Annotated in this window: 62 protein-coding genes and 1 tRNA gene (2 of these 63 cut by a window edge); 33 read left to right on the forward strand and 30 right to left on the reverse strand. The window is 54.8% G+C overall.

All coding sequences use genetic code 11. The annotated features are described in order from the left end of the window. From MWH02_RS21450 to MWH02_RS21465, 4 genes are all read right to left on the reverse strand, one after another. Positions 1 to 100, reverse strand: partial view of an MFS transporter gene (locus MWH02_RS21450; RefSeq protein ID WP_271461459.1) — the 5' portion only. It extends 1,229 nt beyond the left edge of the window; the window shows 100 of its 1,329 coding nt (coding positions 1-100); it begins with the start codon at positions 98 to 100; its stop codon lies off the left edge, out of view. 10 nt (positions 101 to 110) lie between these two features. Then, complete coding sequence (gene uhpB, locus MWH02_RS21455; RefSeq protein ID WP_271461428.1) at positions 111 to 1,607, reverse strand: signal transduction histidine-protein kinase/phosphatase UhpB; 1,497 nt, start codon at positions 1,605 to 1,607, stop codon at positions 111 to 113. Continuing rightward, positions 1,607 to 2,197 (reverse strand): response regulator transcription factor UhpA, encoded by a 591-nt coding sequence (gene uhpA, locus MWH02_RS21460; RefSeq protein ID WP_271461429.1) that lies wholly within the window; start codon positions 2,195 to 2,197, stop codon positions 1,607 to 1,609. The genes uhpB and uhpA overlap by 1 nt, the downstream gene beginning before the upstream one ends. A gap of 179 nt (positions 2,198 to 2,376) precedes the next feature. Then, positions 2,377 to 3,969, reverse strand: coding sequence for a FliC/FljB family flagellin (locus MWH02_RS21465; RefSeq protein WP_271461430.1), 1,593 nt, complete (start codon positions 3,967 to 3,969; stop codon positions 2,377 to 2,379). A 337-nt stretch (positions 3,970 to 4,306) separates the two neighbouring features. On the opposite strand from MWH02_RS21465, the gene fliD reads away from it, so the two are divergent. Genes fliD through fliT form a run of 3 tightly spaced genes read left to right on the forward strand, consistent with a single transcriptional unit; the run spans position 4,307 to position 6,504 of the window. Further along, complete coding sequence (gene fliD / locus MWH02_RS21470; protein ID WP_271461431.1) at positions 4,307 to 5,731, forward strand: flagellar filament capping protein FliD; 1,425 nt, start codon at positions 4,307 to 4,309, stop codon at positions 5,729 to 5,731. Between the two features lie 12 nt (positions 5,732 to 5,743). Then, positions 5,744 to 6,151, forward strand: a complete 408-nt coding sequence (gene fliS, locus MWH02_RS21475; RefSeq protein ID WP_137386033.1) for a flagellar export chaperone FliS — start codon at positions 5,744 to 5,746, stop codon at positions 6,149 to 6,151. Next, the gene (gene fliT, locus MWH02_RS21480; protein WP_110866410.1) at positions 6,151 to 6,504 is read left to right on the forward strand and encodes a flagella biosynthesis regulatory protein FliT; all 354 of its coding nucleotides are present in this window, start codon (positions 6,151 to 6,153) and stop codon (positions 6,502 to 6,504) included. Before fliS ends, fliT begins: the two co-directional genes overlap by 1 nt. A gap of 181 nt (positions 6,505 to 6,685) precedes the next feature. On the opposite strand, the gene yedD is transcribed toward fliT, so the two are convergent. Beyond that, complete coding sequence (yedD, locus tag MWH02_RS21485) at positions 6,686 to 7,153, reverse strand: lipoprotein YedD (RefSeq protein WP_137386035.1); 468 nt, start codon at positions 7,151 to 7,153, stop codon at positions 6,686 to 6,688. 195 nt (positions 7,154 to 7,348) lie between these two features. On the opposite strand from yedD, the gene MWH02_RS21490 reads away from it, so the two are divergent. From MWH02_RS21490 to MWH02_RS21500, 3 genes are all read left to right on the forward strand, one after another. Continuing rightward, a complete protein-coding gene (locus tag MWH02_RS21490) occupies positions 7,349 to 8,893 on the forward strand; it encodes a methyl-accepting chemotaxis protein (protein ID WP_137386036.1) in 1,545 nt (514 codons plus the stop codon). An 8-nt stretch (positions 8,894 to 8,901) separates the two neighbouring features. Beyond that, positions 8,902 to 10,194, forward strand: a complete 1,293-nt coding sequence (locus tag MWH02_RS21495; protein ID WP_271461432.1) for an ABC transporter substrate-binding protein — start codon at positions 8,902 to 8,904, stop codon at positions 10,192 to 10,194. A gap of 154 nt (positions 10,195 to 10,348) precedes the next feature. Further along, positions 10,349 to 10,672, forward strand: coding sequence for a DUF6388 family protein (locus MWH02_RS21500; RefSeq protein ID WP_101764036.1), 324 nt, complete (start codon positions 10,349 to 10,351; stop codon positions 10,670 to 10,672). A gap of 197 nt (positions 10,673 to 10,869) precedes the next feature. Here the strand turns inward: MWH02_RS21500 and iraP are convergent, their stop codons facing one another. Beyond that, positions 10,870 to 11,163, reverse strand: coding sequence for an anti-adapter protein IraP (iraP, locus tag MWH02_RS21505; protein ID WP_061717593.1), 294 nt, complete (start codon positions 11,161 to 11,163; stop codon positions 10,870 to 10,872). A 63-nt stretch (positions 11,164 to 11,226) separates the two neighbouring features. Here iraP and MWH02_RS21510 point away from each other — a divergent pair, with 63 nt between their 5' ends. Beyond that, a complete protein-coding gene (locus MWH02_RS21510; RefSeq protein WP_101764035.1) occupies positions 11,227 to 11,466 on the forward strand; it encodes a DinI-like family protein in 240 nt (79 codons plus the stop codon). Positions 11,467 to 11,486: 20 nt separating this feature from the next. Here the strand turns inward: MWH02_RS21510 and MWH02_RS21515 are convergent, their stop codons facing one another. From MWH02_RS21515 to MWH02_RS21530, 4 genes are all read right to left on the reverse strand, one after another. Next, entirely contained in the window at positions 11,487 to 11,753 is a 267-nt protein-coding gene (locus MWH02_RS21515; protein WP_110866413.1) for a hypothetical protein, read from the reverse strand. Between the two features lie 156 nt (positions 11,754 to 11,909). Next, positions 11,910 to 12,377: a hypothetical protein gene (locus MWH02_RS21520; RefSeq protein ID WP_271461433.1), complete on the reverse strand. Its 468-nt coding sequence runs from the start codon at positions 12,375 to 12,377 to the stop codon at positions 11,910 to 11,912. An 82-nt stretch (positions 12,378 to 12,459) separates the two neighbouring features. After that, complete coding sequence (locus MWH02_RS21525) at positions 12,460 to 12,789, reverse strand: hypothetical protein (protein ID WP_192233531.1); 330 nt, start codon at positions 12,787 to 12,789, stop codon at positions 12,460 to 12,462. Beyond that, positions 12,770 to 13,159, reverse strand: a complete 390-nt coding sequence (locus tag MWH02_RS21530; protein WP_110866415.1) for a hypothetical protein — start codon at positions 13,157 to 13,159, stop codon at positions 12,770 to 12,772. The genes MWH02_RS21525 and MWH02_RS21530 overlap by 20 nt, the downstream gene beginning before the upstream one ends. A 144-nt stretch (positions 13,160 to 13,303) precedes the next feature. On the opposite strand from MWH02_RS21530, the gene MWH02_RS21535 reads away from it, so the two are divergent. Both MWH02_RS21535 and MWH02_RS21540 read left to right on the forward strand, forming a co-directional pair. Continuing rightward, the gene (locus MWH02_RS21535) at positions 13,304 to 13,951 is read left to right on the forward strand and encodes a S24 family peptidase (RefSeq protein ID WP_271461434.1); all 648 of its coding nucleotides are present in this window, start codon (positions 13,304 to 13,306) and stop codon (positions 13,949 to 13,951) included. A 120-nt stretch (positions 13,952 to 14,071) separates the two neighbouring features. After that, complete coding sequence (locus tag MWH02_RS21540) at positions 14,072 to 15,283, forward strand: diguanylate phosphodiesterase (RefSeq protein ID WP_192411597.1); 1,212 nt, start codon at positions 14,072 to 14,074, stop codon at positions 15,281 to 15,283. A gap of 31 nt (positions 15,284 to 15,314) precedes the next feature. On the opposite strand, the gene MWH02_RS21545 is transcribed toward MWH02_RS21540, so the two are convergent. Continuing rightward, a complete protein-coding gene (locus tag MWH02_RS21545; protein ID WP_271461435.1) occupies positions 15,315 to 16,022 on the reverse strand; it encodes a YnfC family lipoprotein in 708 nt (235 codons plus the stop codon). 128 nt (positions 16,023 to 16,150) lie between these two features. Further along, positions 16,151 to 16,462 carry a flagellar hook-basal body complex protein FliE gene (gene fliE / locus MWH02_RS21550; RefSeq protein ID WP_008105389.1) on the reverse strand — a complete coding sequence of 104 codons (312 nt, stop codon included), beginning with the start codon at positions 16,460 to 16,462 and terminating at the stop codon, positions 16,151 to 16,153. A gap of 258 nt (positions 16,463 to 16,720) precedes the next feature. Here fliE and fliF point away from each other — a divergent pair, with 258 nt between their 5' ends. The 15 genes from fliF to MWH02_RS21625 all read left to right on the forward strand — a co-directional run bounded on the left by fliF (position 16,721) and on the right by MWH02_RS21625 (position 30,588). Further along, positions 16,721 to 18,451, forward strand: coding sequence for a flagellar basal-body MS-ring/collar protein FliF (gene fliF, locus MWH02_RS21555; protein WP_192233527.1), 1,731 nt, complete (start codon positions 16,721 to 16,723; stop codon positions 18,449 to 18,451). Next, entirely contained in the window at positions 18,448 to 19,440 is a 993-nt protein-coding gene (gene fliG, locus MWH02_RS21560) for a flagellar motor switch protein FliG (protein WP_101763955.1), read from the forward strand. Before fliF ends, fliG begins: the two co-directional genes overlap by 4 nt. After that, on the forward strand, positions 19,433 to 20,134 hold the full coding sequence (gene fliH, locus MWH02_RS21565) for a flagellar assembly protein FliH (protein WP_137386041.1): 702 nt from the start codon (positions 19,433 to 19,435) through the stop codon (positions 20,132 to 20,134). Before fliG ends, fliH begins: the two co-directional genes overlap by 8 nt. Continuing rightward, the gene (fliI, locus tag MWH02_RS21570; RefSeq protein ID WP_008105395.1) at positions 20,134 to 21,498 is read left to right on the forward strand and encodes a flagellar protein export ATPase FliI; all 1,365 of its coding nucleotides are present in this window, start codon (positions 20,134 to 20,136) and stop codon (positions 21,496 to 21,498) included. Before fliH ends, fliI begins: the two co-directional genes overlap by 1 nt. Before the next feature lie 19 nt (positions 21,499 to 21,517). Continuing rightward, on the forward strand, positions 21,518 to 21,961 hold the full coding sequence (gene fliJ / locus MWH02_RS21575) for a flagellar export protein FliJ (RefSeq protein ID WP_064739112.1): 444 nt from the start codon (positions 21,518 to 21,520) through the stop codon (positions 21,959 to 21,961). Next, positions 21,958 to 23,220 carry a flagellar hook-length control protein FliK gene (locus MWH02_RS21580; protein WP_271461436.1) on the forward strand — a complete coding sequence of 421 codons (1,263 nt, stop codon included), beginning with the start codon at positions 21,958 to 21,960 and terminating at the stop codon, positions 23,218 to 23,220. Before fliJ ends, MWH02_RS21580 begins: the two co-directional genes overlap by 4 nt. Before the next feature lie 129 nt (positions 23,221 to 23,349). Then, the gene (gene fliL, locus MWH02_RS21585; protein WP_101763951.1) at positions 23,350 to 23,835 is read left to right on the forward strand and encodes a flagellar basal body-associated protein FliL; all 486 of its coding nucleotides are present in this window, start codon (positions 23,350 to 23,352) and stop codon (positions 23,833 to 23,835) included. A gap of 4 nt (positions 23,836 to 23,839) precedes the next feature. Beyond that, positions 23,840 to 24,847: a flagellar motor switch protein FliM gene (gene fliM / locus MWH02_RS21590; protein WP_064739115.1), complete on the forward strand. Its 1,008-nt coding sequence runs from the start codon at positions 23,840 to 23,842 to the stop codon at positions 24,845 to 24,847. Further along, on the forward strand, positions 24,840 to 25,250 hold the full coding sequence (fliN, locus tag MWH02_RS21595; protein WP_008105402.1) for a flagellar motor switch protein FliN: 411 nt from the start codon (positions 24,840 to 24,842) through the stop codon (positions 25,248 to 25,250). The genes fliM and fliN overlap by 8 nt, the downstream gene beginning before the upstream one ends. A 2-nt stretch (positions 25,251 to 25,252) precedes the next feature. Continuing rightward, positions 25,253 to 25,648: a flagellar biosynthetic protein FliO gene (gene fliO, locus MWH02_RS21600; protein ID WP_101763950.1), complete on the forward strand. Its 396-nt coding sequence runs from the start codon at positions 25,253 to 25,255 to the stop codon at positions 25,646 to 25,648. Beyond that, positions 25,648 to 26,379, forward strand: a complete 732-nt coding sequence (gene fliP, locus MWH02_RS21605) for a flagellar type III secretion system pore protein FliP (RefSeq protein WP_061723562.1) — start codon at positions 25,648 to 25,650, stop codon at positions 26,377 to 26,379. The genes fliO and fliP overlap by 1 nt, the downstream gene beginning before the upstream one ends. Positions 26,380 to 26,419: 40 nt before the next feature. Continuing rightward, positions 26,420 to 26,689, forward strand: a complete 270-nt coding sequence (gene fliQ, locus MWH02_RS21610; RefSeq protein WP_008105408.1) for a flagellar biosynthesis protein FliQ — start codon at positions 26,420 to 26,422, stop codon at positions 26,687 to 26,689. Beyond that, positions 26,689 to 27,477: a flagellar biosynthetic protein FliR gene (gene fliR, locus MWH02_RS21615; RefSeq protein WP_271461437.1), complete on the forward strand. Its 789-nt coding sequence runs from the start codon at positions 26,689 to 26,691 to the stop codon at positions 27,475 to 27,477. Before fliQ ends, fliR begins: the two co-directional genes overlap by 1 nt. Before the next feature lie 629 nt (positions 27,478 to 28,106). Continuing rightward, entirely contained in the window at positions 28,107 to 28,742 is a 636-nt protein-coding gene (gene rcsA / locus MWH02_RS21620) for a transcriptional regulator RcsA (RefSeq protein WP_008105413.1), read from the forward strand. Positions 28,743 to 28,884: 142 nt separating this feature from the next. Beyond that, complete coding sequence (locus tag MWH02_RS21625) at positions 28,885 to 30,588, forward strand: methyl-accepting chemotaxis protein (RefSeq protein ID WP_137386044.1); 1,704 nt, start codon at positions 28,885 to 28,887, stop codon at positions 30,586 to 30,588. 124 nt (positions 30,589 to 30,712) lie between these two features. Here the strand turns inward: MWH02_RS21625 and dsrB are convergent, their stop codons facing one another. Both dsrB and MWH02_RS21635 read right to left on the reverse strand, forming a co-directional pair. Next, on the reverse strand, positions 30,713 to 30,907 hold the full coding sequence (gene dsrB, locus MWH02_RS21630; protein ID WP_101763947.1) for a protein DsrB: 195 nt from the start codon (positions 30,905 to 30,907) through the stop codon (positions 30,713 to 30,715). A gap of 68 nt (positions 30,908 to 30,975) precedes the next feature. Further along, positions 30,976 to 31,134 (reverse strand): YqaE/Pmp3 family membrane protein, encoded by a 159-nt coding sequence (locus tag MWH02_RS21635; protein WP_007891469.1) that lies wholly within the window; start codon positions 31,132 to 31,134, stop codon positions 30,976 to 30,978. A gap of 313 nt (positions 31,135 to 31,447) precedes the next feature. On the opposite strand from MWH02_RS21635, the gene yodD reads away from it, so the two are divergent. The 3 genes from yodD to MWH02_RS21650 all read left to right on the forward strand — a co-directional run bounded on the left by yodD (position 31,448) and on the right by MWH02_RS21650 (position 34,084). Then, positions 31,448 to 31,681, forward strand: a complete 234-nt coding sequence (yodD, locus tag MWH02_RS21640; protein ID WP_271461438.1) for a YodD family peroxide/acid resistance protein — start codon at positions 31,448 to 31,450, stop codon at positions 31,679 to 31,681. A gap of 358 nt (positions 31,682 to 32,039) precedes the next feature. Then, positions 32,040 to 32,837, forward strand: a complete 798-nt coding sequence (locus MWH02_RS21645; protein ID WP_271461460.1) for a mannosyl-3-phosphoglycerate phosphatase-related protein — start codon at positions 32,040 to 32,042, stop codon at positions 32,835 to 32,837. 26 nt (positions 32,838 to 32,863) lie between these two features. Further along, the gene (locus MWH02_RS21650; RefSeq protein WP_271461439.1) at positions 32,864 to 34,084 is read left to right on the forward strand and encodes a glycosyltransferase family protein; all 1,221 of its coding nucleotides are present in this window, start codon (positions 32,864 to 32,866) and stop codon (positions 34,082 to 34,084) included. Between the two features lie 48 nt (positions 34,085 to 34,132). Here MWH02_RS21650 and MWH02_RS21655 read toward each other — a convergent pair whose 3' ends face one another. From MWH02_RS21655 to MWH02_RS21675, 5 genes are all read right to left on the reverse strand, one after another. Next, on the reverse strand, positions 34,133 to 34,312 hold the full coding sequence (locus MWH02_RS21655; protein WP_101763944.1) for a YodC family protein: 180 nt from the start codon (positions 34,310 to 34,312) through the stop codon (positions 34,133 to 34,135). A gap of 182 nt (positions 34,313 to 34,494) precedes the next feature. Beyond that, entirely contained in the window at positions 34,495 to 34,629 is a 135-nt protein-coding gene (locus MWH02_RS21660) for a hypothetical protein (RefSeq protein ID WP_255253243.1), read from the reverse strand. Positions 34,630 to 34,673: 44 nt separating this feature from the next. After that, a complete protein-coding gene (locus MWH02_RS21665; RefSeq protein WP_101763943.1) occupies positions 34,674 to 35,576 on the reverse strand; it encodes a DUF808 domain-containing protein in 903 nt (300 codons plus the stop codon). A gap of 14 nt (positions 35,577 to 35,590) precedes the next feature. Continuing rightward, complete coding sequence (locus tag MWH02_RS21670; RefSeq protein ID WP_008105433.1) at positions 35,591 to 35,863, reverse strand: hypothetical protein; 273 nt, start codon at positions 35,861 to 35,863, stop codon at positions 35,591 to 35,593. Between the two features lie 70 nt (positions 35,864 to 35,933). Further along, positions 35,934 to 36,410 carry a very short patch repair endonuclease gene (locus tag MWH02_RS21675; protein ID WP_101763942.1) on the reverse strand — a complete coding sequence of 159 codons (477 nt, stop codon included), beginning with the start codon at positions 36,408 to 36,410 and terminating at the stop codon, positions 35,934 to 35,936. A 128-nt stretch (positions 36,411 to 36,538) separates the two neighbouring features. Between MWH02_RS21675 and dcm the strand changes: the two genes are divergently transcribed. Both dcm and MWH02_RS21685 read left to right on the forward strand, forming a co-directional pair. Next, a complete protein-coding gene (gene dcm, locus MWH02_RS21680) occupies positions 36,539 to 37,930 on the forward strand; it encodes a DNA (cytosine-5-)-methyltransferase (protein WP_271461440.1) in 1,392 nt (463 codons plus the stop codon). 124 nt (positions 37,931 to 38,054) lie between these two features. After that, entirely contained in the window at positions 38,055 to 39,647 is a 1,593-nt protein-coding gene (locus MWH02_RS21685; RefSeq protein WP_271461441.1) for a methyl-accepting chemotaxis protein, read from the forward strand. Between the two features lie 40 nt (positions 39,648 to 39,687). Here the strand turns inward: MWH02_RS21685 and MWH02_RS21690 are convergent, their stop codons facing one another. Together MWH02_RS21690 and MWH02_RS21695 are read right to left on the reverse strand one after the other, a co-directional pair. Continuing rightward, a complete protein-coding gene (locus tag MWH02_RS21690) occupies positions 39,688 to 39,936 on the reverse strand; it encodes a hypothetical protein (protein ID WP_008105442.1) in 249 nt (82 codons plus the stop codon). Positions 39,937 to 40,012: 76 nt separating this feature from the next. Beyond that, the gene (locus MWH02_RS21695; protein ID WP_110868365.1) at positions 40,013 to 40,711 is read right to left on the reverse strand and encodes a phosphohydrolase; all 699 of its coding nucleotides are present in this window, start codon (positions 40,709 to 40,711) and stop codon (positions 40,013 to 40,015) included. A gap of 571 nt (positions 40,712 to 41,282) precedes the next feature. On the opposite strand from MWH02_RS21695, the gene MWH02_RS21700 reads away from it, so the two are divergent. The 3 genes from MWH02_RS21700 (at position 41,283) to MWH02_RS21710 (ending at position 43,190) form a co-directional block, all read left to right on the forward strand. Beyond that, positions 41,283 to 41,957 carry an ASCH domain-containing protein gene (locus MWH02_RS21700; RefSeq protein WP_101763938.1) on the forward strand — a complete coding sequence of 225 codons (675 nt, stop codon included), beginning with the start codon at positions 41,283 to 41,285 and terminating at the stop codon, positions 41,955 to 41,957. Between the two features lie 277 nt (positions 41,958 to 42,234). Beyond that, the gene (mtfA, locus tag MWH02_RS21705; protein ID WP_101762794.1) at positions 42,235 to 43,011 is read left to right on the forward strand and encodes a DgsA anti-repressor MtfA; all 777 of its coding nucleotides are present in this window, start codon (positions 42,235 to 42,237) and stop codon (positions 43,009 to 43,011) included. A 103-nt stretch (positions 43,012 to 43,114) separates the two neighbouring features. Then, positions 43,115 to 43,190 (forward strand) — tRNA-Asn (locus tag MWH02_RS21710). Between the two features lie 44 nt (positions 43,191 to 43,234). Here the strand turns inward: MWH02_RS21710 and ybiX are convergent. From ybiX to MWH02_RS21755, 9 genes are all read right to left on the reverse strand, one after another. Continuing rightward, positions 43,235 to 43,912, reverse strand: coding sequence for a PKHD-type hydroxylase YbiX (ybiX, locus tag MWH02_RS21715; protein ID WP_222182793.1), 678 nt, complete (start codon positions 43,910 to 43,912; stop codon positions 43,235 to 43,237). Positions 43,913 to 43,962: 50 nt separating this feature from the next. After that, positions 43,963 to 46,248 (reverse strand): catecholate siderophore receptor Fiu, encoded by a 2,286-nt coding sequence (locus tag MWH02_RS21720; RefSeq protein ID WP_271461442.1) that lies wholly within the window; start codon positions 46,246 to 46,248, stop codon positions 43,963 to 43,965. 352 nt (positions 46,249 to 46,600) lie between these two features. After that, positions 46,601 to 46,768: a hypothetical protein gene (locus MWH02_RS21725; RefSeq protein ID WP_167391193.1), complete on the reverse strand. Its 168-nt coding sequence runs from the start codon at positions 46,766 to 46,768 to the stop codon at positions 46,601 to 46,603. 132 nt (positions 46,769 to 46,900) lie between these two features. Next, entirely contained in the window at positions 46,901 to 48,313 is a 1,413-nt protein-coding gene (locus tag MWH02_RS21730; RefSeq protein WP_137386053.1) for an EmmdR/YeeO family multidrug/toxin efflux MATE transporter, read from the reverse strand. 120 nt (positions 48,314 to 48,433) lie between these two features. Next, the gene (locus MWH02_RS21735; protein ID WP_101762798.1) at positions 48,434 to 49,183 is read right to left on the reverse strand and encodes an ABC transporter ATP-binding protein; all 750 of its coding nucleotides are present in this window, start codon (positions 49,181 to 49,183) and stop codon (positions 48,434 to 48,436) included. Continuing rightward, positions 49,176 to 50,051, reverse strand: coding sequence for an ABC transporter ATP-binding protein (locus MWH02_RS21740; RefSeq protein ID WP_271461443.1), 876 nt, complete (start codon positions 50,049 to 50,051; stop codon positions 49,176 to 49,178). The genes MWH02_RS21735 and MWH02_RS21740 overlap by 8 nt, the downstream gene beginning before the upstream one ends. Beyond that, on the reverse strand, positions 50,044 to 51,324 hold the full coding sequence (gene livM, locus MWH02_RS21745) for a high-affinity branched-chain amino acid ABC transporter permease LivM (protein WP_271461444.1): 1,281 nt from the start codon (positions 51,322 to 51,324) through the stop codon (positions 50,044 to 50,046). The genes MWH02_RS21740 and livM overlap by 8 nt, the downstream gene beginning before the upstream one ends. A 10-nt stretch (positions 51,325 to 51,334) precedes the next feature. Next, entirely contained in the window at positions 51,335 to 52,249 is a 915-nt protein-coding gene (locus MWH02_RS21750) for an ABC transporter permease subunit (RefSeq protein WP_008105462.1), read from the reverse strand. 82 nt (positions 52,250 to 52,331) lie between these two features. Further along, positions 52,332 to 53,447, reverse strand: coding sequence for a branched-chain amino acid ABC transporter substrate-binding protein (locus tag MWH02_RS21755; protein WP_101762802.1), 1,116 nt, complete (start codon positions 53,445 to 53,447; stop codon positions 52,332 to 52,334). A 400-nt stretch (positions 53,448 to 53,847) separates the two neighbouring features. Between MWH02_RS21755 and MWH02_RS21760 the strand changes: the two genes are divergently transcribed. Next, positions 53,848 to 55,130: the 5' portion of an AMP nucleosidase gene (locus MWH02_RS21760; RefSeq protein ID WP_271461445.1), read on the forward strand. 166 nt of this gene lie beyond the right edge of the window; the window shows 1,283 of its 1,449 coding nt (coding positions 1-1,283); it begins with the start codon at positions 53,848 to 53,850; the stop codon falls past the right edge of the window.

The following is a 55,130-nucleotide window of genomic DNA, read 5'->3' on the forward strand; positions in this document are numbered from 1 at the left end:
TGATCATGATATGGCGCCGCCAGTAGCGATAGCGCGCATCAATGGTCGCTTTATCCCCGATCGGCTGCGCGCTGGCTGGCGCTTTGAGAAATCTGAACATCATCTTTTGCTTATCCATTGCGCAGCGGTAACGTGACGCTAACGCGCGTGCCGTGAGTGCAGGAGATCCCCAGCGAGCCGCCGAGTGCCGTCACGCGTTCGCGCATGCCGGCAAGGCCAAAACCGTGCTGCGGGGAACCCAGCGGTAAGCCGCAGCCGTCGTCTTCGATCACCAGCAGCAACCGCTCGTCTTGCAATGTGCCTTGCAGCGTCACCGCACGGGCGCTGGCGTGTTTCACCACGTTATTGAGTCCTTCCTGGCAAACGCGAAACAGCGTGACGCGCTGCGCTTCACTCAGTCGCGCTTCGTCGATGTGCCAGTCGAGATGGCTGATGATGCCGTGCCCTTCCAGCTCCATTTCCCGCATCAGCGAACGAATTGCCTGCTCGAGTGAAAGATCGTCCAGCTGACGCGGACGCAAGCGCCCAAGCAAACGGCGCACGGAATCGTAAATGCCCAGCGACAGCTGCTCAATCAACATGCCGCTCTGCTTCACGCCACTTTCCGGACTGATGCGCTGCATGATTCCGGCCTGGGTGCGAATCGCGGTAATAGTCTGGCCGATATCATCGTGCAGTTCGCGCGCCACTTCGCGTCTGACGCTCTCTTCGGTCTCCAGCAGGCGTTCCGTCAGGCGGCGATTGCGCACCAATTCGGTTTGCAGCGACTGATTGAGTTCACGTAAACGCTGAATACCCGCGCCCAGCAGCAGCCCGGTCAGGCTTTGCGCCAGCAGGGAGAGCAGCAGATCGACCGCGTGATCGTGCCAGGTCTGGCTGGCGATCAGCGCGATGGCGTTCATCAGTGTGGCAATCAGCGCGCCCTGCCAGCCGTAATGCCATGCCAGCGCAATAATCGGCAGCGCCAGACAAAACGGTGTGAAGCGCGACAGCTCTGCAGGCAGACCCAGCTGCAACCACAAACTGACCATAAACAGCAGCACATAACCAAACAGATGGCGTACGCGCCAGTTGACCGGCTGACCGACCAGCGACGGGCCAAGCGGCTGCCAGCGCGTGCTGGTGAGGTAATGCCAGATCACCAAACAGGTTGGTGCCACGGTCAGTGCGCCGGTGAGCGTGAGCAGCACCGCATTCAGCGCGACGGGTTCAGCGATCCACGGCAATGCCTGCAGCAGCGCCGCGCACACCATCGCAGCGCCCTGCCACAGCAAGGTGTGCCAGTCGCGTTGATGACGATAACGGGAGATCAGCGCCACCGGCAGCAGCGTCAATAAGCTACCCAGCATCAGCAGCGGCAGATGCGCCAGCGCCACTTCACGTGAGAGCCAATAAAGCAGCAACCCCTCAGCACCAAGCAGCACCGGCCAGTAGGCGCGCGGGCACTGCAACATCAGTCCAAGGCGCAGGCCAAAGGGAAACAGCAACACCGCCAGCTCAGGACGATCCGCCAGATGCAGGCTGATGCTCCACAGGCAAAACCACGCGGCAGAGAAGATACAAAAACTGGCGATGACGGCAATCAGCCGTGAAAAGAGTGGCTGCATTACCAGCCATCAAACATGCGGCGCGCCAGTTCAACGTCATTACTGACGTTGAGCTTTTCCAGCAAATTGGCGCGATGGACGTGAACGGTTTTCGGCGACAGGCCAAGTTCGGCCGCGATCTCTTTTACCGCTAAACCTTGCGCCAGTTTCTCCGCCACCTGGCGTTCGCGTTTGGTGAGCGGGTCCTGACGTCCGGAGGCGAGCTTCATAGCAATATCGGGCGTCAGATAGCAGCCGCCTTTGGCCACGGTATGCACCGCGGCGATCAGTTCATCCGGGCTGCAACGTTTAGAGAGGAATCCACGCGCGCCCGCATTCAGCGCCTGCTCCACCAGCGCCGGACTGTCGTGCACCGACAGCATGATGGTCGCCATGCCTTTCGGCAGTTGGCTCAATAACTCGAGCCCGGAAATATCCGGCATCGAGATATCGCAGATACACACCTGCACGCCACGCCCCGGCAGCATATTGAGCGCTTCCCGCCCGGAACCGCATTCGGCAACAACCTGGAAATCCGGTTCCAGCCCCAACAATTGGGCAAAACCCGAACGGACGATCACATGGTCGTCGATGAGCGCGATGGTGGTCATGAGGTTTCCTGGCGGCGAAAAAACGCGCTTACCTTAGCGATAAGCGAGGGAAGCTTCAAGAGGGTTGGGTGGGTTTGGGTCACGTAATTCGTTGCGCCTGCAAATATGCATATTATGAATATGCAGGTATAAAAAAACCCCGCCGAAGCGGGGTTTGATAAGCAAGAAGCTTAGAGCGATTAGCCCTGCAGCAGAGACAGAACCTGCTGTGGAACCTGGTTAGCTTTCGCCAACACTGAGTTACCCGCCTGCTGGATAATCTGTGCTTTAGACATGTTTGAAACTTCAGTGGCGTAGTCAGCATCCTGAATACGAGACTGTGCTTCAGACAGGTTAGTAGTGGTGTTGTTCAGGTTAGTTACCGCTGAATCCAGACGGTTCTGAATCGCACCCAGGCTTGAACGGAACTTATCGACCTGGGCAATTGCAGCATCCAACTTAGCGAGTGGGTCAGCAGTAGTCATAGCTTTAAGGTCTGATGAAGCAATTTCATCACCTTTAGTTGCTGAAGGCGACGCACCACCTGCACCCGTTACTGTAGCTTTATAAACTTTATCACCATCACGGATAACTTGTTGTGCGGTGTTTGTTGAATCCATCGCATATTCAACGTTTTTTCCGTCAGCAGTTGTAATCACTGATGTGTTACCAGTTGCAGTATCTACGTTTACAGCCAAGAAAGTACCGTCAGCGGTCTTCGCTGCGTATTGGCCAGAGACAGCATTGCCATCTTTGTCCAGAACTTGTTTTACTTCTAAGTTTTTGCCGTCGCTATACACAGACATTGGTGAATCATTGTAAGCAAGATTTTTGCCTGTAGTACCAGCTTTCAGGTCTACAGACTGTGCTTGACCAGAGCCATCTGCAACGAAGGCAGTTACACGACCACCAAAGTTTGCAACCTGAACATCTTTGCCATCAACCTTGACTTTTTCATACCCAGTTGCAGTCTGCTTCAGTACGTTGAATGCGTTACCTGCGGTGTTAGCGTCTTGAGCAACGAAGTAGGTCTCACCTTCGATCTGCAGTTTGTACACATCAGTGGTTGCATCACCAGTTGCATCGCTCTTATCGCCAGTAGCTGTAGCTCCGGTAAAATATGTTGCAACACCTGCAGTTGCATATGTTGCACCGAATGCCTCTTCACCAGCTGCAGTCTCGCCATTAGCAACAGCCACATTAGTTAGTGCTGGTGCAACTTCGCTTTTCAGAGCAACAGATGCAGAAGTGGATACTGTCCCAGGCGCTACGCTGAAAGTATTCAGTTTCAGCGTAGTAGAGTCAATTTGCTTCAAATCAATAGTGATAGTTTCGCCATCGTTCGCGCCTACCTGAATTTTCATTGAACCGTCTTTTGCCAGCACGTTCACGCCGTTAAACTGAGTCTGACCTGATACACGGTCAATTTCGTCCAGACGGGATTTGATTTCGTCCTGGATTGAAGACAGGTCAGAATCTGAGTTAGTACCGTTCTGAGACTGTACGGTCAGTTCACGGATACGCTGTAAGTTGTTGTTGATTTCTGACAGTGCGCCTTCAGTAGTTTGCGCAGCTGAGATACCGTCGTTGGCGTTACGCGCTGCCTGAGTAAGGCCTTTGATGTTAGAGGTAAAGCGGTTAGCAATTGCCTGGCCCGCTGCGTCATCTTTAGCGCTGTTAATACGAAGACCAGAAGACAGACGCTCGATAGAAGTAGACAGAGCAGACTGGTTCTTGTTGATGTTGTTCTGAGTGATCAGCGAGAGGCTGTTGGTATTAATGACTTGGGCCATGATAATTTTCCTGTTAATCAAGTCTTTCGGTTAAGGTGTGGGCTTCAACCCGCCGGCTTCAGCGCCGTCAATGTTGTTATCGTCTGCCCTTAAACAACCTTTAGATTTTTTTTAGGACCAGGTGAAAATTTTTCCCTTCAACCTGTCACGTTTATCTTTATCGCCCTGCCCGAAGCGTTCTTTAGGCCAACCTGATCATTTTTCTAGCGTCCGAAATACCCTTCTCTATATACGCTATTCGCTTTATTACCCGCCGGTAAATAATTCTAAACTTTGCCCATAAAGAGCCGATAACCCGCGGTATTGATTCTCCGTGTCGACATAGAAAGGAAACAACATGACCACCATTTCTACCCTCGGTATCGGTTCAGGCCTCGATTTAAGTACCATCCTGGATAACTTGAGTACGGCTGAGAAAGCGTCTTTAACGCCTATCTCTAATCAGCAGACGGCTTATACCGCGAAGCTGAGCGCTTACGGCACCTTGTCGAGCGCGTTAACCACCTTCCAAGCCGCCAACACGGCATTAAACAGCGCGGATTTGTTCACCGCAACCAGCGCAGCCAGCAGCACCACTGCGTTCAGCGCCACCACGTCTGGCAGCACCATCGCCGGGAAATACAGCATTAGTGTGACGCAGCTGGCGCAGGCACAGACCCTAACTTCGGGCGTACAAACCAGCAACACCACTGCGCTGGGCAGCTCCGATGCCAGCCGCACGCTGTCGATCAAACTGGCCGACGGCACCAGTAAAGACATTACGCTGACCAGTGCACAAACCTCATTAACCGGCATGCGTGACGCGATTAACGGTGCCAATGCCGGTGTCAGCGCCAGTATTATCAAAACCGGTGATGGCGCTTATCGTCTGTCGCTGACCGCGTCGAAAACCGGTGAGGCTAATGCGGTTTCTTCCGTGACCGTGACTGGCGATGACACACTGCAAGGCATTGTCGGTTTTGATTCAACCAAAACCGATGCGGATAATCCGCTGGATGTCAGCGTCGCCGCACAAGATGCCGAGTTAACGGTCAATAACGTCGCCATCACCAGCAGCACCAACACCATTAGCGATGCGCTGGAAGGGATTACGCTGAATCTGAATGATGTCACCAGCGGTAATCAGACGTTGACCATCACGCAAGATACCTCTAAAGCCTCCACCGCAATTTCCAACTTTGTGGATGCCTACAACAATCTGCTGGATCAGTTCACTAGCCTGACTAAATACACAGCTGTGGATGTCGGCTCAGATACACAAGATTCCAGCAACGGTGCGCTAGTTGGCGATAGCACGCTGCGCGGCATTCAAACCCAGATTAAAAGTTTGCTGACCAACACGGCTAGCTCTTCAACCTACAAAACGCTGGCGCAAATCGGTATCACCACCGACCCGACCACCGGTGAGTTGTCGCTGGATTCCGACAAGCTGAAAACCGAGCTGACCAAAGATCCGGCGGGCGTGAAAGAGATGATTGTGGGTGACGGTAAAACCACCGGTATCACCACCAAACTGGCGACTAACCTGACCAGTTGGCTGTCATCTACCGGCAGCATTCAGTCCGCGAAAGATGGCGTCAGCAAGACGCTGAATAACCTGACTGAGCAGTACAACAACATGAACACGCGTATCAACGCCCTTATTGCGCGTTATAAGACGCAGTTCACGCAACTCGACGTCACCATGAGCTCGCTGAACAGCACCAGCGATTACCTGACACAGCAGTTCGATAGCATGACTTCGAGCAGCAGTTCTAAATAGTAAGGAGTGACCATGTACAGCGCTACAGGCACACAAGCCTACGCAAAAATCGGGGTGGAGAGCTCAGTGATGAGCGCTAATCAACAACAGCTGGTTACGCTGCTGTTTGACGGTGCGATCAGCGCACTGGTCCGCGCCCGCCTGTTTATGCAGGACAACAATATCCAGGGAAAAGGTAACTCGATTTCCAAGGCCATTAACATCATCGAGGGCGGACTCAAGCAGGGCCTCGATGAGCAATCAGGCGATGACCTGACCGATAACCTGTTAGGACTCTACTCCTACATGGTTCGCCGTCTGGTTCAGGCTAATCTGCGTAATGATGTCGAAGCCCTCGAAGAAGTTGAAGGTCTTCTGCGCAATATCGCTGATGCCTGGAAAGAAGTCGTACAACCTCAACACCTTCAGGACGCCGTTTAATGAATATTGCACCGCCACTGATTACCGTTTACCAACAGTTACTCGACCTCAGCCACGGAATGCTGCGTTTGGCAGCAGACGGCGAATGGGATGATTTGATTACCAAGGAAGTGGACTATGTCAGTGCGGTGCAAAGACTGGCGCAAACAACCGCAGCCGCCGCACCGTCGCGCCAGCTGCAAGAGCAGCTGCGTCCGGTGTTACGCCATATTCTCGATAATGAGAGCGAAGTGAAACGTCTGCTGCAGTTGCGTATGGACGAATTGACGCAGCTGGTGGGCCAGTCATCGATGCAGAAATCGGTGATGAGCGCGTATGGCAAGCAAGGTAGTGTGTATTTGCCGCAGGGTTGATTCGGATTCTGCGCGCTGATGCCCTCACCCCGGCCCTCTCCCACAGGGAGAGGGAGATGCTGCAATATGTCAGATGGCCCGATCGGTTCCCTCTCCCACAGGGAGAGGGAGATGCTGCAATATACCTGATGGGCTCGATCGGTTCCCTCTCCCACTGGGAGAGGGTTAGGGTGAGGGAAAGCTACTTCTGCGTCGCCGTCGAAACCGGACGCATAATCTCTGGCTCGATATTCTGAATCACCGCCTCATTCGGACGCTTCGCCACTTCTTCCAGCGCCTGCTGGCACTCAACGGTTGGGCGATCCACTTTACGCAGTCTCAATCCATCGTAACGCAGCTCACCGTTCTCTAGCACCAGCGGCATCACGCGCACCTGACGCGTCACGTTAACCCAGTCATCGCCCAGACGCGTTAATTTGCCCGGTTTGGCAATCACGCGCTGCCACTGACGGCAATCCAGCGTGTCGCCCTCGGCACCAATAATCAGGCTGCCCATCGCTTGCTTGCTGATCAGCTTGCTTTGCGGCCCCACGGTTTGCCAGTTGCCCTGCAGCTCCAGCGGTGCCGGGGTTTTCACCGCCTGGTCATAATTGCTGATCTGCGCACAACCACTCAGCGCCAGCGCGGCCACTATCATCCACTTTTTCATTCTCGGTCCCTACACTCGCATCAATGGCGGCTACGTTATAATTTTTCCCGCAGGTTGCGCAAGGTATCTACTGCGCGCCGCATGATTTTCCTCAAGCTGCTCACTTCTGCGCCGATAACTCTTCTGGAGTTAAAAGTGCCTGTAAAAACAATAATGACCGATTACACACTCACCTTCGTTACGGAGAATCCCGTTATGCGATTGACCCTTCGCGCGCGTCTGACATCGATTGTTGGCCTGCTGTGCATTTTACTGATTGTTGCCGCCATCTGGGGAATCATCGGCCTGCGCGCCGCCGACCAACGGGCGCAAAACGCCTATCAGAATGAGCTGTTACCGCTGCAATATTCATCCCGCCTGTATCGCATGGTGCAGGAACAATCCGCGACCCTGTTCGATGCCCTGCGCTACTGGACCGACAGCAGCGAAGTGGAGAAACGTCTGGCGCGCATCGCGCAGTACGGCGAGCAGATTGCCAAAGACCGCCAAACCTGGCAGCAGCTGTCGTTTGATGCGCAAACCAAACCGCTTAGCCAGCAATTCATCACCCATCTCGATGGCTGGCAAACCGCGCTGAAAGATGCCGGTGAACTGCTAAAGGGCGGCAACCCGTCCGGCGCGCTGGTGGTGATTGAAACCCGCCTGCGCAGCGGCAGTCAGCTGCTGCAACAGGACATCGATCAGCTTGATGCGTTAATGCGCCAGCATGCGGAACTCACCTATCAGCAGAGCAACAGCGATTACCAGCTGGCGCGTAACAGCCTGATTATCATATTGCTGGTCGGGCTGAGCGTGGCGCTGGTGTTCGGCTGGCTGCTGATCCGCTCGATCAACCGCTCGATTGCTCAGGCGCGCGAGCTGGCCGAATCGATTGCGGCCGGTGAACTGAACCACGATATTGGCAGCGTTTCACGCGATGAGATGGGCGAACTGATGCAGTCGCTGCTGCGCATGGATGTGCGTCTGGCGGAGATCGTGCGCGACGTGGGCGAAAGCGCCACTGCGCTGAGTGATGCGGCGCGTCAGATGGCCGATGGCAATGACGATCTCTCTGAGCGCACCCATTCGCAGGCCAGCTCGCTGGAACAAACCGCCGCCAGCATGGAGCAGATGACCGCCACGGTGAAACACAACGCCGATAACGCTGCACAGGCCAACGAACTGGCCACCGACGTGCGTCATCAGGCCGAACGTGGCAGCAGCGTGCTGCGTGATGCGGTCAGCGCTATGGAGGAGATCGAATCTTCCAGCAAGCGCATCGCGGATATCAACCGGGTGATCGATGAGATCGCCTTCCAGACCAACCTGCTGGCGCTCAACGCAGCGGTTGAAGCAGCACGCGCCGGTGAACAGGGACGCGGCTTTGCCGTGGTGGCGTCCGAAGTGCGTCAGCTGGCGCAGCGGTCCGCCGGGGCCGCCCACGAGATCAAAGCGTTAATCGATGCCAGCGTGGGTAAAGTGGAAGCCGGCAGTGCGCTGGTGCAGCGTTCCGGCGCAATGCTCAATGACATCAATCAGGGCGTGGCGCGCGTGGTGGACATTGTCGGTGAAATTGCCGTGGCCAGCCGCCAGCAATCCAGCGGCATTGAGCAGGTCAACACCGCAGTGATTCAGATGGATGGCGCGACGCAGCAGAACGCCTCGCTGGTGCAGGAAGCCAGCGCCGCCAGCCAGACCGTTAGCGAACATGCCGGATTGCTGGTGGAGAAGATGGCCTTCTTCCGCCTGCAGCAGCGCTAAGGAGCGGGATGATGCGTAAACTTCTCGCTATGTTGGCGGCGTTGCCGCTGTTGAGCCACGCCGCGACCACGCTGAATATTGCCACCATCGCTAACGGCGATATGACCATCATGCAGCAGCTCGCCACGCGCTACGAACAGGAGCATCCTGACGTCAAACTGCAATGGCATGTGATGGACGATGGCGCGCTGCGTCAGGCGGTGCTGTCGGCGATGAATAGCGGCCAGGCGCAGTTCGATGTCATCACCGTCGGCACCTATGAAGCGCCGCTGTGGGGTGAAAAAGGCTGGCTGGCGCCGCTCAATAAGCTGCCCGCCGATTACGACAGCGATGATCTCATCGCGCCAGTGCGCAAAGCGCTGTCGTTTCAGCAAACGCTTTACGCCCTGCCGTTCTACGGTGAAAGCAGCATGACCTATTACCGCAAAGATCTGTTTGCGCAGAAAGGGTTAACCATGCCCGATAATCCCGACTGGACCGATATCAAAAACTTCGCCGCCAAACTGACTGACCCGCAGAAAGGCATTTACGGTTTGTGCCTGCGCGGCCAGCCTGGCTGGGGCGATAATGTGGCGTTCATGACCACCATGGCGAATGCCTATGGCGCGCAGTGGTTCGATGAAAACTGGCAGCCGACGCTCAACTCGCCGGAGTGGCGCGAGGCGCTGGGTGATTATTTGCAGGTGGTGAAGCAGGATGGACCCGCGGATACGGTGAAAAACAGTTTCGGCCAGATTCTGCGCCTGACTGCGCAAGGCAAATGCGCGATGTGGATCGACAGTACGGTGGCAGCCGGTTTGCTGGTGAATCCGCAGATCTCATTAGTCGCCGATAAGCTGGCCTTTGCGCCTGCGCCGGGCGGTATAACGCGTAACGGCTCCAATTGGTTGTGGTCGTGGGCGCTGGCGGTACCGGCGAATACGCCGAATCGCGAGGCGGCGATTGCCTTTATTAGCTGGGCGACGTCAAAACAGTATATCCAGCAAGTGGCCGATACCGTCGGCTGGGGCGCGGTGCCGCCGGGCAGTCGCAATTCGACGTATCAGCAGGCGAGCTATCAGCGCCTGGCGCCGTATGCCGCGCAGGTGCGTGCGGCGATTGATTCGGCCACCGTCGAGCAGCCGACGCTCAATCCGGTGCCTTATCAGGGCGTGCAGTACGTGAGTATTCCCGGATTTGATCAGATGGGTAATGCCGTCGGGCAGAATCTGGCGGATATGCCGAGCGGTAAACTGACGCTGGATGAAACGCTGGCGAAGAACCAACTAGATGTGACGCGGATTTATCAGCAGATGCATTGATAGGCGGTGATCACAAGTTGCACATACCTTAGCGGCGCGCTTTATCGCGCAATAAATTGCGCCGCTACGATGCCCATGTTCTGTAAGATCGGAAACTGACAAGGCCACATGCGCGCGTTACACTAGCGCGCAAGTTGATACGCAGGAACACCGAATGAAAACTCCAGAAGAGTATTACGCTCAGGCGCGCACGATGTTTTTCGCCGCCCACCCCGATTTCCAGTCTGCACTGGATGAACTCACCGAAAGCGATGCCCGCCAGGCAAACCTGTCATTAGCGCAGTTACGCGACTGGCATGCAGAACGTATTTATGCCGCGTTTTTGCGTCAGAAGAAGCTGGATGGCATGCTGTTTTCCATTCAACTCGCGGAGCCCGATAAAGCCGTTGCCGCGGATGCCATTGAAAAGTATCTGAAATCTCACGCAGAAGCCTTAGGCATGACGTGGGAAGAGTTCTGCATCAAAAACGAGTTGTAATCGGCCACGCACTGTAACGGCATCAAAGATACATCGCCAACCACACAAAATGTTCAGGAAAAAGTTGTACAAGTTGAGAAAACTTGTATAACTTACTCATCACGACGTCAGTCGTAGATTGTCCTTGAACGAATGGTGCTGTTGCACCGCCTCTGGAAGTGTTGCTGGATTTCCACTTCCAGAGGTAATATTTTTTCTTACCCTTCCCGCTCAATCCCTTTTACTTCGATATAACTTGCCACCGCCAGCAGACGATTGACGTGGGTCAGCAGCAGATCAACATCGGACTGTAAAAATTCCTGCGATGCGCGCGAAGCGGTAACAATCGCCTCCTGCACCGTATCGGAAATAGTCAACGAGTTATTCTCTTTCGCCTGAATCAGCAGCGCGGCAATCAATAACGACTGCGCCTCTACCTGCGCCACCAGCTCTTTTGCTTCCACATCCATTTTTGCCATTTTCAATAAGATATCGATAACCAGTTGGCGCATATTTACCCCTGTTTTTATTTACAGTACTATATCGCACCCGATCCAATGAATGGAACGACCCTGATGTTTGTGGAGTTGATTTACGATAAGCGTAACGTGGCCGGATTACCGGGTGCACGCGAGATGATTTTGCAGGAGTTGGAAAAGCGTGTACAGCGCGTCTTTCCCGATATTGAGGTGCGCGTCAAACCGATGGAGCGTAACGCGATAGATACCGATATGAGTAAGAACGATAAAGCGACAGTTGCGCGGATTGTTGAAGAGATGTTCGATGAGGCAGAAATGTGGCTGGTGGCCGATTAGGCCACCAGTACGCTAGGCGCTTAGCTTTCCTGCTCAGCATGGTTGATGGCGATTTCCAGATCCTGAATCGCCGCATCAATGTCATCCAGCAGCTTGCCCTGCTTGTTCAGCAAGGTGTCGAAGCGTCCCGCGTATTCGGTGTCTTTATACTCACCCGCATCAAACGCCAGCCAGTGGGCAGATAGCGTCTCAGTGTTGGTCTGCGCGTAGTGGCGCATCTCTTTAAGCTGGGAGGTGACATCACGCAAGTATTCAGTTTTGGTTTTTACAGTTTCTGTATCACTCATGCTATCTTCCTTTTCGCTTAATAAGACGATTTAAATAACGCTTGAATGATTAAAGGTAGTGCAAAATATCGAAGCTGCCTTAGGAATAATCGGAAGTGACTAAAACCTGTTAGTAAACAGGGGACATCCCGGTCCCCGATGCTGAGTCGTCAGGCATTACAGATACTTCCTCGCCAGATCAATCAGCTCATCCTTCGCGGCATCGCCCAGCTTGATTACGCCCTGCTCGACAAAGCTAAACGCTCTGACAAAATCCTTCACCCCTTCTGAGAACGCCTGAGTCCCGTCGTGGCTCTGCGCCGTTGCGGCGGCTGGCGGCGCATCGGCTGCAGCGGGAGCAGCGACTTCCGGTTCGCTGGGCGGCGCAACATCGGCTGGCGCAGGCGTTACCGCCTCAGGCGCGGCAGTGGCCGCCACCTGCGCGGGTGCAGCGGTTATCGCCTCGGGTGCCGTAGCCGATGCCGGCGCAACTTCAGGTGCTGCTTCTGCGACGACAGCAGGCGTCGCTTCAGGTGCTACAGCGGTCGCCGGTGCAGCAACGGGCGTGGCGACTTCGTTGGCGAAATCTTCCGCTGGTGACGATGCGATGGTGCTGGTTGGATTGATGACAGTTTGATCGCTCATAATGCTCTCCTTCATACTGAATAAAGATCGCAGTCGGGCAAGACTGGCTGCAATCCACGGGGTAATTCGCATGATGCCCTCCTTAACGCTTGGGTTGAGGTGGCGACTTATCTCCTTCTGCCGGTTTCCCTTTGTCAGCCGGATTGCTGACCGGGTGCTTCACGGTGCCATCGAGCTTGTTCTGCAGCGCCACCAGCTGGCTGGTAAGCTCCGCCACACGTGCTTCACGTCGTTCCGATATGGTTCGATATTGCTGTCGAATCTCTTCAACACGCTGATTGGCGCTGTTACTGACGAACAGGAATAGCACCGTCATCGCCACGCACATCAACGACAACATCAGCAAAAAGCCGCCGAAGAACAGTTGGCGCCGATGGTTTTTCACTACGTACTCACTGTTTATCTGCATCATCACGACTCTCCTCCAGAGTGGTAATCAGTTGGTTAACCTGGCTGCGAAACTTCTCGCTGTGCTCGGCTTCCGTGGTGGCCAGCAAAATGCTCAGGGCGTTTTTTATCAGCCGCAGATCGGTTTCCAGCGAAGAGATACGCCGCAGGTTTTTGTCATGTCGGATGCGCAATTCATCGTTTTCCTGGCGCATCAAGGCGTGACCCTCTTTGAGCAGCATCACCTGTTCTTTGTAACTGGTGATGATCTCCCCACCGGCACGATTGCTGGTGACGATAGCGGCGATACCCGCCATTAACGGTTTCCAGAACACAGCTGCTGCGCCGCCGCCGAGAAGCAACGCACCTACGCTGGTGACTAAACTACTTTCCATGCTTCACCTCTCACCCCTGGCAAGGGATGTGCCCCATAAGCACGCTGACCACCCTTGCCAGCTTCGCGGTCAACGCCTGAATTTAAGTTTACTTTAACTTATGAATTTAAGTATACTTAAGTAGTTCCTTCAGGAGATGTCAAGATGATGAAAAAAGAATCTTCCGGTGAGCGCATCCGGACACGACGTAAAGCACTACAATTGACGCAGCAGGCGCTGGCCAAAAGCATTGGGGTGTCGCATGTGGCTGTATCGCAGTGGGAAAAAGAGGAAACCGTACCGCGTGGCGAGAATTTGCTGCGGCTCGCGCAGTGGCTGCAATGCACCGCGGCATGGATTATCGACGGGGATGGCGAAGTGTTTGCCACCCACGCCAAAGCCGCACCGGTTGCGGCGGTGCCATTGATTAGCCTGGCGCAAGCGTCAGCGTGGTTGAGCGAGGAACGGTTGTTGCTCAAACAGCAGGCTGCGCATTTTCTCTATAGCGAGAGTCAGTTGGGCGACGGCGCGCTGGCGGTCACGATAGACGATCAGGCGATGCAGCCCGATTACCGGCCCGGTGACAAAGTGATCTTTGATCCTGACGTTCAGCCGCAGCCGGGCGATGTGGTGCTGGCGCTGGTGGATGGCGTGGCACGAGTGCGGATTTATCGCCTGCAAACGCAACAGCAGGATGAGCAGATCTTCACATTGCGCGCGTTGAATGATGATTTTCCGCAGCTGCATTCGGCGGAATCGGCGCTAGAAATTATCGGCACGCTGATGGAGTTGCGACGTTACCGAAGCGGCTAGCCGCTTCGCTTAAGCTGTTATAATAAAAAAAGTTTAGCCTGATCGCGGGAAGCTATGGACAGACCCCGCGGTAAGGCTGCTAATCTAGCCGCAAAATAATAAATTATCCGGACAATCTCGATGCTCACCACAATTATTTACCGCAGCCATCTGCACGATCACGTGCCAATCAAAACGCTCGAAGATATGGTTGCTAAAGCCAATAGCAAAAACAAAAACTTCGACGTTACTGGCATCCTGCTGTTCGACGGCCTGCACTTCTTCCAGCTGCTGGAAGGACCGCGCGAGTCCGTTCAGGGCATATACAAGCGTATTTGTCAGGACGCACGCCACCATAATCTGGTGGAGTTAATGCACGACTTCGCGCCTGAACGCCGTTTTGGCAAAGTCGGCATGGAGCTGTTCGATCTGCGCGAGCATGACAAAGACACAGTGCTGCAAGCCGTGCTGGATAAAGGCACCTCGCGTTATCAGCTCACCTACAAAGATCGCGCGCTGCAGTTTTTGCGTACCTTCGTGGTGGCGCGCGACAAAGAGAACTACTTCGAGATCCCGCCAGCCAACACCTGGGAATTTGTTCCGGATATTGAATGGCAGAACGATCTGGAGGGTATCGATCAGAGCCTGCAGGATTGCCGCTTTGCTTTTCAACCCATCATTGATCCCTTCGCGCGCCGCGTCACTTCGTTTGAAGCGCTGATCCGCACGCCAAACGGTGGCTCACCCGATGAGTATTTCTCCGCGTTTGGCGGCGAAGCGATTTATCACGCGGATATCAAATCGAAACGTCTGGCCTTTCGCGTGGCGAGCAAACTGGGGATTGGCGAGCATCGTCTGTCGATCAATCTGCTGCCGATGTCACTGGTGACGGTGCCAAACGCGGTGGAATTCCTGCTTACCGAGATCAACGCCAGCGGGCTGGTGCCGCAACAGGTGATCGTCGAAGTGACCGAAAATGAGATCATTTCGCGCTCGGATGAGTTTGCTGCCGAAGTGAGAAAGTTGAAAGCGGCAGGTATCAGCCTCGCGCTGGACGATTTTGGTGCCGGTTTTGCTGGCTTGTCGCTGTTATCAAAATTCCAGCCGGACAAAATCAAAATCGATCGCGAGCTGATCCGCGATGTGCACAAAAGCGGACCGAAGCAGGCGATCATGCACGCCATCATTAAGTGCTGCGCATCGCTGGAGATTGCGGTGATTGCCGAAGGTGTCGAGCAAGCTGAAGAGTGGATGTGGCTGGAAGCCGCAGGCATTAGCCAGTTCCAGGGTTTCCTGTTTGCTTATCCGCTGCTGAATGGATTCCCGGCTGTGGCGTGGCCTGAGATTAAATAGTGTTGGTCGCCATGCATGGCGACCCCACCAATCAGTAATACGTTACCTCAATATTGCCATACTGCTTATCAATCACGTTGCCTGCCGCGTCAACGCTAATAATGTCGCAATAATAGGGAACGTCGTGTTTGTATTTGCAGACATTGCTGACGGTTTTAATTTGGTCATTTCGCTTCACCGTGGTGACCACGTCAGAGATCTTTTTCTTATCTTCTGCTCGCACCGCGGTAGCTCGCGACACTTCCGTTCCGGCCTGGGTAATACTCAATACCGCCATTTCACCGGCGCTGTTATAAGCGAGGTGAAACGCGGCATCGGAGGCGGGCGATGAGATCTGCTCAACCAAACCCTGTTTGTTATAGGCAATATCCACGGTCATGGTCGGCGTGACTTTCTTGACCATGGCGCAGTTTTTATCCAGCGTCACCACCACGTCCTGACCGTTTTCACTGCCTTTTAATTGGTCGCCATCGCGCGTGACATCAATCACTTCGCCCTGTTTGCGCACCGATTTCACGTGCGTCGGACAGCCGTTGCGGTCAAAATCGACATTCACTTCGAAGATCTGCTGGCCGTCGGCGGTAAACAGCGTTTGATGGGTCGTTTTGACTTTGCCGGGCAGCGCTTCGAATTGATACAGATAGGCAAAGTTTTTCATTTGCGGGTAGTAAGTCGCGTCATCCTTGTCACATCCCGTGAGCAGGACAATAGCGATTAAAAACAGCGGGGTTTTCTTCACGTGAGAATCCTCTTCTCAAAATAAGGCAGCGCGTTTGGCGGTGTACTCACTGTGATGCAGCAACCTTCCCGCCTGATATAACACCATTACCGCGCTGGACTATACCCGAAAGAAATACCCGAAAGAAACTAAACCTGCATGCTCATGATATCGGTATACGCCGACACCAGTTTGTTACGCACCTGTACACCCATCTGCATGGAAATAGAGGATTTTTGCAGATCGACCATCACATCATTTAACTGGATACCCGGTTTACCCATTTCGAAATCCTGCGCCTGAGCGCGGGCCGTAGTCTGGGTTTCGCTGATCTTGTCGAGTGCTGCTTTCATGGTGGCACTGAAATCGACCTGATTAGTGGACTCCGCTTGCTTACCGCTGGCCTGCAGAGACGTCATCTGCAGCTGCTGCAGCACACCCTCAATCGCCTGAATTGACATTGCCTGACCCCTAATGAAGAAGTGATTAAATTTTCACGATGAGAAAGTTAACACACTGTCAATAGGACAAAGGCGCTAAATGACCGCAAAAAACCCGGCTTATCCACCCATCGATGTCGCGGCTTTCAACAAATAATGCCTGCCATTAAGTGGAATTTAATTTTTCTCCTCTCCCGATTTTAGGGGAGAAGTCTTCAGGGAGTACGTTTTGTCACCACAACACCACACCCGATCAATAATGTCAGGCAGGAATCGGTCATGAATGCGAGTGCAGCCGCTACACAGGATACAGCTAAGAAAGGCTTCAGTGACCTTCTCGCCCGCCTGCGCGCCAATCCGCGTATTCCCTTAATTATCGCTGCTGCTGCGGTTATCGCGGTGGTGTTTGCGTTGGTGCTGTGGGCAAAAGCGCCAGACTATCGCGTGCTTTATAACAACCTCTCCGATGAGGATGGTGGCGCGATCGTCACGCAGCTGACGCAAATGAACATCCCTTACCAGTTCGCCGATAACGGTGGAGCACTGATGGTGCCCGCCGATAAAGTGCATGAGCTGCGTCTGCGTCTGGCACAACAAGGCTTGCCGAAAGGCGGCAACGTTGGCTTCGAACTGATGGACAAAGAGAAGTTCGGGATCAGCCAGTTCAGCGAGCAGATCAACTATCAGCGTGCGCTGGAAGGTGAACTGTCGCGCACCATCGAAACGCTCGGTCCGGTGAAGAGCGTACGCGTGCATCTGGCAATGCCGAAACCGACCTTATTCGTGCGTGAGCAGAAAGCCCCTTCCGCCTCGGTGACGCTGAACCTGCAGCCAGGCCGCGCATTAGATGAAGGCCAGATTCAGGCCATTCAGCATATGGTCTCCAGCAGCGTGGCCGGTTTACCGCCGGGCAACGTTACCGTTGTCGATCAGGCCGGTCGTCTGTTGACCCGCTCTGACAGCGAAGGTCGCGACCTGAATGACGCGCAACTGAAATATGCGTCTGAAGTGGAAGCGCGCTTCCAGCAGCGTATCGAAGCGATCCTCAATCCGATTGTCGGTCAGGGCAATGTGCATGCGCAGGTGACGGCGCAGATCAACTTCGACCGCAGCGAGCAGACCGACGAGAAATACCAGCCGAACGCCAATCCTAACAACAGCGCGGTGCGTTCACGCCAGACCAGCAACTCCGAACAGAATGGCAGCCCGTATCCAGGCGGCGTGCCGGGTGCATTGTCGAATCAGCCTGCGCCAGCCAATACCGCGCCGGTGACCAATCCGCCAACGAATAACAACAATAATGCCAACGGCCAAAACGCCAACGCGCAAACCGCCAATGCGCAGAATAACGGCAGCACCACCAGCACCGCACAGCCTTCTGGCCCGAGCAGCTCAACGCGCAACGACACGGTGAACTACGAGCTGGACCGCACCATTCGTCATACCAAGCTGAACGTCGGCGATGTGCAGCGCCTGTCGGTGGCCGTGGTGGTGAACTACCGCGACGACGGTAAAGGCAAAGCGGTGGCGCTTAACGAGCAGCAGATCAAGCAGATTGAAGATTTAACCCGTGAAGCGATGGGCTATTCACAAACCCGTGGCGACAGCGTCAACGTGGTGAACTCTCAGTTCAACATGACCGAACCAAGCGGTGGCGACCTGCCATTCTGGCAGCAGCAATCGTTCTTCGATCAGCTGATGACTGCCGGTCGCTGGCTGCTGGTGGCGTTGGTTGGCTTCATCCTCTATCGCAAGCTGGTACGTCCACAGCTGGTGCGTAAGAAAGAGCAGGAGAAGGCAGCGGCTGAAGCGCTGGCGGCACGCTCTGCGGCCATGGAAGAAGAAGAAGCCTTTAACGTTCAGCTCAGCAAAGACGAGCTGGATCAGGAGCGTAAATCTACTAACCGCATGAGCGCCGAGGTGATGAGCCAGCGTATCCGCGACATGTCTGAAAACGATCCGCGCGTCGTCGCGCTGGTTATCCGCGAATGGATGAGTAAAGAACTATGAGTCTGACCGGTACAGAAAAAAGCGCCATTCTGATGATGACCATCGGCGAAGAGCGCGCGGCGGAGGTGTTCAAACACCTTAACCAGCGTGAGGTTCAGCATCTGAGTGGTGCTATGGCCAACATGCGCCAGGTTTCACACAAACAGCTGACCGAAGTGCTGCGCGAGTTCGAAGCCGATGCCGAACAGTTTGCGGCGCTGAGCCTCAACTCCAACGATTATCTGCGTTCGGTGCTGATCAAAGCGTTGGGCGAGGAGCGAGCTTCAAGCCTGCTGGAAGATATTCTCGAGAAAAACGAGACCACCAGCGGTATGGAAACGCTCAACTTCATGGAGCCACAGGCGGCGGCCGACCTTATTCGCGACGAGCATCCGCAGATTATCGCCACCATCCTTGTCCACCTCAAACGTGGTCAGGCGGCGGATATTCTGGCGCTGTTCGACGAGCGTCTGCGTCACGATGTGATGCTGCGTATCGCCACCTTCGGCGGTGTCCAGCCGGCGGCGCTGGCGGAGTTGACCGAAGTACTGAATGGCCTGCTCGACGGCACCAACCTCAAGCGCGCGAAGATGGGCGGCGTGAGAACCGCAGCAGAAATTATCAACCTGATGAAAACCCAGCAGGAAGAAGCGGTTATCGAAGCAGTACGCGACTTCGATGGCGAGCTGGCACAGAAGATCATCGACGAGATGTTCCTGTTCGAAAACCTGGTGGAAGTGGACGACCGCAGCATCCAGCGTCTGTTGCAGGAAGTGGAATCCGAACAGTTGCTGGTGGCATTGAAAGGTGCCGAACAGCCGCTGCGCGAGAAGTTCCTCAAGAACATGTCCGCCCGTGCGGCCGATATCCTGCGCGACGATCTGGCCAACCGTGGTCCGGTACGTATGTCGGCGGTGGAGAACGAGCAGAAGGCCATTCTTCTGGTGGTGCGCCGCTTAGCAGAATCCGGCGAGATGGTGATTGGTGGTGGCGAGGAAACCTATGTCTGATGCCTTTTCCGCCCGCGCGTGGCAGCGCTGGCAGCCTGATGATTTAGGCAGCCCGTTCGGTGCCGAACCGGAACCTCAGTTAGAGGAGCCGGAGATCGATGTCGAACTGAGCGCCGAAGCGGAACAGCAGCAACAGCTGGAACGCATGCAGCAGCAGATGCGCAAAGATGCGCAGACGCAAGGCTACAGCGAAGGCTATCAGAAAGGTTTCGCCGAAGCGCAACAGAACGGTTATGACGCCGGTTTCCAGCAAGGCTTAGCCGATGCGCAGCAGCAGCAAGCGCCGCTGCAGGCACGTATGCAGCAGTTGGTGACCGAGTTCCATCACACGCTCGAAGCACTCGACAGCGTGATCGCTTCACGTCTGATGCAGCTGGCGCTGGAAGCCGCGCGCACGGTGATTGGCCAGGCCACGCAGGTGGACGGCACCGCCCTGCTGCGTCAAATCCAGCAGCTGATTCAGCAGGAACCGATGTTCAGCGGCAAACCGCAGCTGCGCGTCCATCCGGACGATCTGCAGCGCATCGAGCAGACGCTGGGTCCAACGCTCGATCTGCATGGCTGGCGCTTGCTGGCCGACAGCACGCTGCATCCTGGCGGCTGTAAGCTTAGCGCCGAAGATGGCGACCTTGATGCGAGCGTGGCAACGCGCTGGCAGGAGCTGTGCCGCCTGGCCGCTCCGGGGACACTGTAATGACCTCCTCACGCCTTTCACGCTGGCTCGGCGCGCTCGACGCCTTCGAAGAACGCATTTCGCAGGTACAAACCGTGCGTCGTTACGGGCGCCTGACGCGCGCCACCGGCTTAGTGCTGGAAGCCACCGGCCTGCAACTGCCGCTCGGTGCTACCTGCATTATTGAACGTACCGATGGCAGCAAGATCACTGAAGTTGAAAGTGAAGTGGTCGGCTTCAACGGGCAGAAACTGCTGATGATGCCGCTGGAAGAAGTCGACGGTATTTTACCGGGCGCACGCGTTTATGCGCGCGTCAGTGGCGACAGCGGGCACAGCGGCAAACAGATGCTGCTGGGCCCGGAACTGTTGGGTCGCGTGCTGGACGGCAGCGGCAAACCCCTCGACGGTTTACCCGCGCCGGAAACCGGCTATCGCGCCCCGCTGATCACCGCGCCGTTCAATCCGCTGCAACGTACGCCGATTGAGGATGTGCTGGATACCGGCGTGCGTGCCATCAACGCCCTGCTCACCGTGGGTCGCGGTCAACGTATGGGCCTGTTCGCCGGTTCCGGCGTCGGTAAAAGCGTGCTGCTCGGCATGATGGCGCGTTACACCAAAGCCGACGTGATCGTGGTGGGGTTGATTGGTGAACGTGGGCGTGAAGTTAAAGAGTTCATTGAAAATATTCTCGGTGCCGAAGGCCGTGCGCGTTCGGTGGTGATCGCCGCGCCGGCGGACGTCTCGCCGCTGCTGCGTATGCAGGGTGCCGCCTATGCCACGCGTATCGCTGAAGATTTCCGCGATCGCGGCCAGCATGTGCTGCTGATTATGGATTCCCTCACCCGCTACGCCATGGCGCAACGTGAAATCGCACTGGCCATCGGTGAGCCGCCGGCGACCAAAGGTTATCCGCCTTCGGTGTTCGCCAAACTGCCCGCGCTGGTGGAACGCGCCGGTAACGGTACGCACGGCGGCGGTTCAATCACCGCCTTTTATACCGTGTTGACCGAAGGCGACGATCAGCAAGACCCGATTGCCGACTCGGCGCGTGCCATTCTCGACGGCCACATCGTGCTGTCGCGCCGTCTGGCGGAAGCCGGTCACTATCCGGCGATTGATATCGAAGCGTCAATCAGCCGCGCCATGACCTCATTAATTGATGAGACGCACTACGCGCGCGTGCGTCAGTTTAAACAGTTGCTCTCCAGCTTCCAGCGCAACCGCGATCTGGTGAGTGTGGGTGCGTATGCCGCAGGCAGCGATCCGATGCTGGACCGCGCCATCAAGCTCTATCCCGAGATGGAAGCCTTCCTGCATCAGGGCATTTTCGAACGCAGCGACTACGACGATGCCTGTTTGCATCTGCAGGCGATGTTCGGTTAACGCCAAACGAGGTTAAGTGATGAAAACGGCCAGTGCGATCAACAAGCTGCGCGATATGGCGGAGCAGGAACTGGAGAGTGCGGTGATTCACCTTGGCGATATGCGCCGGGGTGTGCAGCAGGCCGACGAACAACTCAGCATGCTGCTGGATTATCAGGACGAGTATCGCAACAAGCTCAATCAGGATATGTCCGGCGGCATCGCCAGCACGCGCTGGACCAATTATCACCAGTTTATTCAGACGCTGGAAAAAGCCATCGAACAGCATCGCCAACAGCTTTCCCAGTGGAATCAGCGCCTCGACAGCGCGCTGAGCAACTGGCGTGAAAAGCATAAGCGGCTCAATGCTTATCAAACGCTGATTACGCGCGCTGAGGAAAACGCATTACGACAAGAAAACCGTCTCGATCAGAAACGGATGGATGAATTTGCCCAACGGGCCGCATTGAGGAAAGGCGAATGATTACGCTGCCAACAGTTGCTACGCAAACCTCGGTTTTGGGAGACGCTGACACTTCAGTTTCATCAGATGTTTTGCAGGGCGCGGAATCGCTGCCGCAGGGATTTATTACTGAACTCGGCAACCGCTTGCTGACGCTGGTAAAGCAACAAGCTGTTAACACGCAATCGACTGATCTGACAGCAGAAGTTGATGAAAAAGACGTCAGTAAGGCTTCGCTAAGCGCTTTATTACAGGCGCTGGAGAAACCCGATGCGTTAAACGCACTTTTACAGCCGGAAAACACTAAAGCCACGCTGAAATCAGCCGATGATAAAGATAAGAGTGAGGCAAGTTCGTTAACTGCCAGCGACTTACAGAATGTGCAGGCGTTATTCGCCATGTTGCCGGTGGCGGTAGAGAACCGCACCAGCCCAACCAGCGTAAGTAGCAGCGCAGGCGAAGGGAAAACCGACACTCGCGCTTCGCTTAATGCCGCACTGTTAAGGGGTTCGCTGGACGGTGCAGTAAAAGAAGAGCACGCGCAGCAGGATGGCGCACAGAAGAAATCCAGCGATGCTGTAACGCTCTTAACGCAAACGGCCAGCAGCACGCAGAGCAGCAGCGTCAGCACCACCGCCAGTAACAGCAGCGGGTTGACGCTGGATGAGAGTTTTAAGCAGGTGCTGAATGCGCTGAGTAAGCCGGAAGCGCGCGCCGCCGCGCAGAGCAGTGATGACCCGGTGACGCCATTCACCAGCGCACCGCTCAGCGCCACCAGCTCGCTGGTAAGCAGCACCGCTTCGACCAGCACCACGCCGTCGACGCCCATGCTGAATGCGCAGCTCGGCAGCAGCGAGTGGCAGCAGGCGCTGAGTCAGCAGATTGTGATGTTTAGCCGCAACGGGCAGCAGAACGCCGAGTTGCGTCTACATCCGCAGGATCTGGGCGCTATCCAGATCAGCCTGACCCTTGATAAGGATCAGGCACAGTTAAATATGGTTTCCAGCCACAGCCAAGTGAGGGCCGCGCTGGAAGCGGCTCTTCCTCAGCTGCGTAGCGCGCTGGCGGAGAGCGGAATAAACCTGGGACAGAGTAACGTCAGCAGCGACGCCTTCGCACAGGGCCAGAGTTATCAGGGCCAGCAGGAAGGACGTCGTGATGGACAGCACGGCAGCTTTAGCCTCTCCCAGGACAGTGACAACGAGATAACGCCTATTGCCGTCCCGGCAGCCCTTCAAGCGCGCGCGGCCGGTAACGGCGCTGTCGATATCTTTGCCTGATAGCCGCTAAACGCTGAAGGTAAGCGTAAAACCCGCGTCTTTTCTTCCCATTGTTTGACTTAAGACGCGGGATAATCTGTCCAGGTAAGCCGAGAGGCTTGCCCATAATTCACAGGAAGTAACTGCAAGATGTCTGATAACGCGAAAGCTAAAGGCCGCAAACGTTCACTACTACTACCGGTGTTACTGATTGTAACGCTGGCCGCTTGCAGCGTGGCAGGCTATGCAGTCTGGCGAATGATGAATAAACACGAAGGCAGCCAACCGGACGCGGCGAAAGTCGAGCCACCGGCTGCTCCCGTATTTTTTGCAATGGATACGTTTACAGTAAACCTGGTCAATCCTGACAACGATCCCGACCGTGTGCTGTACGTGGGTTTCACCCTGCGTCTGCCCGATGAGGATACCCGTCGTCGGTTGAACGATTACCTGCCGGAAGTGCGCAGCCGTCTGCTGTTACTGCTTTCGCGTCAAAGCGCGACGGCTCTGGCAACAGAGCAAGGCAAACAGGCCCTGGTTGAGCAGATCAAACAGGTGCTGGCGCCGCCGCTGGTAAAAGGTCAACCGGCTCAGGTTGTCAATGACGTGCTGTTTACCGCCTTCATTTTGAGGTGATTTAATGGGCGATAGCATTCTCTCCCAGGCTGAGATTGACGCGCTGCTTAATGGCGACAGTGACAGTGCGGAAGTAGAGAACAGTTCCAAAGGGACCGATGGCGATATCCGTCCCTATGATCCCAATACTCAGCGCCGCGTCGTACGTGAGCGTCTGCAGGCGCTGGAGATCATCAACGAGCGCTTTGCCCGTCATTTCCGTATGGCGCTGTTTAACCTGCTGCGCCGTAGCCCCGATATTAGTGTGGGTGCGATCAAGATTCAGCCGTATCACGAGTTCGCCCGCAACCTGCCGGTGCCAACCAACCTGAACCTGATCCACCTCAAGCCGCTGCGCGGCACGGCGCTGGTGGTGTTTTCACCGAGCCTGGTTTTTATTGCTGTCGATAACTTGTTTGGCGGCGACGGTCGTTTCCCGACCAAAGTTGAAGGACGTGAATTTACCCATACCGAACAGCGCGTGATTCGCCGCATGTTGAAATTGGCGCTGGATGGCTACAGCGACGCGTGGAAAGCGATTTATCCGCTGGAAGTGGAGTATGTACGTTCCGAGATGCAGGTGAAGTTCACCAACATCACCACTTCACCGAATGACATCGTGGTGAACACGCCGTTCCAGGTAGAGATTGGAAACCTGGTCGGTGAATTCAATATCTGTATTCCGTTTTCGATGATTGAGCCGCTGCGCGAGCTGCTGGTCAATCCCCCACTGGAAAACTCACGCCGGGAAGATAATCACTGGCGCGACAATCTGGTGAAACAGGTGCAGCACTCGGAGCTGGAGCTGATTGCCCATTTCGCCGAAACATCGCTGCGCCTGTCACGTATTTTGCAGCTGAAACCCGGTGACGTCCTGCCCATTGAGAAGCCGGACCGCATCATCGCTCACGTCGATAGCGTGCCGGTGCTGACCAGCCAATACGGCACCATCAATGGCCAGTACGCGCTGCGTGTAGAACATTTGATTAACCCGATTTTGAATTCGCTGAACGAGGAACAGCCCGATGAGTGACAGCAAGAAACCGTCCGACGACGACATCTCCGCGGACGATCTGTGGGCTGCAGCTATGAACGAACAAACCACCACCAGCGCGCCAGATCCAACTGAAAATGTGTTCAAGTCGCTGGAAAATCCTGGCATCAGCGGCTCGCTGCAGGATATCGATCTGATCATGGATATCCCGGTCAAACTGACCGTGGAACTGGGTCGCACCAAGATGACCATCAAAGAGCTGCTGCGCTTGACGCAGGGTTCGGTGGTGGCGCTGGATGGGCTGGCCGGGGAACCGCTGGATATTCTGATCAACGGTTATCTGATCGCGCAGGGTGAAGTGGTGGTGGTGAACGACAAATATGGCGTGCGCATCACCGACATCATTACCCCGTCTGAACGTATGCGTCGTCTGAGCCGTTAAGCATGTTAAAACACACGCAAGCCGAACAACCGGTACCCAGCCAGCCGGTGGTCTCAACCGGTTCGGTGATTGGCCAGGTCAGCAGCGTGCTGGCAGTGATTGTTCTGCTGATTCTCGGCTGCGGCTGGCTGGCCAAACGCCTTGGCTTTGCACCGAAAACGGTGACCGGCCAGGCGCTGAAAGTCAGCGCGACGGTGCAGGTTGGCCAGCGTGAGCGTGTGGTCATTGTCGATACCGCCGATGCGCGTCTGGTGTTGGGCGTGACCGCCCAGCAGATCACCCATCTGCACTCGTTACCGCCGCTGCCGCCGGAAGAACGGGCAAATCACAGCGCTGCGCCACAGGATTTTCGTCAGCTGTTCCAGAACCTGGTTAAACGTCCCGGAAAACCACAATGATGCGTCGATTACTTCCTCTCTTGCCGCTGCTGTTGCTGGCACCGGTTGCCCATGCGCAGCTGCCAGGCTTAATTAGCCAGCCGCTGGCGAACGGTGGCCAGAGCTGGTCGCTGCCGGTGCAGACGCTGGTGTTCATCACCTCGCTGACCTTTATTCCGGCGGTGCTGCTGATGATGACCAGCTTCACGCGCATCATTATTGTGTTTGGTTTGCTGCGTAACGCCCTCGGCACGCCGTCGGCGCCGCCAAACCAGGTGCTGCTTGGCCTGGCGCTGTTTCTGACCTTCTTTATCATGGCGCCGACTTTCGACAAGATTTACTCCGACGCCTATCTGCCGTTCAGTCAGGACAAAATCAGCATGGCGGACGCGATTGATAAAGGTGCTCAGCCACTGCGTGAATTTATGCTGCGTCAAACGCGCGAAGCCGATTTAGCGCTGTTTGCCCGTCTGGCTAACACCGCACCGATTCAGGGTCCGGAAGCGGTTCCGATGCGTATTCTGCTGCCGGCGTATGTCACCAGTGAACTGAAAACCGCCTTCCAGATTGGTTTCACCGTGTTCATTCCGTTCCTGATCATCGATCTGGTGGTCGCCAGCGTACTGATGGCGCTGGGGATGATGATGGTGCCGCCGGCGACCATTTCCCTGCCGTTCAAGCTGATGCTGTTCGTGCTGGTGGATGGCTGGCAGCTGCTGGTGGGTTCACTGGCGCAAAGTTTCTACTCTTGAGTGGCGTTCGCCCTCACCTTTCTTTCTCGAGGAGTGCAGCATGACACCTGAATCAGTGATGGTTATGGGCCAGGAAGCGATGCGCGTCGCCCTGCTAATGGCCGCGCCGATGTTGCTGGTGGCGTTGATCAGCGGGTTGATCATCAGCGTGCTGCAAGCCGCGACCCAGATTAACGAACAAACGCTCTCCTTTATCCCCAAGATTCTGGCCGTCGCCGCTACGGCGGTAATCGCTGGTCCGTGGATGCTTAATCTGATGCTGGATTACATTCGCACGCTGTTTAGCAATCTGCCGTACATTATTGGCTAATGATTAACCTCGACAGCAGCCAGCTGATCCATTGGGTCGCACAATTCTTCTGGCCGATGGTGCGTTTGCTGGCGCTGTTTGCCAGCGCGCCGGTGCTGAGCGAAAAATCGATTCCCAAACGCGTCAAGATTGGCCTTGCGGTATTGACCACCTGGCTCATCCTGCCGGTACTGCCGCCGGTGGAGGCGACCCTGTTTACGCCCGCGGGGTTTTGGTTGCTACTGCAACAGCTGCTGATTGGCGTGAGCATCGGCCTGACCATGCAGTTCGCCTTTGCGGCGGTGCGTATGGCGGGGGAAGTGATTGGTTTACAGATGGGGTTGTCCTTCGCCACCTTCTTCGATCCGGGCAGCCGCCTGAACATGCCGGTGCTGGCTCGTTTTCTCGATATGCTGGCCATGCTGCTGTTTCTTACCTTCAACGGACATCTGTGGCTGATTTCACTGCTGGTGGACAGTTTTCATACGTTGCCAATCAGCGATCAGCCGCTCAACGCCAATGCTTTTATGGCGTTGGTGAAATCCGCGGGATTAATTTTCCTTAATGGCATGATGTTAGCGCTGCCCTTAATAGTTCTGCTCCTCACGCTAAACATGGCACTAGGTTTGTTAAACCGTGTTTCACCACAACTCTCTATTTTCGCGGTTGGCTTCCCGATTACCTTAACGGTGGGCATCCTCAGCGTAGGGTTGATGATGCCGCTGCTTGCTCCCTTCTGCGAACATCTGTTTAGCGAAGTCTTTGATTTACTCGCCCAGTTTGTGTCAGAACTTTCCCGCGCCCGTTGATTAACTATTCTGTAGACGCCCTTAAGTAATAGTTAAGCATTCAAAATCTGTTAGTGCATTTTCTGAACCATATTTCTCAGAAATCAACTGAGGAAATTCTGATAAGTGCGCATTTTTGGTGAAAATTATTCTTATTAAACCGCGCTTCGCGTATTTTAGTCAGACGATTCCTAAGGGGTTAAACCTGCTGAATCGGTTGATTAAATGCTCAAAGGGCTGTTTTTAAACAAAAAAAATTTCACAGCGATTTTTCTTGTCTAAATCCCTTTTTTCCGGCATTGTCAACGCTCGCTGAAGCGTCATACTTTCGCCACACAAATGTTTTTAAGATTTGTCCTATCAGATTTGTCTGTGATCTGCGCGATAGTGACAGGGCTCTCAAAACAGAGCGAATAAAACACTTAATGCAAATCCTTAGCCATTCCCACTATGGCTGAGATGAGAGTGACGTGGATGTACTATAAAAAAAACTTCGCAGCACGGTTCAGGGAAGAGTCATGATGGCGCATGGACAACTATCGCCAATCTGCTGAGCAGAATAAAAAAGTGTCTTTGGAAATTTCTCTCGTACCGCAAACGCGTATTCATCGTTGATTTAAACGGATAACAAATTGGTGAGGGTCGCTATAATGCCAACGATTATTATGGATTCATGTAATTACACACGCCTGGGTTTGTCTGACTATATGTCTGCGAAAGGAGTTAAAAAGAAAAATATTACTCCTGTTTCGGATATCGACCAATTGCAACAAAGATGTGAGCAAATTAAGCCGGGCGTTGTGTTTATCAACGAAGAGTGCTTTATTCACGAATCTGATTCCAGCGATCGTATTCGTGCTATTATCATGCAGCATCCTGATACCTTATTCTTTATTTTCATGGCGATCTCGAATATCCATTTTGAGGAATACCTCTACGTTCGTAAGAACCTGATTATTACATCAAAATCGATAAAAACTTCGACGTTGGATTCCTTATTAGGCACCTATTTGCAAAAGAAACTCAACGCTTCGCCGCGTATTTCTGCCGGGCTCGACGTGCATCCACTGACATTAAGTCAGACTGAATCAAATATGCTGAAAATGTGGATGTCAGGTCATGACACCATTCAGATATCTGAGAACATGCAAATTAAAGCCAAAACCGTATCGTCACATAAAGGTAATATTAAACGTAAAATTAAAACCCATAATAAGCAGGTTATTTATCATGTCGTCCGTTTGACTGATAATGTCACCTCAGGGATTTATGTTAACGTGCGATAATCACCTACAGTGAATAAAAGGGCTGATCATCTGATTGGCCCTTTTCACGTTTTGAGAGTTTGATCCCACTTTCCTGCCTAATCCTTTCCCCCTGCCTGCCGATGCTTATTCTCATAACACCTACCTACATGAGAGCAAGGATATGAAAACAGCATCGATTGATGAGCAATATAAGCTCAGCATCTGGCAGAACCTGCGCCTGATGCCTTTGTTCAGTATGATCTTTGGTGGCATTCTGCTGCTTTTTGCCCTGTGCATTGGACTCGCCAGCTACTTTTTGATTCAGAGTAATAATTCCCTAAACGATGCCACCGAAGAAATTCAAATTCGTATGGGCATCTCTAACAGTTCTAACCATCTGCGTACTGCGCGACTCAATGTGCTGCAATCCGGTGCCGCCGCGCGTATTGGTGAAATGGATGGTTATCGTGCCGATTTAGCGCGCACCGAGACGCGTATTAAACAAGCGCGCGAAGGTTTTAAACTCTATATGGATCGCAAGGCGAAAACGCCGGCGGATATTGCCCTCGATGAACCGCTGACCGCCAGCTTCAATGCTTATATTGATAAAGGTCTCAAGCCGATGATTGAATCGGCTAAACAGGGCAGCTTCGAAGGCATTGTGGCGCAGGAAACTGACGTCACGCGCAAACTGGATGATGCCTATAATGCCGTGCTGCTGAAGGCGATTAAAATCCGTACCGACCGCGCCGAAGCGATTAATGCCGAAGCCGCGCATCAATCACGCATTGGCTTTATTGCTATGGCGGTGGCGTTTGCTGCCGCCTTGCTGCTGGTGCTGCTGACCTTCGTGTTCCTGCGTCGCGTGGTGATCACCCCGCTACGTCAGTCCGTTGATCGCATCGAGCGTATCGCGCAAGGCGATCTCACCGCGCCGGAACAAGCCTATGGCCGCAGCGAGATTGGTAGCTTGCTGCATAACCTGCAGCTGATGCAGGCCTCGCTGGTGCGCACCGTCGGTACGGTGCGAGAAGGCGCGGTAGCGATTTATCAGGGTTCCAGCGAGATTTCCGCCGGTAACACCGATCTCTCATCACGTACTGAAGAGCAGGCCTCCGCGCTGGAGCAAACCGCCGCCAGCATGGAGCAGCTCACCGCCACGGTGAAACAGAACGCCGAGAACGCCCATCACGCCAGCCAGCTGGCCGCCGATGCCTCAGGCAAAGCGCGCAGCGGTGGCGATCTGGTGAGCGGCGTGGTGCAAACCATGAACAACATCTCTGGCAGCTCGAAGAAGATTGCCGAGATCACCAACGTCATCAACAGCATCGCTTTCCAGACCAATATTCTGGCGCTGAATGCCGCGGTGGAAGCGGCGCGTGCCGGTGAGCAAGGCCGTGGCTTTGCCGTGGTGGCCAGCGAAGTGCGTAACCTGGCGCAACGCAGTGCGCAGGCGGCGAAAGAGATTGAAACGCTGATTGCTGAATCGGTGGGTTTGATCACCAACGGTTCACGCCAGGTCGGCGAAGCCGGTAATACCATGGGCGAGATTGTTGAAGCGGTGCGGCGCGTGACGGACATTATGGCGGAGATTGCCGCCGCGTCGGATGAGCAGAGCCGTGGCATCCAGCAGGTGAGCCTGGCGGTGACCGAGATGGATAACGTGACGCAGCAGAACGCCTCGCTGGTTGAGGAAGCCTCTTCGGCAGCGGCTTCGCTGGAAGATCAGGCCGGCAGATTGACGCAGGCGGTGGCGGTGTTCCGTTTGAATGACGCGCCAGTGGCGCACGTGGCTAAAGCGGCGCAGTCTGCGTTGCGTACGCCAAATCTGGCGCCACGTCCTGCATTGGCGACGTCAGGGAATGATAACTGGGAGACATTTTGATTTGAGGTAGTGCGCGAAGTCCCTCACCCCGGCCCTCTCCCATACATGGGCGAAGAAGTGGATGGTGCGCCGATCTTTCCCCTCTCCCGCTTGCGGGAGAGGGTTAAGGTGAGGGAAAAATCAATCAAGCCTCTTCATACGGCTCCACAAAAACCCCTTCAGCATGATCGCTTTCATTAAAGAACCAAATCCCCAGCGGGTAATCTTCTAACGCCACCAGATACATGATGCCTTCATTGAATGCTTCCACTGCCAGCACCGTACCCACACGGCGCGGGCCGCCGTCGGTTTTAACCGTAACGCGATCGTTCACCTTCATTGATTACTCTCCACAAATTGTCCTGCGACACAGTTTAACGGAAGATAATCAACACTGCCTGATCGCGATCAGCGTCGGGCGATAACCCACACCGCATGCACGATGCCTGGAATGTAGCCGCACAACGTCAGCAGAATATTGAGCCAGAAAGCCCCACCAAAACCGACTTGCAAGAATACGCCCAGTGGTGGAACCAAAATGGCGATGACAATACGTAAAAAGTCCATATTCACTCCCTGATATCACTTAACAATCAATCGCTAAGCATAGTCGCTGTTACGCACTGTGCACTTAAAGGCAGGTAAAACTCTGTCAAGATGCGCTTTTTCGCTTTCTTAACGTTTCGCAGAGAGACTTTTGACGCAGGCTGCTCGTACACTTCTCAGTACTGCACCAACCCCAAAGGCGCAGTCAACCTAAAAGTAACAAGGATTTTTGCCCGCGCAGCGCGGGCTTTTTTTTGCCTGCCATTTGCCCTCCGCGCCCTCTTTTCACCAACGACTATACTGGTGTAGATCCGATTGCCTCCGGGAGGCCGCCATGACCACTGCAAAAAAGTACAGCGAGAGAGTTCAGCGCGAAGTGAATGTCGATGTTGATGCGTTGCTGGAAGCGATTCAGAAGAGAACGTCGGGCGAGGTAAAAGAGTTTATGGAAGCCGAAGACGCGCATCGCGTTACGGTAAATGGCGCAGCCTATGACTCTTACTCCGAGCTAGCGGAAGCCTTCGAACTCGACATTCGCGACTTCGCCAGCAGCGAAGTGAACCGCTGAAATCGATTTCAAAAAAATACCCGGCGGGATGGCCGGGTAAAGTAAATCAGTAAGTTCGTTACACCAGGGAATTCTTAACACCCTGTCAGATTACGCCTTAGTCTGATTAAGACAAGACTCATCCCTGCATGTAAATCGAACAATTTTGTATAAGCATTTATGTGAATCGTCCTACGCGCCGCGTCACTGCTGGTTTCAGCTGTGCACGAAATGTGCATCGCGCCTTCCGCCACGTTTGCCATTTAAGAATTATCCTGGATGTCGCTGGCCGGGTCGCGGGAAAAAGTGTGATCGCGATTCCGCTATTATACTGATTACTCTTCGCTTTACAGATGCCACTGGCGTAAGGAGTGTGATGATGCTGAGTCTTAACTCTTCCCTGATGATCATTACCGATCTCGATGGCTCATTGCTGGATCATCATGACTATAACTGGGATGCGGCCAGTGAATGGCTGGCGCGTCTGCAACAACATCAGATCCCGCTGGTGATTTGTTCCAGCAAAACGGCGGCCGAGATTATTCCACTACAAAAGAAGTTAGGCATTGTCGGTGCCCCTTTTATTGCTGAAAACGGTGCGCGCGTGGTATTGGGCGGTGAACATACACCGCCGATCGAAACCAGCGCCAGCTATCATGCGCTGTGCCAGACGCTGCAGGCGTTGCAGGCACGATTTCGCTTCAACGGCTTTCATGAATTTAGTGATGCCGAAGTCGCACGTTTTACCGGTTTAACCCTTGCCGAAGCCAGCCAAAGCCGCCTGCGCGAAGCGTCGGAAGTGGTGTTGTGGCGCGATGACGAACAGCGTTTACCGGAATTCCGCGCGGCGCTGGCAGAACACAATCTGGCGTTAACCCAGGGCGGGCGTTTCTGGCATGTGATGCCCGCCGGCACCGGCAAAGGTATCGCGCTGGCGGACATTCAGCAGCATCTCGCCGCGCAGGAAGGAGAAGCGCGTACCACACTCGGCCTGGGCGATGGCCCCAACGATGTGCCGATGCTGGAGCGCGTTGATTATGCCGTGGTGATAAAAGGCTTCAGTAAAACGCCGGTGGCGTTGCAACGCACCGATACTGAGAACGTTTACCACACCGCGCACGTCGGTCCGCAGGGCTGGCGTGAAGGTCTGGACTATTTTCTTGCGCCGAATGAGTAACGGCCTTTAACCAAAAGGATGAGACGATGAGTGATTTTTACCAGAATGGTGTCATTACTAATTTCCATAATCTCACCCACCGCAGCGTCGAATCGCTGGAAAAAGAGATGGTGCGCTTCTCACGCAAACGCAAAATGGGGCTGATATTGCCGTCGCTGTTCTCGGAACTGGAAGGCGCGGCGCTGGATAATATCGTTAACGAACTGGCGAAGGTACCTTACCTGGAGGAGATTGTGATTGGCCTCGACCGCGCCGATCGCGACCAGTTTCTGTTTGCGCGTGAGTTCTTCTCCCGCCTGCCGCAGCGCCATCGCATTTTATGGAATGACGGGCCGCGCCTGAAAGCGCTGGATGCCGAACTGGATAAAGAGGGTTTATCGCCGAGCCAACCCGGCAAAGGGCGCAATGTGTGGTTCTGTACTGGCTACACGCTGGCTTCCGACCGCACTCAGTGCGTGGCGCTGCACGACTGCGATATCGTCACCTATGAACGCGGCATGCTGGCGCGTTTACTCTATCCGCTGGCCAATCCGTCGTTTCAATATGAGTTCTGCAAAGGTTTTTATGCGCGCGTCGCCGACGGCAAGCTGAATGGCCGCGTTGGGCGTTTGCTGGTCGGTCCGCTGCTGCGCTCCTTGCAGAAAGTCTACGGTCACTCGGAATATCTCGATTACCTCACCAGCTTCCGCTATCCGCTCTCTGGCGAGTTTGCCATGCGCACGCATGTGCTCAACGGCATCAAGATTCCCGGCGATTGGGGATTAGAGATTGGCGTGCTGTCGGAGATTTATCGTAACTACACCACGCGTCAGACCTGCCAGGTTGAGATCGCCGATAACTACGACCACAAGCATCAGCCGCTGGCCGAAGATGATGGTACCGGCGGATTGAAACGCATGAGCAATGACATCGTGCAGTCGCTGCTGCGTAAGCTGGCCACCATGGGCGTGCCGCTCACCAGCGATTCGTTCCGGGTGTTGAAAGCCACTTACTACCGTAATGCGCTGGACATGATGGAGATCTACAACCACGAAGCCACCATGAACGGCCTCAAGTTTGATCAGCACATTGAGGAAGCGGCGGTAGAGATGTTCACTCAGGCGATTCTCGATGCCGGACAAGCCTTTATTGAGCGTCCGAATGAGAAACCCTTTATTCCCAGCTGGAGTCGCGTGCAATCTGCTTTTCCGGATATTCTGCAGCGGATTTATCAGGCGGTGGAAGAGGATAACGACGGCAAGGTGTAATGCAGGGTTGAACCACATTCGGGACGACGGGCATCGTCCCGAATGTGTTTAACTGGCCAGCTGTTGCGCGCTCGATACGTGACTGAGTTCATCACTACGAAACGCCTCACGTCGCACGCTGTAACCATCATACCAACGACACTCTACCATTCCGCTGGCATAGCCGGTGACCACCATGGTGGGTCCGCCCTGTTTGTGCTGAACTTCGTCACTGATTGCAAAGATCATACCGCACCTCCCTCTTTCATCGTTAAATGACCGAATTTAGGTATAGCAGCTGTGACCGATTTTTTCCTATACGATTAATCTATTACTGCTACTAAATCAGAATAAGCAGTTAAAAACTCTGTAAATAAAAAAAGCCGACAAAATTTATTGTCGGCTTTGATAGCACGTCCTAGACAGGAAAATTAGATTTTGCAGCCTTCGCAATCCGCTTCGTCGCTGATATCCGCAGGCACTTCGTTGGCTTTTTCTGCCGCTTTGGCTTCAGCCTGTTCCAGCTGTGCATCGATATCAAATTCAAACATATCGTCGTTCATCATCGTTCTCCTGACCGTGATTAAAAATTTACAGCGCTTTATAACTGCTAGCCGCGCAGCTTAGCAATCAGATTTACGCCCAACAGCACGATCGACCCAATGATAAAGCCGATCACCAGATTGGCGCCGTTGCTCAGCAGTGCCGAGACCAAACCGTTGAATCCGGCGCTGTATTCCGTAATGGCGTGATGCAGCGGCGTGATGCCGTGCACCACAATGCCGCCACCAACCAAAAACATCGCCAGCGTGCCGACTAACGTTAAGGCTTTCATCAACCAGGGGGCAAAGGCCAGCAATACGCCGCCAATGGCCTGCGCGACCGTGGAAGATTTCTCTTTTAACCAAAAGCCCAAATCGTCAATTTTAACAATCATCGCCACGATGCCGTACACGCCAATGGTCACCAGAATGGCGACACCGGCGAGAATCAGCACCTGATTCAGCAGCGGCGCCTCTGAGACGATGCCCAGCGTGATGGCGACAATCTCCGCCGAGAGGATAAAGTCAGTGCGCACTGCGCCTTTTACTTTGTCCTTTTCAAACGCCCGCGGATCCTGCTGCGCCAGTTTGTCGAGACGCTGCTGACGCGCCTCCGGACTCTGCTCGGCCTTATCGTGATTGAGGCTATGCAGCACTTTCTCCACGCCTTCGTAGCAGAGATAGGCACCGCCAATCATCAGCAGCGGCGTAATCAACCAGGGCGCAAACGCCGAGATCAATAACGCCAGCGGCACCAGAATGAATTTATTAAGAAAGGAGCCTTTTGCAACGCTCCATACAACGGGCAATTCACGGTTGGCTTTGACACCGCTAACCTGCTGCGCATTCAGCGACAGATCGTCACCCAATACGCCTGCGGTCTTCTTTGCCGCAACTTTGCCCATGACCGAGATATCGTCGAGCAGTGTTGCAATATCATCCAGAAGGGTGAGTAAACTGGTTCCTGCCAAAGTGGTATTCCTTATTATTCCGGTTCGTGATCCTGACAACAGGGGCAACGCTCAATCGCCGTTACTGACATATCGGCGATGCCCGCACAGTCCCATTCGACGCGTAACGGCCCCGTCAGATCCCCGGCGTGCAAATACTTGCTCACTGGACTTTCCGTCATGCCGCTGATCTCTTCGGTGGCTACCAGCCGGTCGCCAAGATAAATGCGCGCCGTGGCTTGGGTTGTCACCATCCGCTCATCGCGGAGTTGATACAGGCGCTTAACGGTAAGTTTGATGCTGCTCATGGCTCAATTCCGCGTCCCAGAGAAAAGGGAGATCTAAACTGTTATAGCGGCTAAAAGCAACAATCTCGCACTATTCAACGCGATAGTGATGCAAGCCCTGATGGTCGATTTCGCTGCTGTCGGTTGCGGCCAGCAGCCACTCTTCTAAACGTTCAATCAGCGCGCTGTCCTGCAGCTGCAGTTTGCCGCGCAGCGCGCACTCCCAAACAATCAGTACTTTCCAACCTCCTTCGCGCAGTTGTTCGACGTAACGCCGGTCGCGCTCAACGTTACTGTTAATTTTGCCACTCCAAAATTCGGTGCGCGTGGCCGGCATTTTGAATAAGTAGCAGTGATGTCGATGCCAGAAGCAGCCATGAACAAAGATAATCGCTTTCTCGGCGGGCAGGACAAAATCCGGGCGGCCCGGTAGCGCTTTATCCTGTACGCGATAGGTGAAGCCGCGATCTTTGAGAATCAACGCAATACGCTGTTCAATCGCGGTATCCTGATTGCGAATCGCGCGCATGTTTTTGCTGCGAATGGCTTGCGAGTGAACGTCTGCCATGGCGTCTCCTTGTATTAGCGCTTCTACAACTTTAGCGGTTTAAGCCAAAAGCGAAAGCACACCGCACGCCAATTTCCTCGTTGCGTGATGAGTGTTAGCATAGCCGCTTCACTGTTAAGGAAAAACGCATGCTCGCTATCGACCCCGTCTCGCCCTCCCCGTTAACCGCCGATCAGGATGACGCGACGTCGCTGTTACTGCAGGTGCTCGATATCTATGCCGCACGCGATGTGGTTATCACCTTAACTGAAGCCGGTGGCCGCGACTGGAGCGTGCCGCGTTTGAATCGCATCCGCGCCGGTAAAAGTGGCGCGCCGGCGCTCTCCAGCCGCGAAGTGGCCAGCCTGCAGGCCTTGCTGCCGCAGCGTCCGGCGCACTATGACGACGCCAAATTCCAGTTTGTCGATCTGTTTGCCGGTATCGGCGGCATTCGTCGTGGCTTCGAGCAGATTGGCGGTCAATGCGTGTTCACCAGCGAATGGAATAAAGAAGCGGTGCGCACCTATAAAGCCAATCTGTATAGCGATCCACAGTTGCATCACTTCAACAGTGATATTCGTCTGGTAACGCAGCCCGCGGGCATCAGCGATGAGCAGGCAATTTATCAGCATATCGATCGCACCATTCCCGATCATCAGGTATTGCTGGCCGGTTTTCCTTGCCAGCCCTTCTCGCTGGCGGGCGTGAGCAAGAAGAATGCGTTAGGTCGCGCGCACGGTTTTGAGTGCGAAGCGCAAGGCACGCTGTTCTTCGATGTGGCGCGCATTTTGGCCGCCAAGAAGCCGCCGTTCTTCGTGCTGGAGAACGTGAAAAACCTCAAGAGTCACGATAAAGGCCGCACCTTCGCCATCATCATGGCCACGCTGGATGAACTCGGTTATGACGTGGCCGATGCCAATGACGGTGGTTTGCCGGATGCGAAAATTATCGATGCGCGCCATTTCCTGCCGCAGCATCGTGAGCGCATCGTGCTGGTGGGCATTCGCCGTGATAGCGGGCTCAGCAACGGCTTTTCGTTGCGCGCCCTGCCCGCGCTCTATCCGCAAAAGGTGCCGTCGTTACACAGCCTGCTGGAACCCGAGCCGGAAGCAAAATACACGCTATCGCCCACGCTGTGGAACTATCTGTATCAATACGCGAAAAAGCACAAAGCCAAAGGTAACGGCTTCGGCTTTGGCCTTAACGATCCGCGTAATCTGAACATTTGCGTGCGTACCTTATCGGCGCGCTATTACAAAGATGGTTCGGAAATCCTCATCGATCGCGGCTGGGATCTCGCGCAAGGCGAAGCGGATTTCCAGCAGGCGGAGAATATGGCGCGCCGTCCGCGTCGTTTAACGCCGCGAGAATGTGCCCGCCTGATGGGTTTTGAAGCACCGGGCGAGGCCAAACTGCGCATTCCGGTTTCCGATACGCAGGCCTACAAGCAGTTCGGCAACTCGGTAGTGGTGCCGGTATTTGCTGCGGTGGCACAACTGTTATTGCCGCTGATTGAACAGTACGCCGCGCAAAAGGCGTAGCGATTCAGGACCACAATTTTATTTAGGGCCGCGCTTTATGCTGTTTTCCGCCTAATCGCGCCCGCTGTCACCAAACTGTCACGCGTGCTGCCAATACTCCTGTTTTATTTTTTGGAGGCGTGTGATGTCACTTCTGTCTGTTATCACTCTGCCGTTGCGGTTACGCGCGCGGTTCTCCCCGCGTATTCCGCTGTGGCTCACCAGTTTACGTAGCCAGTTTTTGCTGTTCATTGCGCTGTTCTGCTTGCTGCAGTTTGCCGGCGTGCTGCTACTGAATACCCACGTTAACCAGACGCAAACCTCGTTGCAGCAGGCGAATCAACTGCGCGAACGTCTGGCCCTGCTGGATAAAGCGCGCATCGAACTGCTCACCGCCAGTGATAACAGCCATCGCGCCGGTATTTATCTGATGCAGGATCAACAAAGTGGCTCGGTGGATAGCTGGAAAAGTCTGGCGGCGGCAGCCGATGACTCGTTGAAACAGGCGCAACAACAGTTCGCCGCCTACCACGCCCATGCGGATAGCCCGCTGGCGCAAGGTTTTACCATGCTAGCGGCAGGATTGCAGGAGCAGCTGAAAGGATTAGCGGCCAACGACATCAACGCCTTTTTTATGGTGCCGATGCAGGCATTTCAGCAGCAGTTTAATGATGCCTGGTTCAGTGAAATCGAGCAGGCCAATCAGCAGCTCAGCAGCGTGAATCAAAACACCCTCAGCACCTTGAAGCAGAGCCGCAATCTGTCGCTGATGGTCAGCGCGATACTGATGGCGCTGTTAGTGCTGGCGTCCAGCCTGCTGATGCGCGGCGTATTGTTGCCGCTGCGTCGCGCGAATGCGCAGCTGGAACAGATCGCCACCGGTGATCTGGTCGATGCGCAAAACCTTCCGCGTCGTCAGTCGCTGGAAACGCGCCAGCTGTTCCAGTCAATCGAGACCATGCGGCGCGGCTTGCAGCAGATTGTGCGCGACATCAACACGGTGGCGGTCAGCGTGGCCGCCGGCGCAGAAGATATGCAGCAGTACAATGAGAAAGTGATGCAGCAACACCAGCAGCAAAATGCCAGCTTCCATCATCTGTCGCAGCGCTTAGATCGCGTTTCTGAAGAGGTGGAGATTGGTGCCCAGTTCTCGCAGCAGGCGACGCAGGAAGCGCAATCTGCCGATGCGTTGATGCGTAACTGCGCACTGGAAGTCGATAAGATGGAAACCCAGATGCAGCAAATTGTCACCGCGTCGGATGATATCGCCGGGATTGTTGGCATGCTGGATGACTTGTCGATGCAGACGCGTTTGTTGTCGCTAAATGCCGCGATCGAGTCTGCACATGCCGGCGCTTACGGCCGCAGCTTCTCGGTGGTCGCCAAAGAGATGGGTTTGCTCTCGCAGCAAAGCGGTGCCTCGACGCGCCAGATTGACGGATTGATTCAGCATACGCAGCAACATGTGCATGCTGGCTTCGATAAGGTGAAAGCGCTGGAGGTGCTGTTCACACAGATCAGCAGCGCGGTGTCTGGCGTGGTGACGCAGTTGAACGAGCTACAGCACAACAGTGCTGCGCAGAGTCATCGGGTGAAAAAGATTGCGCTGGAAGTGGTGGAGATGAGCGGACAGCTGCAGCAGAACGAAGCGCTTAACGCCCATCAGGTGCAATCGGCAGTGCAATTGCGCGCTTTATCGGACCGCCTGGCGCAGCGCGCGCAGCAGTTCCGTATTTAATCTGCAGGCATAAAAAACCCGTCAGTGACGGGTTTTCTGCTTATTTCTTCTTCTTACTTTTCTTCAGCAGTGCACGAATCTGCTTCAGTTCCGCAGCGGAGAGCTGATCTTCCACCGCTTCTTGCGTGTCCAGACTATCAATGGCCGGTTGCGCACCCGCATCTAAACTGGCCTGCAGGCGATTAACGATCTCCTGACTCATGGAGATTTGGTTATCGGCGGCTAACTGTTTGATGTGCTCTTTCAGTGCCGGGTCAATTTTGATGGTTAAGTTAACTGTCTCGGTCATTTTCATACTCCCTTTTGATTTACAACAACGTAGCGGAAGCAGATGAAACTTAACAGACTGTCATAAAAATTTAATATTACGAGTGTATAGGGCTGAAATCTCTTAACACCGACTCATCGATGGAGGTCAAATTGCCCTGCAGCTCGGCGCAAAGTTTGCCCATGTAGTGGACGAGAAAATCGGCGTTATGTTCCGCCAACAGGCGTCCAGCTTCGGTTTGCATGGTTTGTGGTAAACCCAATAGCTTTTTCTGGAAGTGATCCAAGGTCCACTTCACATCATCCAGTTCGCGATCCTTTCCTAACGGATCTTCGCTATCAAACAGCGGACGACCTAACGCGCCCGCCGTATAGAAAACGCGCGCCAGGCCGATAGCACCTAATGATTCGAGACGATCGGCATCCTGCACGATTTTCGCTTCCAGCGTTTGCGGCGCGATACGCGCACTAAAGCTGTGAGCCTGCACCGCGTGCGCAACGGCATCCAGCCGTTCGAACGGGAAGTCGGGGAAATCTTGCTGCAGTATGCGGCGCGTCTCTTCCGCGGCATAAGTTGACGCTAAATGACGTTCGGGATGGTTTTTCGGCAGGTTGACCACATCGTGAAAATAGCAGGCGGTCATCACGACCATAGGATCGGCGTCGCTGTGCTGCATGATGCGCTTAGCACTCATCCAGACGCGGCGCAGGTGCGCGATATCGTGGGCTTTGTCGTCGTGCAGCCAGTTGAGCTGCAGCCAATTCTCGTAGCGTTGTTGCCAGTGAGTAAGTGACATCGTGCTTCTCCTGTTATTGCTGTTATCTACGTTCCTGCGGACATCATAGCGGCCTGGTCATGACACTTTTTTTACATCCGTCCAGCCGGTGCCAGCCGTAAAAAATGAGATCCCGATCTTGTTATAACGCTGTTAACGCCGCTTGCACAGCAGCCATTGCGATTTCGGTATTTCCTTAGTGCGTTTTAGTTAAATAACTCTGTTCAATAGGTTTAATATATTCGCGTCATCAACAAATTTCGCTTTAGGGATAAATTCCAGTTGTCTATGCTAATAAATGGGGCTTCTTAGAGGCAGATCAACACGGCATAATCTGAAAAGGTTCCCATAATGGCCTTTATAACGTACTGTATCTGGAAAATTTATGGTTTCTGATCCCTTGCAAAGTCCTTTTCAGCACACATTTTGCTTATGAACCATTTTTTACATCTAAAATTGCCAGAATAGCCTGATACTAAGTCGACAAATTATTAAGCAAACTGATTCAAACCCATTATGCTAGCTCTCGCATCTACGGATGTTAGGGGATTCTTCGCAGTTTCCGGGTTTGTGACACATTAAGAGGTATGCAATGAAAGAACGGCCGATTCTTTTTTCCGAACAGCGGGTACGCGCCCTGCTGGTTGGCCAGCAAACGCAGACCCGGCGCATTATGAAAACTCAAGCCTTTGGTCCGGGTCAGGATCATCATGAGGGCGTACACGCATTTGATGTCAGTGCCAATCATCTGCACGGCTATAAATTGATGTCGATGACCGATGTCAGTTCGCACTGCCCATTTGGTCAGGCGGGCGATGGTTTGTGGGTACGTGAAACCTGGCGCGGCCCGATCGTGCCGGAGGCGATGCTGGCGGATTACGAACGCGATCCTCTGCCGTTCCGCAATGCGGCTTACTGCCAATATCGCGCTGACAGCAATGAATTGGGACAGCTGGATGAGAATATGCAGAATGCCGAGCAGTTTGGCTGGCAAACCGCGATTCATATGCCGCGCTGGGCCAGCCGCATCGACCTGCAAATCACCTCGGTGCGAGCCGAGAAGATTCAGGACATTAGTGAAGATGACATCATGGCGGAAGGCGTGCAGACCGATTCGCACTTCCTGAATAACTTCTTCACCATGAATATGAATTCCGAATCGCCAAAAGAAGCCTACCGCAAAGCGTGGCAGAAACAGTACGGCGCCACCAGCTGGGAAGTGAACCCGTGGGTTTGGGTGATCGCGTTCCAGCGGGTTGAACGATAAGACGTCCCCTCCCCCTAACCCTCTCCCGCGGGCGGGCGAGGGAACCGTTCTTAGCGATGTAGAAGTTTGGGGGATCACGTGAAGATTTGCACAGCAAGCTCCCTCTCCCGCCTGCGGGAGAGCGTTGGTGTGAAGGCAAACTTACTTTGCCGCTTTGCCACGCCAATCACAGACAAATCCCCCATTAACTGGTTGAATCTCCGGCTTTGATTCCGCGCTGGTAATTTCCCCTTTGCCGCGCCAGGATACTGTTTTCGTCTGAAGAGTGAGTGACGCAATGTTCAAATGGCCGTGGCATGCGCAAATAGAGACTTCAGTACTGGCGCTGCCCTGGCAACAGGCGCTGGCGCAGCCGATCTTTTCACTGCTCGATCCTGATGAAAAAACCGCGCTGGTTACGCTGGCGCAACGCTTCCTGCAGCAGAAAAAAATCTCGCCGCTGCAAGGCCTGCAACTCGATGAACTATTACTGACGCGTCTGGCGCTGCTGTTCTGTTTGCCAGTGTTGAAGCTCGGTCTCGAATGGCTCGATGGCTTTCATGAAGTGCTGATCTATCCTGAACCTTTCAATGTCGACGATCGCTGGGAAGATGATAACGGCCTGGTGCATCACGCGCCGGCGGTGCACGCTGGACAAAGCTGGACGCAAGGTCCGGTGGTGCTGAATGCGCTGGATATTCAGGATTCGCTCGATCTCTCCGGTTTTAACCTGGTGATCCACGAAGTGGCGCATAAACTCGATGCGCGCGGCAGCGGCTATACCAGCGGCATTCCGGTGATGGCGCTGCGCGATGTCGCCAGTTGGGAGAAAGATCTGCTGCAGGCAATGGCGGAGATTGAAGCGGAAGTTGAGTTAGTCGGTGAACAGGCGGCGACCATCGATCCTTACGCCGCCAGCGATGCGGCTGAATGTTTTGCGGTGCTGTCGGAGTATTTCTTCAGCGCACCGGATTTACTGGCTAACCGTTTCCCGGCGATGTATCGCCATCTGCAGCAGTTCTATCGTCAGGATCCCCTGGCGCGACTGGCGATGCTAACAGCAGAACCTGCTTAAATCGCGATCGCTTTGTACTAATGCTAGCCAGTTGAATACAAATGTGTTTTAAGCTGTTGACACCTGCAAGGGGCGCCATTAATATTCGCCTCGTTCACACGATTCCTCTGTAGTTCAGTCGGTAGAACGGCGGACTGTTAATCCGTATGTCACTGGTTCGAGTCCAGTCAGAGGAGCCATATTTAAAGAAGCCCGCTTAGGAAACTAAGCGGGCTTTTTGCTTTTACACTTCCGTCCAGCCGCGCAGCAGGTTGTGATACATGTTCAGCAGCGACAACAGCTCTGGGCTATCACCGTGACGCGCTTTGAGGCTTTGAATATTGCGATCCAGCTCGAACAGCATGGCGCGCTGTTTATCGTCGCGCACCATCGATTGAATCCACAGGAATGAAGCGACGCGCGCACCCTGGGTAACCGGCGTGACGCAATGCAGGCTGCTCGACGGATACAGCACCAGATGGCCCGCTGGCAGTTTCACCTTGTGCTGACCATACGTGTCTTCAATCACCAACTCACCACCTTGGTAGCTTTCAGGTTCGCTGAGGAACAGCGTGGCGGAGAGATCGGTTCGCATCCAGCCCGCCGCGCCGTTATGGCGTACCGCGCCATCGACATGAAAACCGTAGGTTTCGCCCTGCTCATAACGGTTAAACAGCGGCGTGGAAATCGATCGTGGTAATGCAGCGGAAAAGAACAGCGGGTTGTTGTTCAGCGCCTGCATCACCGCGGTTTGCAGCTGATCGTACAGTGGCGTGCGGGTATCGATCTGCTGATTGTTTTTCACCGTCGCGCCCTGGCTGCCGACCGTCGCCCTTCCGTCGATCCATTCGGCCTGTTGCAGCAGCGTGCTAAAACTCGCTACCTCTTCCGGCGTCAGTACAGCAGGAATGTGATACATCATCGCGTTGTTCTCTCAAAAATTGTGGGGCGCGCACGCCCCACGACGTTAACTTAGAAATGCACGTTTGCCGTCAGTAGGAAAGTCCGTGGCTCGCCTGGATGGTAGCGATAACCGCTCTTATTGATTGACGCAACATAGTTGGTATCAAACAGGTTGTACACGTTGAGCTGCAGATCGAGGTTGTTGTTCACCTTGTAGCCCAATTTGGCATCGGCGACCCAATAACCTTCGGTGTGATCCGGCGTACCGACCGCACCATCGCTGCCGCGACGCAGGCTGCCCACATAACGCGCACCGGCACCGACTGAAATCGCATCGGTTGCCTGATAGTTGGTCCACAATGTAAAGGCGTGCTTCGGCGTGTAAGCCAGCGCAGAAGATCCATCCTGCGATACGCTTTCCCCTTCGGTCACTGACGCATGCTGCAGGGTATAGCCGGCGATCACTTCCCAATCTGGCGTGATGTTGCCAGTGGCTGAGAGCTCATAACCTTCCACACGTTTTTTACCGGCTTGCGAATAGGTGCCGTCGTCATTAGCGGTGACTTCATTTTCAATATCGGTACGGAACAGCGCTGCATTCAGCAATAGACGTTTATCCAGCACCTGCCATTTGGTGCCCACTTCGCTGGACTTGGCTTTCTGCGGTTTGAAGTCAGTGCGGTTGGCGCTGTTGCCGGTGCCGCCCGCGGCCAGTGCAAAGCTGCTGCCACCTGGCGGTTGCTGAGAAATGGCATAGTTAACATAGACGTTGCCCTGCTCGGTCAGACGATAAAGCGCACCGGCTTTCCAGTTCACCAGATTGCCCGATTTTGCGGTATCCACGGTGGTAACCGGCGTATTGCGCGGCACGCCAGCTGGGCACGTCAACGCACCGCGTCCGGTGCCGCCACAGGCGGTCGCGCTGTCATACTCGGTGTGATAGTTATCGAGACGAATGCCGCCGTTCAGCTCAAAACTTTTGGTAATGGCGAGCGTATCAAAGGCGTAAATGCCTGCGGTATCGGTTTGCCCGTTAGCATTGGCACCATTCCTGTCCAATCCACCCACCGAAATGCTGCTGATAGGATGGTAAATATTAACCGATGGCGGCGTGATCGCATTGACGCCGTAGTTGGTTTGATTTTCACGCGTAAACTCCACGCCCGCGCTGACATCGTGCCCAACCGAACCGGTATAAAACTTCGAGGTGATGTTGGTCTGGTTGGAAAGAATGCGGTTGCTGGTGTCTTTGGTGTTCGCCAGGCGCGACCAGCTCCAGCTATTCACATCGTTCGGGTTTGGCGCAGTGATATTGGTGGCGCCGCCCATCACCGCCGTCAGCAGATATTCCTGCTTCACGCGTGACCAACGCGTGGTGTTGCGGATGGTGGTGCTGTCGTTGATATCGTGCTCGAAGCGTATGGTGGCGCTGTCGGTGGTCGATTTATCAAAGTCAGAATCGGTGCCGTAATAGTTACTGGTCGCGACTTTGCCAGAATTGTTCAGTGCCGATGTCGCCGCATTCGGCGCCGAATAGCCCGGCAGGCCAATGGTTGGAATGCCGCCATCGGGCGTATTGTTTTGATGCACATGCAGATAGTTGAGGTACAAGCGCGTTGCAGTATCCAGACCCAACGCCAGCGATGGCGCAACGCCATAACGCTCGTTCTGCACGTTATCACGCGCCGCATCGTGCGTTTTCTCACCCATCAGATTGAGGCGGAACGCGGCGTTGTCGTTGATCGCCTGGTTGTAATCCAGCGTGCCGCGACGCATCCACGCGCTGCCAACGCTGACTGAGGCGTCGAGCCCGGTATCGAGGCGCGGCTGTTTGCTGATCATATTAATCGAACCTGACGGCGCGCTGCGTCCGTAATCGGTGCCCGATGGCCCTTTAATCACTTCAACCTGCTGAGTGTTGAAGGTATCGCGCGTCACGCTGCCAATATCGCGAATACCATCAACGTAAATGCTGTTGGAGGTGTCGATGCCGCGCATATACACCGCATCACCGGTTGAGGAACTGCCGTTTTCCCCCGCATAGAACGCGCCCACGCCCGGCACGTTTTTCAGTGCGTCGGTAAGATTGGTCACGCCTTGATCTTTAATCACCTGATCCGGAATCACCGTCATGGTGCGGGTGGTATCCACCAGCGGACGATTGAATTTCGGATCGGCAGATGCGTTGGGGGCATACAGCGATGGCGTATGCGCTTCAACCACTAAGGTATCGTCAGATTTTTTGTTGGCATTTTCTGCCGCTAATGCGGCAGCAGGAGAAATACCAATGCAAAGCCCGGTGAACAAGGTCAGGGAATTGAAGCTGCCAAACGGCAGGTTGCGATTTTTATCCATTTTTAAGGGAGTGAGTTTCTTGTAATGATTGATGCGCACATCACATCAGCGGATGGCCTGGCGCAGAAGCATTCCGGCGGCAAGGCGTTGAGCTGGCGTGACACCTAAATGATAACGCCAATGGTTATCATTTACTTTTCTATCTTACACGCACGCCGCGAGTTAGGAATACATTTCTTTACGAGAAAATTACGGAATCAAGACAATTGATAGAGAGTGTGAAAATCTGATGAATTTTTTTGAACGAAGGGTCAAATTTCAGGCATAAAAAACCCGCTGGCTAGAGCGGGTTCTTTATTCAACAGCGCACAGCTCATTCCAGTAGCTGTAGCGGATGACATGGTGCAGGCGCTCATCTCTCATAGTAACGATACACCGAAGGATGGAACTCAACACCGTACAGCTGGCTGATGGGAATCAGCAGGTCGATATGATTACTGAGATCGAATTCGCGCTCTTCTGCGGGTCCAGTCTCGCCATTGATCAGTTGGTTAAACCACTGCTGCAAGAGGTGTTTCATTGTCAGCTTCTCCACAAATGATTGACGCTGACAGTAAACCGTATTCTCTCCTATAACCAAACCGATTAGTTGTGCGCTTCTTTGCCAATTAATGCATATACGTAGAGCCCACAATGGGCACCAGCCAATGCCCTATCCCCTGCTCTTCGCCATCATCTTGCGGTAATTGTTCAGCCATTTGCCGCTGTTGAGTCGCCACCAGAAAAATACGCCGCGCACCGTCCAGTCGAGGAACATGCCGAGCCACACGCCTATCACGCCCATTCCCAACACAATCCCAAGGAAATAACCTGCTACGACGCGGGCGCCCCACATGCTAAACATGGACACATACATGGTGTAACGCGCATCGCGCGCGCCTTTCAGGCTGGCGGGCAGTACCCATGAAGCGGTCCAGATAGGCATAAAGGCGGCATTCAGCCAAATCAAATGCTTGGTAACTGAAATGACTTCCGGATCGCGGCTGTAAAACTGTGCGAGTGTTCCGGCGAGCGGCACGGTGATCAGCGCCAGCGAACACAATCCAATCATCGCCAGCCAGAACACGTGTTTGATTTGGCGTTCAGCCTGCATCACCTGATTCAGTCCCAACCTGCGGCCGGTAATAATGGTCGACGCCGATCCCAGCGCGTTACCCGGCAGGTTAATCAGCGAAGCAATCGAGAAGGCGATAAAGTTACCGGCGATCTCATTGGTACCCATGCCAGCTACAAAAATCTGCGTGAGCAGCTTACCGCCGTTAAACAGTACCGATTCAATACTGGCGGGCACGCCAATGCCCAACACTTCCATCAGAATATTGCGATCCCAGCGCCGGAAATAGCTGGCGATGGAGATTTTCAGGGCTGGCGTAATGCCGCGATACAGCACATAAATCGCCGCCGCCGCACCGATGTAGCGCGAAATGGTCAAGCCCAATCCGGCACCAACAAAGCCCAGCCCTTCCCAACCGAGGCAGCCGTAAATCAGCACGCTACTGATCACGATGTTGAGAATGTTCATGCCGCCGTTGATCAGCATCGGGATTTTAGTATTGCCCGCGCCACGCAGCGCGCCGCTGCCAATCAGCGCAATTGCCGCTGCGGGATAGCTCCACGCCGAGGTTTGCAGATAGCTCAGCGCCAGCTCTTTCACTTTGGGATCGGCGCTGCCGGCAATCACATCAATGATCAGATGCCCCCAAAACTCGATGGCGATCACCAGCACAAACGCCAGCGCGGTCATCAATCCCAGCGACTGTCTGGTGGCGGCTCGCGCCCGTTTGCCGTTGCGTTTCGCCAGGCTGAACGCCACCACCACCGTGGTGCCGAGATCGATGGCGGCAAAGAAGGAGATGATCACCATGTTGAAGCTGTCGGCCAAACCGACGCCCGCCATCGCTTCTTTACCCAGCCAGCTCACTAAAAAGGTACTGAGGACGCCCATCAGCATCACGCAGAGGTTTTCGATAAAGATGGGCACGGCTAATGGGGTGATTTCTCGCCAGAACAACGTACGGTAAGCGCGGCGCTTGGGATACCACGCCGTGTTTCTGACCGCCCGCATCACTGCTACGCCAGGATTTTGCAAGGGATTACCAAATCACTTTGGAGAGGAAGAAGAGTAATAATGATGATAGGCCACTGAGAATTATGCAAAGTGTTTCCCCTCACCATTTAATCATTATTACAAACTTTTTGTCGCCACCACCGCAGGATCGGCTGCGCCGCCCAAATAGGCGCTGCGCACGTCGTCATTATTGAGCAGCTCTGCGCCGCTGCCGCTCAGGCGAATCTCACCGTTCACCATCACATAGCCGCGATCGGCTAGCTGCAATGCATGGCGGGCATTCTGCTCCACCAGAAACAGCGTCATGCCTTGCTGGGTCAACTCGCGCAGAATGCCAAAGATCTGCTTCACCACAATCGGCGCGAGGCCAAGACTGGGTTCGTCGAGCAGCAACAGCTTAGGTCGACTCATCAGCGCGCGGGCAATCGCCAGCATCTGCTGCTCGCCGCCCGAGAGCGTCATGGCGCGCTGCTTACGCCGCTCCAGCAGGCGCGGAAACAGCTGATACATGCGATCTTTGTCCTGTTTAACAAAACGTTCGCCGATAGCGATGGTGCCCATCAGCAGGTTCTCTTCCACCGTCATATCAGGGAAGATGCGTCGTCCTTCCGGGGCCTGCGCAATGCCGCTGGCGGCGATGAAGTGCGTCGAACGCTGGCTGATCGCTTCGCCGCGCAAGCGGATCTCGCCGCTGGCAATGCGCGGCTGACCAAAGATCGACATCAGCAGCGTGGATTTTCCCGCGCCGTTAGCGCCGATCAGCGCCACGGTTTCGCCCTGATTCACCGTCAACGAAACCTGTTTCAACGCCTGCAAAGGACCGTAAAACACATCGACTTGCTCAAAAGCCAGCATCGGTTCAGCCATGATCGCTCTCCTCTTCTGCGCCGAGATAGGCGGCAATCACTTTGGGATCGTGACGAATTTGCTGCGGCGTGCCCTGGGCAATCACATCGCCATGATCGAGCACTACGATGTGATCGGAAATGCGCATCACCATTGGCATGTCGTGTTCAATCAGCAACACGCTGATGCGATGGTCGGCGCGCAGACGATGCAAAATCGCGCTCAACGCCTCCGTTTCCACCGGATTCAGCCCAGCCGCCGGTTCATCCAGACAAATCAGTTCCGGTCGCGTACACATGGCGCGCGCGATCTCCAGCCGCCGTTGCTGACCGTAAGAGAGCGTGCCCGCCAGGCGGTTGGCGCTGGCGACCAAATCGACGTTTTCCAGCCAGTAAAAAGCGCGATCCAGCGCGCGATTTTCTGCTTCGCGGTAGCCGCGCGTGTTCAGCACGCCCGCCAGCAGCTGACGATTGACCTGCATATGCTGTGCCACCAGCAGATTCTCAATCACCGACATTTCGCGGAACAGCCGGATATTTTGAAAGGTACGCGCCAGCCCGGCGCGGTTCACCAAATGCGCGCCGCCAAACATCTTGTACCAGAGCCGCGAGCCGAGCCGTGTAGGATTGATCCAGTCACCTGCGTGAATTTTTTGCCCCAGCACCTGAATCACATCGGTGCTGCACTGATTGGCGTTGAGCACAATGCGTCCGCCGCTGGCGCGATAAAAACCGGTCAGGCAGTTGAACACCGTGGTTTTACCTGCGCCGTTAGGACCAATTAATGAGGTCACCGAACCGCGCTCCACCGCAAGGCTGACGTCATTCAGCGCCTTGATGCCGCCAAAGCGCATCATCAGGTTGTCCACTTGCAGGATGGCATCACTCATGGCGCACTCCTTTTCGCAGTGGCACGCCAACGCGTGCGGTGCGCACCAGCCCACGTGGCCGCCAGATCATCATCAGCACCATTAGCATGCCGAACAGCAGCACGCGGTATTCGGCAAAGCTGCGCAGCAGTTCCGGTGCCACCGTCAGCACAAACGCTGCTAGCACCACGCCGAGCGTCGATCCCATACCACCGAGCACCACAATGGCGAGAATCAGCGCCGACTCAAAAAAGGTAAACGAGGTGGGATTAACGAAGCCCTGATAGCTGGCAAAAAACACCCCGGCGATGCCCGCCGTTGACGCGCCCAACATAAAGGCTGAAAGCTTAACCAACACATGGTTAAGCCCCATCGCGCGGCAGGCAATCTCATCTTCACGCAGCGCTTCCCAGGCGCGGCCAATCGGCATACGCGTCAGGCGATGCTTGATCCACAGCACCAGCAACACCACCAGAACCAGCACAACATAGATAAAGATAAATTTCATATTCGGGTTGTAAGTGACGTGCAGAAACTCGTGATACGGCACGCCGCCATCGCGCGCGCGGCGGGCAAACTCGAGGCCAAAGAAGGTCGGCGACGGCACGGAAACCCCGTTCGGGCCGCCGGTAAAGGCGACCCAATTGGTCAGCACCAGACGAATGATTTCACCGAAGCCGAGCGTAACGATCGCCAGATAATCGCCGTGCATGCGCAGCACCGGGAACCCGAGCAGCGCGCCAGCAAAAGCTGCCAGCAGCGCCGCCAGCGGCAGCATGCTCCAGAAACCCAATCCGAGATATTGATAGCCAAGCGCCAGGCCGTACGCTCCGATGGCATAAAAAGCCACGTAGCCGAGATCAAGTAATCCGGCGAGCCCAACCACAATATTCAAGCCCAACCCGAGCAGCACATAAATCAGGCCGAGAATCGCCACCGTCAGCAGATATTTACTGGAGAGAAACGGAAAGGCCAGCGCCACGATCAGCAGCAGCGGCAATATCCAGCGCAAACGCGAACGATAGCCAGGCTCGCGCACGTAAACCCCGTCATCGCTGCTGGTAAACTTGCGCATGATGCGCTGACCAACAGGCGCGTGCAGAAACAAACTGAACAGCAAACGCCCCGCCATCACCACCGCCACCAGCAGCGCCACGCGCTGTGGCGTCAGTTTGAAGCTGTAACCGTCGAGCACCACGCCAACAATCGGACCAAATACCACCAGCGCTACTAACCCCGCCAGCAGCGTATCGAGCAGCGCCTGGCGCACAGGATTTTGCGTCATTGCATTCATCGGGGCTTCCTCACACTTTAGCGACCAGCGGACGTCCCAGCAGTCCTTGCGGGCGGAAGATCAAAATCACCACCAGCAGCGAAAACGAGAACACATCTTTGTAGTCAGAATTCACCATCCCGGCGAACTGCGCTTCCGCGACGCCCAGCAATAATCCTCCAAGCATCGCGCCCGGCAGCGAACCGATGCCGCCGAGCACCGCAGCGGTGAACGCTTTGATGCCAATGATAAATCCGGCGTAAAAATCAAAGGTGCCGTAATTCATGGTCACCAGCACGCCGGCCAATCCCGCCATCGCCGCACCAATCACAAACACCAGCGAGATAACGCGATCGGTATTGATACCGAGAATGGAAGCCATGCGTCGATCCTGCTGCACTGCACGGCAAATACGCCCGAGTTTGGTGTACTGGATAATCCAGGTCAGCAGCGCCATGCCGCAAAACGCCGCGATCAGGATGAAGATTTTGGTCCAGGTGATTTGCACCACGCCGCCATCAAATTCCATGCGCAACACGCCGGTCAGCAACGTCGGAATGCCCTGCTGATTTGGCCCCTGACTGAGCTGCACATAGTTCTGCAAAATCAGTGACATGCCGATCGCTGAAATCAGCGGCGCAAGGCGCGTCGAATTGCGCAGCGGTCGATAGGCGATGCGCTCAATCGCCCAGCCGTAAGCCGAGGTAACGATAATGGTGAAGATTAAGGTGCCGAATATCAGTAGCGGGAAGGAGTGAATGCCAAAAAAGCTGAGTAGCGATAAGCCAATGGCACACAGATAGGCGGAGATCATATACACCTCGCCGTGGGCGAAGTTGATCATGCCGATAATGCCGTAAACCATGGTGTAGCCGATGGCGATCAGGCCATACACGGCACCGAGCGTTAAACCGTTGATCAGCTGCTGTAAGAAAAAGGCGTCCATAATGTCGTCTCGTACTCAATGGGAGCGCACACCTCGCGCGCAATCGCGAATGGCCCCGCACTGCGCGGGGCCGCGTGGCACATTACAGCTGGTGATACTTGCCTTTGTCGTCCCATTGATACACGACGTAATCCGACACCTTGAGATCGCCTTTACTGTCCCAGCCTTTTTTGCCCATGACGGTATCGACGCTGTTGGCTTTCAGCCAGTCGCTGGCCTTGGCGTTGTCTTTACCGGCTGCTTTGTAAGCGGCGGCCAGCGTCTGCACGGAGGCGTAGGCATACAGGGTGTAACCTTCTGGCTCAAATCCGCTGGCGCGGAATTTGTCGATAACCGCTTTGCCATCGGCGATAGTGCGCGGATCGTTGCCGAAGGTCATGTAGACGCCTTTGGTATATTGCGGGCCGCCTGCTGCCGTCACCATCTCTTCCGTCACAATGCAGTCGCCGGAGAAGAAAGCCGCATTAACGCCCTGCTCACGCATCTGGCGCACCAGCGGACCGGCTTCCGGATGACAGCCGCCGAAATAGACCACGTCCGGTTTCAGCGCGCCGATCTTGGTTACCAGCGCATTGAAATCTTTCTCGCCGCGCGACAATCCTTCATACAGCACTTCTTTTACGCCGCGCTTCTCAAGTGAGGCTTTGGTGGCATCCGCCAAACCCTGGCCGTAAGTGTCTTTGTCATGAATGATGACCACTTTCTTCGCTTTCAGCTTGTCGATGATGTAATCCGCGGCGATGGCGCCTTGCTGGTCATCACGCCCACACATGCGAAATAGAGTTTTCATGCCGCGTTCGGTAATTTTTGGGTTGGTGGATCCGGGCGTGATCGCTAAAACGCCGGCCTCATCATAGACTTCCGAAGCGGGCATGGTGGATGAGGAGCAGAAGTGGCCGACCACCGCCATCACTTTATCCTGATCGACCAATCGGTTAGCGACGGATACCGCCTGCTTCGGTTCACACGCGTCGTCGCCCTGCACCAGCACGATTTTCTCGCCGTTGATGCCGCCTGCCGCATTGATATCCTCCGCGGCCTGGCTTGCGCCTTTCCAGTATTGCGCGCCGTACGTCGCATTAGGCCCTGAGAACGGACCCGCCACACCAATTTTAATATCTGCCTGAGCGTAAAAGGCCACGCTTAAACAACCTGCAATCGCCACCTTCATTGGGTGTTTTATGAATTTCAAAGACATGCTTTCAATCCTCAACGGGTCAGGAACGGAGCCATACCACGGCCTGGGAGAAATCAATTTCTGAAACTTCGGCAGAACAGAGTGCGGCCTCCAACACCTGAAGAGTCGCCATTTATGGCAACCTGCTTTAAGAACCGGATGGATTCATTAAGGCCACGGTTGAAAACTAAGCAATAAGCTCGCCAATACCGCGAAGGTGGACGATTTATTACTCGGGCATCGCTCCAGAACAGGAGACACGCGATGTAACATCCCTGCTGATCATAAACATAGCCGCGGTTACGCCACGCACCAGCACCGTGATGGTGCAGAATGCGGTCGATCACAGATTCTTCATCGTAGCGAAGGGTTTATCCGCTATGCTCTGGTGAAAACGGTCCATGTTTCTGAAGGAGAACCCATGAATACACAACGGAACGGATTGAGCAGCCAGCAAGCGCTGGACGAACTAGAACGCCTGTACGATGCAGCCGTTGACGCGCTGCGCAACGCCATTCGCGATTTCACTGCCACCGGACAGTTGCCGGATGAGGCCGCGCGTCAGCAAGGGCTGTTTGTTTATCCGCAGCTGCGCATCACCTGGCTGGGTGAAGGTCCGCAGCAAAATCGCACCCGCGCGTGGGGACGTTTTACCCATACCGGCAGCTACAGCACCACCATCACGCGCCCGGCGCTGCTGCGGCACTATCTCAGCGAGCAGCTGCAGATGCTGGAGAAGGAGTACGACGTGCTGATTGAGGTCGCGCCTTCACAGCAGGAAATTCCTTATCCTTATGTGATTGACGGCTTGTCACTGGACCGCTCAATGAGCGCCAGCATCGCACGCCATTTCCCCACCACCGAACTGTCGCAAATCGGTGATGAAACCGCCGACGGCCTGTTCCACGCCAATGCGATTTTCCCGCTGTCGCACTTTGACGCCCTGCGCACCGATTTCTCACTGGCACGCCTGCGCCACTACACCGGCACGAGCGTAGAGCACTTTCAGCCGTTCGTGCTGTTTACCAACTACACGCGCTACGTCGATGAGTTCGTGCGCTGGGCGATTGAGCAGGTGCAGGATCCCACCACGCCTTACGACAGCCTGGCCTGCGCCGGTGAAGTGGTGATCACCGCCGATACGCAAGACCCGACGGCGATGATGTCCGATCTGGCGTGGAAGAAGCACCAAATGCCGGCATGGCACCTGACTTCACCGAATCGTCGCGGCATTACGCTGGTGAACATCGGCGTGGGCCCATCCAATGCCAAAACCATCTGTGACCACCTGGCGGTGATTCGTCCGCACGCCTGGCTGATGATTGGCCACTGCGGTGGACTGCGCGAAAGCCAGACCATCGGCGACTATGTGCTGGCGCATGCCTACCTGCGCGACGACCACGTACTGGATAGCGTACTGCCGCCAGATATCCCAATCCCGAGCATCGCCGAAGTGCAGCGCGCACTGTATAACGCCACCAAAGCGGTCAGCGGCATGCCCGGCGAAGAAGTTAAACAGCGCCTGCGCACCGGCACCGTGGTCACCACCGATGACCGTAACTGGGAGCTGCGCTACTCCGCTTCGGCGCTGCGCTTCAACCTGAGCCGCGCCGTAGCGGTTGATATGGAGAGCGCCACCATCGCCGCGCAGGGTTATCGCTTCCGCGTGCCTTACGGCACCTTGCTATGCGTATCCGATAAACC

It is taken from the genome of Pantoea leporis (assembly GCF_028048155.1).
GTDB classification, from domain to species: Bacteria; Pseudomonadota; Gammaproteobacteria; order Enterobacterales; family Enterobacteriaceae; genus Pantoea; species Pantoea leporis.

Coding starts and splice junctions, on each gene's coding strand:
- uhpB (WP_271461428.1), bottom strand. CDS start 1,607: ATGCAGCCACTCTTTTCACGGCTGATTGCCGTCATCGCCAGTTTTTGT.
- uhpA (WP_271461429.1), bottom strand. CDS start 2,197: ATGACCACCATCGCGCTCATCGACGACCATGTGATCGTCCGTTCGGGT.
- MWH02_RS21465 (WP_271461430.1), bottom strand. CDS start 3,969: ATGGCCCAAGTCATTAATACCAACAGCCTCTCGCTGATCACTCAGAAC.
- fliD (WP_271461431.1), top strand. CDS start 4,307: ATGACCACCATTTCTACCCTCGGTATCGGTTCAGGCCTCGATTTAAGT.
- fliS (WP_137386033.1), top strand. CDS start 5,744: ATGTACAGCGCTACAGGCACACAAGCCTACGCAAAAATCGGGGTGGAG.
- fliT (WP_110866410.1), top strand. CDS start 6,151: ATGAATATTGCACCGCCACTGATTACCGTTTACCAACAGTTACTCGAC.
- yedD (WP_137386035.1), bottom strand. CDS start 7,153: ATGAAAAAGTGGATGATAGTGGCCGCGCTGGCGCTGAGTGGTTGTGCG.
- MWH02_RS21490 (WP_137386036.1), top strand. CDS start 7,349: ATGCGATTGACCCTTCGCGCGCGTCTGACATCGATTGTTGGCCTGCTG.
- MWH02_RS21495 (WP_271461432.1), top strand. CDS start 8,902: ATGATGCGTAAACTTCTCGCTATGTTGGCGGCGTTGCCGCTGTTGAGC.
- MWH02_RS21500 (WP_101764036.1), top strand. CDS start 10,349: ATGAAAACTCCAGAAGAGTATTACGCTCAGGCGCGCACGATGTTTTTC.
- iraP (WP_061717593.1), bottom strand. CDS start 11,163: ATGCGCCAACTGGTTATCGATATCTTATTGAAAATGGCAAAAATGGAT.
- MWH02_RS21510 (WP_101764035.1), top strand. CDS start 11,227: ATGTTTGTGGAGTTGATTTACGATAAGCGTAACGTGGCCGGATTACCG.
- MWH02_RS21515 (WP_110866413.1), bottom strand. CDS start 11,753: ATGAGTGATACAGAAACTGTAAAAACCAAAACTGAATACTTGCGTGAT.
- MWH02_RS21520 (WP_271461433.1), bottom strand. CDS start 12,377: ATGAGCGATCAAACTGTCATCAATCCAACCAGCACCATCGCATCGTCA.
- MWH02_RS21525 (WP_192233531.1), bottom strand. CDS start 12,789: ATGATGCAGATAAACAGTGAGTACGTAGTGAAAAACCATCGGCGCCAA.
- MWH02_RS21530 (WP_110866415.1), bottom strand. CDS start 13,159: ATGGAAAGTAGTTTAGTCACCAGCGTAGGTGCGTTGCTTCTCGGCGGC.
- MWH02_RS21535 (WP_271461434.1), top strand. CDS start 13,304: ATGATGAAAAAAGAATCTTCCGGTGAGCGCATCCGGACACGACGTAAA.
- MWH02_RS21540 (WP_192411597.1), top strand. CDS start 14,072: ATGCTCACCACAATTATTTACCGCAGCCATCTGCACGATCACGTGCCA.
- fliE (WP_008105389.1), bottom strand. CDS start 16,462: ATGTCAATTCAGGCGATTGAGGGTGTGCTGCAGCAGCTGCAGATGACG.
- fliF (WP_192233527.1), top strand. CDS start 16,721: ATGAATGCGAGTGCAGCCGCTACACAGGATACAGCTAAGAAAGGCTTC.
- fliG (WP_101763955.1), top strand. CDS start 18,448: ATGAGTCTGACCGGTACAGAAAAAAGCGCCATTCTGATGATGACCATC.
- fliH (WP_137386041.1), top strand. CDS start 19,433: ATGTCTGATGCCTTTTCCGCCCGCGCGTGGCAGCGCTGGCAGCCTGAT.
- fliI (WP_008105395.1), top strand. CDS start 20,134: ATGACCTCCTCACGCCTTTCACGCTGGCTCGGCGCGCTCGACGCCTTC.
- fliJ (WP_064739112.1), top strand. CDS start 21,518: ATGAAAACGGCCAGTGCGATCAACAAGCTGCGCGATATGGCGGAGCAG.
- MWH02_RS21580 (WP_271461436.1), top strand. CDS start 21,958: ATGATTACGCTGCCAACAGTTGCTACGCAAACCTCGGTTTTGGGAGAC.
- fliL (WP_101763951.1), top strand. CDS start 23,350: ATGTCTGATAACGCGAAAGCTAAAGGCCGCAAACGTTCACTACTACTA.
- fliM (WP_064739115.1), top strand. CDS start 23,840: ATGGGCGATAGCATTCTCTCCCAGGCTGAGATTGACGCGCTGCTTAAT.
- fliN (WP_008105402.1), top strand. CDS start 24,840: ATGAGTGACAGCAAGAAACCGTCCGACGACGACATCTCCGCGGACGAT.
- fliO (WP_101763950.1), top strand. CDS start 25,253: ATGTTAAAACACACGCAAGCCGAACAACCGGTACCCAGCCAGCCGGTG.
- fliP (WP_061723562.1), top strand. CDS start 25,648: ATGCGTCGATTACTTCCTCTCTTGCCGCTGCTGTTGCTGGCACCGGTT.
- fliQ (WP_008105408.1), top strand. CDS start 26,420: ATGACACCTGAATCAGTGATGGTTATGGGCCAGGAAGCGATGCGCGTC.
- fliR (WP_271461437.1), top strand. CDS start 26,689: ATGATTAACCTCGACAGCAGCCAGCTGATCCATTGGGTCGCACAATTC.
- rcsA (WP_008105413.1), top strand. CDS start 28,107: ATGCCAACGATTATTATGGATTCATGTAATTACACACGCCTGGGTTTG.
- MWH02_RS21625 (WP_137386044.1), top strand. CDS start 28,885: ATGAAAACAGCATCGATTGATGAGCAATATAAGCTCAGCATCTGGCAG.
- dsrB (WP_101763947.1), bottom strand. CDS start 30,907: ATGAAGGTGAACGATCGCGTTACGGTTAAAACCGACGGCGGCCCGCGC.
- MWH02_RS21635 (WP_007891469.1), bottom strand. CDS start 31,134: ATGGACTTTTTACGTATTGTCATCGCCATTTTGGTTCCACCACTGGGC.
- yodD (WP_271461438.1), top strand. CDS start 31,448: ATGACCACTGCAAAAAAGTACAGCGAGAGAGTTCAGCGCGAAGTGAAT.
- MWH02_RS21645 (WP_271461460.1), top strand. CDS start 32,040: ATGCTGAGTCTTAACTCTTCCCTGATGATCATTACCGATCTCGATGGC.
- MWH02_RS21650 (WP_271461439.1), top strand. CDS start 32,864: ATGAGTGATTTTTACCAGAATGGTGTCATTACTAATTTCCATAATCTC.
- MWH02_RS21655 (WP_101763944.1), bottom strand. CDS start 34,312: ATGATCTTTGCAATCAGTGACGAAGTTCAGCACAAACAGGGCGGACCC.
- MWH02_RS21660 (WP_255253243.1), bottom strand. CDS start 34,629: ATGATGAACGACGATATGTTTGAATTTGATATCGATGCACAGCTGGAA.
- MWH02_RS21670 (WP_008105433.1), bottom strand. CDS start 35,863: ATGAGCAGCATCAAACTTACCGTTAAGCGCCTGTATCAACTCCGCGAT.
- MWH02_RS21675 (WP_101763942.1), bottom strand. CDS start 36,410: ATGGCAGACGTTCACTCGCAAGCCATTCGCAGCAAAAACATGCGCGCG.
- dcm (WP_271461440.1), top strand. CDS start 36,539: ATGCTCGCTATCGACCCCGTCTCGCCCTCCCCGTTAACCGCCGATCAG.
- MWH02_RS21685 (WP_271461441.1), top strand. CDS start 38,055: ATGTCACTTCTGTCTGTTATCACTCTGCCGTTGCGGTTACGCGCGCGG.
- MWH02_RS21690 (WP_008105442.1), bottom strand. CDS start 39,936: ATGACCGAGACAGTTAACTTAACCATCAAAATTGACCCGGCACTGAAA.
- MWH02_RS21695 (WP_110868365.1), bottom strand. CDS start 40,711: ATGTCACTTACTCACTGGCAACAACGCTACGAGAATTGGCTGCAGCTC.
- MWH02_RS21700 (WP_101763938.1), top strand. CDS start 41,283: ATGAAAGAACGGCCGATTCTTTTTTCCGAACAGCGGGTACGCGCCCTG.
- mtfA (WP_101762794.1), top strand. CDS start 42,235: ATGTTCAAATGGCCGTGGCATGCGCAAATAGAGACTTCAGTACTGGCG.
- ybiX (WP_222182793.1), bottom strand. CDS start 43,912: ATGATGTATCACATTCCTGCTGTACTGACGCCGGAAGAGGTAGCGAGT.
- MWH02_RS21720 (WP_271461442.1), bottom strand. CDS start 46,248: ATGGATAAAAATCGCAACCTGCCGTTTGGCAGCTTCAATTCCCTGACC.
- MWH02_RS21725 (WP_167391193.1), bottom strand. CDS start 46,768: ATGAAACACCTCTTGCAGCAGTGGTTTAACCAACTGATCAATGGCGAG.
- MWH02_RS21730 (WP_137386053.1), bottom strand. CDS start 48,313: ATGCGGGCGGTCAGAAACACGGCGTGGTATCCCAAGCGCCGCGCTTAC.
- MWH02_RS21735 (WP_101762798.1), bottom strand. CDS start 49,183: ATGGCTGAACCGATGCTGGCTTTTGAGCAAGTCGATGTGTTTTACGGT.
- MWH02_RS21740 (WP_271461443.1), bottom strand. CDS start 50,051: ATGAGTGATGCCATCCTGCAAGTGGACAACCTGATGATGCGCTTTGGC.
- livM (WP_271461444.1), bottom strand. CDS start 51,324: ATGAATGCAATGACGCAAAATCCTGTGCGCCAGGCGCTGCTCGATACG.
- MWH02_RS21750 (WP_008105462.1), bottom strand. CDS start 52,249: ATGGACGCCTTTTTCTTACAGCAGCTGATCAACGGTTTAACGCTCGGT.
- MWH02_RS21755 (WP_101762802.1), bottom strand. CDS start 53,447: ATGTCTTTGAAATTCATAAAACACCCAATGAAGGTGGCGATTGCAGGT.